The sequence below is a fragment of the Parapedobacter flavus genome, assembly GCF_035818675.1.
In the GTDB taxonomy this organism is placed as follows: Bacteria; Bacteroidota; Bacteroidia; order Sphingobacteriales; family Sphingobacteriaceae; genus Parapedobacter; species Parapedobacter flavus.
This window is the reverse complement of record NZ_JAYKZZ010000016.1, coordinates 1-57,671: the sequence shown is the minus strand read 5'-3', so window position 1 is coordinate 57,671 and position 57,671 is coordinate 1. Positions and strand designations below refer to the sequence as shown.

General features: G+C 49.6%; 50 protein-coding genes and 1 riboswitch (1 of these 51 running past the window's edge). Of the genes, 23 read left to right on the top strand and 27 right to left on the bottom strand.

Features of this window, described 5'->3' with window-relative positions; genetic code table 11:
- Positions 1-1,179 carry the 3' end of a DUF5686 and carboxypeptidase regulatory-like domain-containing protein gene (locus U9S71_RS13545; RefSeq protein ID WP_326328045.1) on the top strand. Its footprint begins 1,287 nt before the window's first position, so 1,179 of the gene's 2,466 nt are visible here — the last part of the coding sequence; its start codon lies off the left edge, out of view; its stop codon occupies positions 1,177-1,179.
- Positions 1,180-1,186: 7 nt separating this feature from the next.
- On the opposite strand, the gene folE is transcribed toward U9S71_RS13545, so the two are convergent.
- Both folE and U9S71_RS13535 read right to left on the bottom strand, forming a co-directional pair.
- Entirely contained in the window at positions 1,187-1,819 is a 633-nt protein-coding gene (gene folE, locus U9S71_RS13540; protein ID WP_326328044.1) for a GTP cyclohydrolase I FolE, read from the bottom strand.
- Between the two features lie 23 nt (positions 1,820-1,842).
- Positions 1,843-2,259 carry a 6-pyruvoyl trahydropterin synthase family protein gene (locus U9S71_RS13535; protein ID WP_326328043.1) on the bottom strand — a complete coding sequence of 139 codons (417 nt, stop codon included), beginning with the start codon at positions 2,257-2,259 and terminating at the stop codon, positions 1,843-1,845.
- Between the two features lie 220 nt (positions 2,260-2,479).
- Between U9S71_RS13535 and truA the strand changes: the two genes are divergently transcribed.
- Both truA and U9S71_RS13525 read left to right on the top strand, forming a co-directional pair.
- The gene (truA, locus tag U9S71_RS13530; RefSeq protein WP_326328042.1) at positions 2,480-3,250 is read left to right on the top strand and encodes a tRNA pseudouridine(38-40) synthase TruA; all 771 of its coding nucleotides are present in this window, start codon (positions 2,480-2,482) and stop codon (positions 3,248-3,250) included.
- A gap of 51 nt (positions 3,251-3,301) precedes the next feature.
- Positions 3,302-5,065 (top strand): ABC transporter ATP-binding protein, encoded by a 1,764-nt coding sequence (locus tag U9S71_RS13525; RefSeq protein WP_326328041.1) that lies wholly within the window; start codon positions 3,302-3,304, stop codon positions 5,063-5,065.
- A gap of 9 nt (positions 5,066-5,074) precedes the next feature.
- Here U9S71_RS13525 and U9S71_RS13520 read toward each other — a convergent pair whose 3' ends face one another.
- From U9S71_RS13520 to U9S71_RS13485, 8 genes are all read right to left on the bottom strand, one after another.
- Positions 5,075-6,664, bottom strand: a complete 1,590-nt coding sequence (locus U9S71_RS13520) for a PepSY-associated TM helix domain-containing protein (RefSeq protein WP_326328040.1) — start codon at positions 6,662-6,664, stop codon at positions 5,075-5,077.
- Positions 6,665-6,673: 9 nt separating this feature from the next.
- Positions 6,674-6,949: a hypothetical protein gene (locus U9S71_RS13515; RefSeq protein ID WP_326328039.1), complete on the bottom strand. Its 276-nt coding sequence runs from the start codon at positions 6,947-6,949 to the stop codon at positions 6,674-6,676.
- A 2-nt stretch (positions 6,950-6,951) separates the two neighbouring features.
- A complete protein-coding gene (locus U9S71_RS13510; protein WP_326328038.1) occupies positions 6,952-7,236 on the bottom strand; it encodes a hypothetical protein in 285 nt (94 codons plus the stop codon).
- Positions 7,237-7,555: 319 nt separating this feature from the next.
- Complete coding sequence (locus U9S71_RS13505; RefSeq protein WP_326328037.1) at positions 7,556-9,667, bottom strand: M3 family metallopeptidase; 2,112 nt, start codon at positions 9,665-9,667, stop codon at positions 7,556-7,558.
- Between the two features lie 66 nt (positions 9,668-9,733).
- Positions 9,734-11,119, bottom strand: coding sequence for a histidine--tRNA ligase (gene hisS, locus U9S71_RS13500; RefSeq protein WP_326328036.1), 1,386 nt, complete (start codon positions 11,117-11,119; stop codon positions 9,734-9,736).
- A 98-nt stretch (positions 11,120-11,217) separates the two neighbouring features.
- On the bottom strand, positions 11,218-11,949 hold the full coding sequence (rnc, locus tag U9S71_RS13495; protein ID WP_326328035.1) for a ribonuclease III: 732 nt from the start codon (positions 11,947-11,949) through the stop codon (positions 11,218-11,220).
- Between the two features lie 62 nt (positions 11,950-12,011).
- Entirely contained in the window at positions 12,012-13,265 is a 1,254-nt protein-coding gene (fabF, locus tag U9S71_RS13490; RefSeq protein ID WP_326328034.1) for a beta-ketoacyl-ACP synthase II, read from the bottom strand.
- A gap of 27 nt (positions 13,266-13,292) precedes the next feature.
- Positions 13,293-13,529 (bottom strand): acyl carrier protein, encoded by a 237-nt coding sequence (locus U9S71_RS13485; protein WP_079717265.1) that lies wholly within the window; start codon positions 13,527-13,529, stop codon positions 13,293-13,295.
- 377 nt (positions 13,530-13,906) lie between these two features.
- Between U9S71_RS13485 and U9S71_RS13480 the strand changes: the two genes are divergently transcribed.
- The 13 genes from U9S71_RS13480 to U9S71_RS13420 all read left to right on the top strand — a co-directional run bounded on the left by U9S71_RS13480 (position 13,907) and on the right by U9S71_RS13420 (position 28,276).
- Positions 13,907-14,329, top strand: a complete 423-nt coding sequence (locus tag U9S71_RS13480; RefSeq protein ID WP_326328033.1) for an IPExxxVDY family protein — start codon at positions 13,907-13,909, stop codon at positions 14,327-14,329.
- A 201-nt stretch (positions 14,330-14,530) separates the two neighbouring features.
- Positions 14,531-15,961: a pyruvate kinase gene (pyk, locus tag U9S71_RS13475; RefSeq protein ID WP_326328032.1), complete on the top strand. Its 1,431-nt coding sequence runs from the start codon at positions 14,531-14,533 to the stop codon at positions 15,959-15,961.
- Positions 15,962-15,964: 3 nt separating this feature from the next.
- Positions 15,965-16,696, top strand: a complete 732-nt coding sequence (locus U9S71_RS13470; protein ID WP_326328031.1) for a TylF/MycF/NovP-related O-methyltransferase — start codon at positions 15,965-15,967, stop codon at positions 16,694-16,696.
- A gap of 63 nt (positions 16,697-16,759) precedes the next feature.
- Entirely contained in the window at positions 16,760-18,580 is a 1,821-nt protein-coding gene (locus tag U9S71_RS13465; protein WP_326328030.1) for an ATP-binding protein, read from the top strand.
- 14 nt (positions 18,581-18,594) lie between these two features.
- A complete protein-coding gene (locus U9S71_RS13460; RefSeq protein ID WP_326328029.1) occupies positions 18,595-19,284 on the top strand; it encodes a response regulator transcription factor in 690 nt (229 codons plus the stop codon).
- 55 nt (positions 19,285-19,339) lie between these two features.
- Positions 19,340-19,454: riboswitch (SAM riboswitch) on the top strand.
- A gap of 109 nt (positions 19,455-19,563) precedes the next feature.
- A complete protein-coding gene (gene metE / locus U9S71_RS13455) occupies positions 19,564-21,885 on the top strand; it encodes a 5-methyltetrahydropteroyltriglutamate--homocysteine S-methyltransferase (protein WP_326328028.1) in 2,322 nt (773 codons plus the stop codon).
- A 188-nt stretch (positions 21,886-22,073) separates the two neighbouring features.
- The gene (gene trmD / locus U9S71_RS13450; protein WP_326328203.1) at positions 22,074-22,751 is read left to right on the top strand and encodes a tRNA (guanosine(37)-N1)-methyltransferase TrmD; all 678 of its coding nucleotides are present in this window, start codon (positions 22,074-22,076) and stop codon (positions 22,749-22,751) included.
- A gap of 239 nt (positions 22,752-22,990) precedes the next feature.
- Complete coding sequence (locus tag U9S71_RS13445) at positions 22,991-24,400, top strand: anthranilate synthase component I family protein (RefSeq protein WP_326328027.1); 1,410 nt, start codon at positions 22,991-22,993, stop codon at positions 24,398-24,400.
- A gap of 11 nt (positions 24,401-24,411) precedes the next feature.
- Positions 24,412-25,017, top strand: coding sequence for an anthranilate synthase component II (locus tag U9S71_RS13440; protein WP_326328026.1), 606 nt, complete (start codon positions 24,412-24,414; stop codon positions 25,015-25,017).
- Positions 25,018-25,052: 35 nt separating this feature from the next.
- A complete protein-coding gene (gene trpC / locus U9S71_RS13435) occupies positions 25,053-25,835 on the top strand; it encodes an indole-3-glycerol phosphate synthase TrpC (protein ID WP_326328025.1) in 783 nt (260 codons plus the stop codon).
- A 152-nt stretch (positions 25,836-25,987) separates the two neighbouring features.
- Positions 25,988-26,329 carry a single-stranded DNA-binding protein gene (locus U9S71_RS13430; protein WP_326328024.1) on the top strand — a complete coding sequence of 114 codons (342 nt, stop codon included), beginning with the start codon at positions 25,988-25,990 and terminating at the stop codon, positions 26,327-26,329.
- A 118-nt stretch (positions 26,330-26,447) separates the two neighbouring features.
- Positions 26,448-27,545 carry a glycine cleavage system aminomethyltransferase GcvT gene (gene gcvT, locus U9S71_RS13425; protein WP_326328023.1) on the top strand — a complete coding sequence of 366 codons (1,098 nt, stop codon included), beginning with the start codon at positions 26,448-26,450 and terminating at the stop codon, positions 27,543-27,545.
- Positions 27,542-28,276 (top strand): 2-phosphosulfolactate phosphatase, encoded by a 735-nt coding sequence (locus U9S71_RS13420; protein ID WP_326328022.1) that lies wholly within the window; start codon positions 27,542-27,544, stop codon positions 28,274-28,276. Before gcvT ends, U9S71_RS13420 begins: the two co-directional genes overlap by 4 nt.
- A gap of 2 nt (positions 28,277-28,278) precedes the next feature.
- On the opposite strand, the gene U9S71_RS13415 is transcribed toward U9S71_RS13420, so the two are convergent.
- Both U9S71_RS13415 and U9S71_RS13410 read right to left on the bottom strand, forming a co-directional pair.
- Positions 28,279-28,479, bottom strand: coding sequence for a DUF6358 family protein (locus tag U9S71_RS13415; RefSeq protein WP_326328021.1), 201 nt, complete (start codon positions 28,477-28,479; stop codon positions 28,279-28,281).
- A 21-nt stretch (positions 28,480-28,500) separates the two neighbouring features.
- On the bottom strand, positions 28,501-28,815 hold the full coding sequence (locus tag U9S71_RS13410) for a rhodanese-like domain-containing protein (RefSeq protein WP_326328020.1): 315 nt from the start codon (positions 28,813-28,815) through the stop codon (positions 28,501-28,503).
- Positions 28,816-28,918: 103 nt separating this feature from the next.
- On the opposite strand from U9S71_RS13410, the gene U9S71_RS13405 reads away from it, so the two are divergent.
- The gene (locus U9S71_RS13405) at positions 28,919-30,226 is read left to right on the top strand and encodes a M20/M25/M40 family metallo-hydrolase (RefSeq protein WP_326328019.1); all 1,308 of its coding nucleotides are present in this window, start codon (positions 28,919-28,921) and stop codon (positions 30,224-30,226) included.
- Positions 30,227-30,353: 127 nt separating this feature from the next.
- Positions 30,354-32,552: a bifunctional alpha,alpha-trehalose-phosphate synthase (UDP-forming)/trehalose-phosphatase gene (locus U9S71_RS13400; protein WP_326328018.1), complete on the top strand. Its 2,199-nt coding sequence runs from the start codon at positions 30,354-30,356 to the stop codon at positions 32,550-32,552.
- Here U9S71_RS13400 and U9S71_RS13395 read toward each other — a convergent pair.
- From U9S71_RS13395 to U9S71_RS13335, 13 genes are all read right to left on the bottom strand, one after another.
- Complete coding sequence (locus U9S71_RS13395) at positions 32,542-34,329, bottom strand: glycoside hydrolase family 15 protein (RefSeq protein WP_326328017.1); 1,788 nt, start codon at positions 34,327-34,329, stop codon at positions 32,542-32,544. The genes U9S71_RS13400 and U9S71_RS13395 overlap by 11 nt on opposite strands.
- A 105-nt stretch (positions 34,330-34,434) precedes the next feature.
- Positions 34,435-34,881: a GNAT family N-acetyltransferase gene (locus U9S71_RS13390; RefSeq protein WP_326328016.1), complete on the bottom strand. Its 447-nt coding sequence runs from the start codon at positions 34,879-34,881 to the stop codon at positions 34,435-34,437.
- Between the two features lie 72 nt (positions 34,882-34,953).
- Entirely contained in the window at positions 34,954-36,138 is a 1,185-nt protein-coding gene (locus U9S71_RS13385) for a M20 metallopeptidase family protein (RefSeq protein WP_326328015.1), read from the bottom strand.
- 13 nt (positions 36,139-36,151) lie between these two features.
- A complete protein-coding gene (locus U9S71_RS13380; RefSeq protein WP_326328014.1) occupies positions 36,152-36,598 on the bottom strand; it encodes an SPOR domain-containing protein in 447 nt (148 codons plus the stop codon).
- 13 nt (positions 36,599-36,611) lie between these two features.
- On the bottom strand, positions 36,612-39,902 hold the full coding sequence (secA, locus tag U9S71_RS13375) for a preprotein translocase subunit SecA (RefSeq protein ID WP_326328013.1): 3,291 nt from the start codon (positions 39,900-39,902) through the stop codon (positions 36,612-36,614).
- A gap of 155 nt (positions 39,903-40,057) precedes the next feature.
- Positions 40,058-40,930 carry a menaquinone biosynthesis family protein gene (locus U9S71_RS13370; protein ID WP_326328012.1) on the bottom strand — a complete coding sequence of 291 codons (873 nt, stop codon included), beginning with the start codon at positions 40,928-40,930 and terminating at the stop codon, positions 40,058-40,060.
- A gap of 254 nt (positions 40,931-41,184) precedes the next feature.
- Positions 41,185-41,961 carry a 5'/3'-nucleotidase SurE gene (gene surE, locus U9S71_RS13365; RefSeq protein ID WP_326328011.1) on the bottom strand — a complete coding sequence of 259 codons (777 nt, stop codon included), beginning with the start codon at positions 41,959-41,961 and terminating at the stop codon, positions 41,185-41,187.
- Between the two features lie 92 nt (positions 41,962-42,053).
- A complete protein-coding gene (locus U9S71_RS13360) occupies positions 42,054-42,239 on the bottom strand; it encodes a CsbD family protein (protein ID WP_326328010.1) in 186 nt (61 codons plus the stop codon).
- Positions 42,240-42,403: 164 nt separating this feature from the next.
- Entirely contained in the window at positions 42,404-43,798 is a 1,395-nt protein-coding gene (locus tag U9S71_RS13355) for an OmpA family protein (protein WP_326328009.1), read from the bottom strand.
- Between the two features lie 433 nt (positions 43,799-44,231).
- Entirely contained in the window at positions 44,232-45,242 is a 1,011-nt protein-coding gene (locus tag U9S71_RS13350) for an inorganic phosphate transporter (RefSeq protein ID WP_326328008.1), read from the bottom strand.
- Positions 45,243-45,248: 6 nt separating this feature from the next.
- Positions 45,249-45,896 carry a DUF47 domain-containing protein gene (locus U9S71_RS13345; protein ID WP_326328007.1) on the bottom strand — a complete coding sequence of 216 codons (648 nt, stop codon included), beginning with the start codon at positions 45,894-45,896 and terminating at the stop codon, positions 45,249-45,251.
- Between the two features lie 91 nt (positions 45,897-45,987).
- Complete coding sequence (locus U9S71_RS13340; RefSeq protein ID WP_326328006.1) at positions 45,988-47,025, bottom strand: sensor histidine kinase; 1,038 nt, start codon at positions 47,023-47,025, stop codon at positions 45,988-45,990.
- 15 nt (positions 47,026-47,040) lie between these two features.
- Positions 47,041-47,700 (bottom strand): phosphatidylserine decarboxylase family protein, encoded by a 660-nt coding sequence (locus U9S71_RS13335; protein WP_326328005.1) that lies wholly within the window; start codon positions 47,698-47,700, stop codon positions 47,041-47,043.
- Between the two features lie 157 nt (positions 47,701-47,857).
- On the opposite strand from U9S71_RS13335, the gene U9S71_RS13330 reads away from it, so the two are divergent.
- From U9S71_RS13330 to U9S71_RS13315, 4 genes are all read left to right on the top strand, one after another.
- Positions 47,858-50,401: a DUF5686 and carboxypeptidase-like regulatory domain-containing protein gene (locus U9S71_RS13330; protein WP_326328004.1), complete on the top strand. Its 2,544-nt coding sequence runs from the start codon at positions 47,858-47,860 to the stop codon at positions 50,399-50,401.
- 2 nt (positions 50,402-50,403) lie between these two features.
- Entirely contained in the window at positions 50,404-51,177 is a 774-nt protein-coding gene (locus tag U9S71_RS13325; protein ID WP_326328003.1) for an enoyl-CoA hydratase/isomerase family protein, read from the top strand.
- On the top strand, positions 51,101-51,700 hold the full coding sequence (locus U9S71_RS13320; protein WP_326328205.1) for a hypothetical protein: 600 nt from the start codon (positions 51,101-51,103) through the stop codon (positions 51,698-51,700). Before U9S71_RS13325 ends, U9S71_RS13320 begins: the two co-directional genes overlap by 77 nt.
- Positions 51,701-51,791: 91 nt before the next feature.
- Entirely contained in the window at positions 51,792-53,258 is a 1,467-nt protein-coding gene (locus U9S71_RS13315; RefSeq protein ID WP_326328002.1) for a glycine--tRNA ligase, read from the top strand.
- A gap of 36 nt (positions 53,259-53,294) precedes the next feature.
- Here the strand turns inward: U9S71_RS13315 and U9S71_RS13310 are convergent, their stop codons facing one another.
- Positions 53,295-55,274, bottom strand: a complete 1,980-nt coding sequence (locus tag U9S71_RS13310) for an alpha-L-fucosidase (RefSeq protein ID WP_326328001.1) — start codon at positions 55,272-55,274, stop codon at positions 53,295-53,297.
- 286 nt (positions 55,275-55,560) lie between these two features.
- On the opposite strand from U9S71_RS13310, the gene cobA reads away from it, so the two are divergent.
- Positions 55,561-56,376, top strand: coding sequence for a uroporphyrinogen-III C-methyltransferase (gene cobA / locus U9S71_RS13305; protein WP_326328000.1), 816 nt, complete (start codon positions 55,561-55,563; stop codon positions 56,374-56,376).
- A gap of 11 nt (positions 56,377-56,387) precedes the next feature.
- On the opposite strand, the gene U9S71_RS13300 is transcribed toward cobA, so the two are convergent.
- Complete coding sequence (locus U9S71_RS13300; RefSeq protein ID WP_326327999.1) at positions 56,388-57,500, bottom strand: formylglycine-generating enzyme family protein; 1,113 nt, start codon at positions 57,498-57,500, stop codon at positions 56,388-56,390.
- Positions 57,501-57,671 lie beyond the last annotated feature (171 nt).

Below are 57,671 nucleotides of genomic sequence, written 5' to 3'. Positions count from 1 at the left end.
CAGCAGCTACTGACCGGATATACCTACCGCAACCGCGCAAACCGGTCCGCTCTCTCGTTCGACGGGCTAGCCACATCGCTGCTCTTCAACAGTGTGGAAGGGCTGGCACTCAATTACGGCATGCGGTATTCTCGACAGGTCGATACGGTGCTGAACCGCAATTTCACGTTATATGGCAACATCCGCTACGGCTTTGCCAACCAACGGCTCAACGGCTATGCGGGCACCTCATTCCCACTGGGCAAAAGTTTCTTCCACTTCTACGGGGGCAGCAACGTACAGGACATGAATAACCGGGGATCGCTGCCCCCGCTCTTCAATACCATCAGCACCACGCTTTTCGGCCGCAATTACCTCAAATTATATGAACGTACATTTGGTAGCGCGGAATGGCGCTATATGCTCCCGGCCAATATCACCGTCACCGCATCCGCCGGATGGGAAAACCGCCTGTGGCTTCCCAATAGTACTGACTACACGTTCTGGGGGTCGAATAAACGGCACCTCACCTCCAATAACCCGTTGATGCCAACAGAAGACGTTCCGCTGTTCCCCGAAAACCAGGCCTTTGAGGTTTCCCTGGGGCTGATTTACGACTTCGGCACCAAATACGAGACCTATCCGCACCGGCGGGTATACCTGCCATCGCCGTGGCCCTCCTTATCCCTATCCTATACAAAGGGGGTGCCGCAGGTGCTGGGAAGCGATGTGGATTATGATTTGTTGATGGCGCGGCTGCATAAAACGGATATCGGGCTGGGCTTGTACGGACGTATGGCATTCGACGTGCGGGCGGGCTCCTTTCTGAATGACAAGTCGATTTACTATGCCGACTACCGGCATTTCAAAGGCACGCGCACGCTCATCAGCGACCAGCAATCGACCACCTTCCTATTGCTGGATTATTACCAGCACAGCACATCGGGAAACTTTGTGGAAGCGCATGGCGAGTACAACCTCTCCACGCTCCTTACGGGCAAGGTACCGCTACTCCGCAAGCTCAAATTAAATGAAATCATCGGCCTCCATTACCTGCATACACCGGGCTTGAAACATTACGGAGAAGTCCATGCCGGACTGGAATGGCAGCGCGTTCGCGTCATCTACGCCCGGTCTTTCGGGAGCCACGTTGGTCCCGGGGGAAAGCAAGCCATCCGGATTGGACTGCGGCTGTTTTAAATTGCCCTTAGCCTAGGGAAGCGGTAATCAGTTGCAAGAACTCCTGCCGGGTACGTTCCTTGGCAAACTCGCCGGTAAATGCAGAGGTGGTCGTTACCGAGTTTTGCTTTTGGATACCGCGCATGCACATGCAGAGGTGCTTGCACTCGATCACAACGGCCACGCCAACCGGGTTTAACGTATCTTGTATGCAATCGCGGATCTCGTTGGTGAGCCGCTCCTGCACCTGTAGGCGGCGGGCATAAATATCGATTACCCGGGGAATCTTGCTCAAGCCCACAATATGGCCATTCGGGATGTAGGCCACGTGTGCTTTGCCGAAGAAAGGCAGCATGTGGTGCTCGCACATCGAATACACCTCGATATCTTTCACCACCACCATCTGACTATACTCTTCCTCAAACATGGCACCTCGCAGCACCGCAGCTGGATCCACGTCATATCCGTGCGTAAGGTACTGCAACGCTTTGGCCACGCGCTCGGGCGTCTTTTGCAACCCTTGGCGTGTAGCATCTTCGCCGAGAAGCGCCAGAATCTCCGTATAATGCGACGCGATGCGGGCCACCTTTTCGGGATTGTAGCGGTCTATCTTTACGTACCCGTCTAATTCTTCTTCACTAAGTGGGAAATCGTTGTCCATAGTCGTCTTATTAACAAATGGCGCTACTCATCGCCAAAATATTCCACGGAATTGTTCTCGGTTTCCACCAGCTTTACCGAATGTAGCATGGCTCCGTTCGCTTCCACATGGGGCTTCAACTGCTTGAAAATCTCAATGGCCAATACTTCGGTAGATGCCATCTTGCCACGCATGAAATCCACATCCAGGTTCACGTTTCGATGATCCAGCTTTTCAATCACATGGATTTCGATAATGTGCTTCAGCTCTTTCAAATCAATTACAAACCCGGTCTGGGGATCCACCTCGCCCTTCACCGTTACGAACAGTTCATAGTTGTGCCCATGCCAGTTCGGGTTAGAACACTTGCCGAATATGGCTTGGTTTTGCTCCAAACTCCACTCTTCGCGGTATAATTTATGCGCCGCGTTAAACCGTTCGCGCCGTGTAAGATATATCATAGCGTGCAAAGATAAGGTAATTTGCTGATTTGCTATTTGCTTTTTTGCTGATTTGCTGATTTGCTGATTTGCTGATTTGCTGTCTGCCGATGTGCTTTTTTGCTAGTCTGCACAGCAAAGCGCAAATGGCAAAGTGCAAATGGCAAAGTGCAAAGTGCAAAGTGCAAATAGCAAACGGCCAAACGCAAAGTGCAAATGACAAAATCCGTACCTTTGCCCCGTGGAAACCTCCCATCAACGATATTTCATCGAGATCGCTTTCGACGGCGGCGCCTACCACGGTTGGCAAATCCAATCGAATGCCATAACGGTACAGGAACTACTGGATAAAGCACTGACCACCCTGCTGCGCCAGCCTATCGCCACCTTAGGGTGCGGACGTACGGATACGGGTGTGCACGCCAAACAGCTGTTTGCCCATTTCGACTGGATGGCCCCGGCATTTCCGTTGGAAGAACGCGAATTCTTACACCGGCTGAATGCGTTGCTGCCGCACGATATCGCCGCCAAACGGCTCATTGCCGTGGCGCCTGAAGCCCATGCACGCTTCGATGCCACCAAGCGATCGTATGAATACCACGCACACCTCCATAAGGACCCTTTTCTGCATGGCCGCTCGTGGTTACTGCGCGATGCGCCCGATGTGTCGTCAATGAATGAAGCTGCTGCACTTCTTTACGGATATGAGGATTTTTCTTGTTTCAGCAAATCTCACACCCAGGTGTTTACCAATAATTGCAACGTAATGCATGCCGAATGGCAATGGGTAGGCGCCGACCGCTTGGTTTTCCATATATCGGCCAACCGCTTTTTGCGTAATATGGTGCGTGCCATTGTTGGTACGCTGATGGAAATCGGCCGCGGGGAACAGGCACCCGAACACATGCATACCGTCATACAAAGCAAAAACCGCGCAGTGGCCGGCTCTTCGGTGCCGGCAAGTGGCTTATACCTCACCGAGGTGGAATATCCCTACGTACGCGCCATTTGACAAATCAATGAACCGAGATATTCCGACAAAGTCGTACTTTTGCAGCTGCCCATGAGCGAACCGAAGGTAACCGGAAAAACATACGATGTACAACTGCTCCGCAGGATGCTGCGCTATGTGCGCCCATACAAAGGAATTTTTGTGGTTTCCGTATTGCTTACCATCCTTATGGCTGGCGTTGCTCCGGCACTACCCATGATCGTAGAGTACACGCTTGATCAGTTTATCCTCCAGAATGATATCGACGGACTCCAGCTGATGCTTTGGCTCATGCTGGGGCTATTGCTGCTGCAAACTATTGTTCGCTACTACCACACGCTGACGACCAACACCTTGGGGCAATCGGTTATCCGCGACCTCCGCATCCATGTATTTAATCACATCACCGGCCTCCGGCTTAAATACTTCGACCGCACGCCTATAGGCAGGCTGATTACCCGTACCATTTCGGACCTTGAAACCATTGCCAATATTTTTTCGCAGGGGCTTATCCAGATCATTGGCGACCTCCTCCAGCTGGTGGTTATCCTGGGCGTGATGTTTTACTCCGACTGGCGCCTTACGCTGATTGTATTGATCCCCATGCCGTTTATGATCGGCGCAACGTATGTTTTCAAAGAAGCGATGAAATCGGCCTTCCAGGATGTGCGTAAATGGGTATCCAACCTCAACACGTTCTTGCAGGAGCACATCTCGGGGATCAGTATCATCCAGTATTTTGCCCGTGAGGAACAGGAAATGCGCAAATTCAAGGCTGCGAACGCGGAGCACCGCAATGCCCACATCCGAGCCAACTGGTATTTCTCCATCTTCTTTCCGGTATTGGAAATCATCATGGCGGTATCCCTGGGCTTGTTGGTGTGGTATGGCTCCAAACAGGTGCTGGCCGACACGCTGTCGCCCGGCGTGATCGTTGCGTTCATCATGTACATCAACATGATTTTCCGCCCCATCCGGGAGCTGGTGGATAAGTTCAATACGCTGCAGATGGGCATGGTGAGTGCCGAACGCATCTTCGCCGTACTCGATACCGACGAGCGGACACCCAACGACGGCGTCCAACAGCCGGAACACGTCCGCGGGGAAATTGTCTTCGACAACGTTTGGTTTGCGTATGATGAGGAGAAATGGGTGCTGAAAGACATCGACTTTAAGGTGAGGCCGGGCGAAACCCTGGCGCTGGTGGGCGCCACGGGTGCTGGTAAATCGTCGACCATCAATATCCTGAGCCGCTTTTATGAGGTCAATAGGGGCTCCATACGGCTGGATGGCGTGGATATTCGCGATTACGAACTCAACTACCTGCGCCGCACCATTGCCACCGTATTGCAGGATGTGTTTTTGTTTTCAGACTCCGTGGCTAGTAACATCAGTCTCAACGACCCCGCCATCAGCCGGCAGCAAATTGTAGATGCCGCCAAGCAGGTGGGTGCCCACGAATTTATCATGCGGTTGCCGGGTGGCTATGATTATAAAGTGCAGGAACGAGGCGCTACCCTTTCGTCGGGCCAGGCCCAATTGATTTCATTCATCCGCGCGTTGGTGCATGACCCAAAAATCCTGGTGCTCGATGAGGCAACCTCATCGGTAGATACGGAGTCGGAAGAGCTGATCCAACAGGCCATCGACAAGTTGATGGCAGGGCGCACCTCCATCGTGATTGCCCACCGCCTCTCCACCATCCAAAAAGCCGACAAGATCATCGTGTTGGATAAAGGCGAGATGAAGGAAATGGGTACGCATCAGGAGCTGCTCCGCATGGATGGTTACTACAAACGACTCTATGACCTGCAGTTCCATTCTGCTGGAATATAGCCCACCCCGCTACGTACTACGGGGTGCTGCCAATGGCTTAATTTTAAAGAAAGCGATGCCCCCAACCACAGCTAGGCATAGCCAGAGCACATCGACCAACAGGATGTCCGACTCCCCTTGCCGATAGGTAACCCACAACCAATTGCCGGAATAGATGCCATTTGCCACCGGCACCAACAAGCTCAGTATGCTGCCGAGCAGCAGTGTTTCCTTGTTGGTTTGCCGGAGGTTGCGCCGGACAATGTAAAAGACGGCTAACGCCAGCCAGCTCCAAAAATAGATGCGGTAAATGAAATCCATGCCCCCGGTGCCATTTATCTTCACCATAATAAATGAAAATGCGGTAACCGGAAACAACGTTAGGCAGGCGGCGACAAATACATTGGCCGCCCAGAAGTTGAACACCCGCTTGTGTTTGGGTACATTTTTCTTGTCGCGCGCTACCAACCAGATGAGGATGCCGGTAATGATGACCACACACCCAAGTAGACCCAGCAAGAAGTAAACCACTTTCAACGGGTAGCCGCCATAGTCGCCGAAATGAAGCCGGTAGACCAGACTTTTCACCTTATCGAGGTAGGTGGCCCCGTGCTCGGCCGACTTATGCTGGATGACTTCACCGTCTGATACACGGTAGCAAATAACCCCCTGCCCCGCAAAATGCCAGTTGGTGGCTGGTTCACCCGTCATCATGATGTGCATGCTCTCGTCGCCATAGTTATTGATGGAAATACTGGTGATGAAAGTATGCGGCCACAGCTCACGTGTTCGCTGCACGAATTGGTCGATATCGGGCTTCGATTCCAGCGGCTGCGACAGAAATTCGTTTTGGGGGGTGAGGTAGTACGGAAGCTGTAGGTCGCGGTATACCGCCGTTTCGTCGCCCTCATACAGGGCTTTGCTGAACGGAACCACCAACACCGAACTAATGATAAGCATCACCCCGGTTACGGCAAACATGAACTGGTAAGGGAACCCGATGACCCCCAATGCGGTATGGGCATCCGTCCAGATGGTTTTCCATTTTGACCAGGGCCGGAAGGTGAAAAAGTTGGAAACTATTTTATCCCAATGGAGCAGCAAACCGGTAATGAGCGCAAATAGGAACAGGAAGGAAGCCAAACCGGCCACCACATAACCAAAAGGATAGCCGAACCGGATGGGTATCTTGTTTAACTGGGCAAGAAAATGGAGCCGGTATAAGAACTCTCCCAAATCATAAGAAGAGGCGTACGTTCCCGTTTCCTTTTTGTGGAAATTATAGTTGAAAAAACTCCGTTCGACAGCCTTATCGTTGTTAACGGTATCTTTAGAGGGTTGCAAACCCACATAAGCGCGAAAACTGTTGGCTTGCATGGTGAACGATAGGTCGCGCCCACGGAGATTATATACTCCATCCAGTGAGTCCAACAACGGATTGAAAGCCACAGTACTGCCGTAAGGCTTGTGTTTGCCGGAGGCGTCATTTTGCCAAGCGGCAATTTCGTCTTTAAAGAATGCAAACGACCCGGCAAAGAACATGACGTAAAGAATGGCTGCGATAAATATGCCGCTGATGGTATGGGTGTGGAAGTAAACGTTATATCGTCTGAGGTTCATGGGGCGGTATCAACTAAAAAAAGGTATACAAAAAACCATGGTCAGCACGGCATAAATGAGCCAGATCTTCCAGACATTGTCTACAAGAAACGCGAGAAGCAGCAGCACCGCCCATAGCATGATGCAACTGAAGTAGGCGGTTATCAATACATCGCCCGGATTGAGGAAGCGACCCAACATCAGGTGAAATGAAACCGCAACGGCATAACCACCGAAGAAGCCGGCCGTAATTCTCAATAGCCGTACGATCGGCGACTTGGTGAGGTATTTCTTGTTGGCGGGCATGGTTATGAGCGGATGAGGAATTCCAATAATAAGCTAACCGCGGCTAGCACCATGAGCTGCCGGCCGCGCATGAATCCGAAAGGAGCCAGCAGCACCACGAGGCTGCCCGTACACATGGCGTAGGCCAGCACGGCAAACGACCCCGCTCCCCAGCCCATGGTAAAGACCAGTAGCATCCAACCGACGAGAAATGCCAGTACGGCCCCCCACTTGGATATCACCGTCTTCGGTTTTCGATAGCATAGGTGAAAACCCACGAGGAAAAGAAAGGCAGTCAGCGTATACATTACTCCATCGTCAATTTACTGATGGAAGATACGTTCGCACCGACGGGTTGCACCGCTTGTTGTTGTGCAGACGTTGTAAAAAAACGCATACAAAGCCCGGCAATGATTAAAAATAGCGTATTTTGCACTACTTTTTAAATTATCACGATTTATGAAGTAAACCCCAATCGGGGCGGTCGCACAGGTTCCAGCTGTGCGGCCTTTTTTATTTTAACCGCGACAAATGTATAAAATTATTTGTACTGAGTCTAAATAATAGACAATAAAAAAAGACCGCCCGAAACCAGGCAGTCTTTTTCTTAATATAGTTAACTGATTATTAATCCAGTCCGCGTTTTTTCATTAAATACACCGGATCGGGATCGGCACCCCGGAACTTCCGGTAAAGCTCGGCGGGCTTTTCCGTTCCTCCTTTTTCGAGGATGTTCTGGCGGAACGCATCAGCGGTAGCCTTGTCATATAGGCTCGTCTCTTTAAATGCTGCGAACGCGTCGGCATCCAGCACCTCGGCCCAGATATAGCTGTAATAACCTGCGGAATAGCCGCTAGAGAAGATGTGGTTGAAATAGGTGCTGCGGTGACGCGGAATGATCTCATCGATCAATCCGGCCTTCTCCATCGATGTTTTTTCAAATTCTTCGGCACTTACCGTAATGGGACTGGTGATGGTATGGTAGTCGAAGTCGAGGATGGCTGAAGCCAAATACTCCACCGTAGCAAACCCTTGGCCAAACGTGCCCGCACTTTCAAGCTTGGCAATAAGTGCATCGGGGATCGGTTCGCCGGTTTGGTGATGCTTGGCATATTCTTTCAGTACGGCTGGGTCTTCGGCCCAGTTTTCCATCACCTGCGAGGGCAGCTCCACGAAGTCGCGCGATACGGATGTGCCCGACAGGCTACGGTATGTGACGTCCGACAGCAGGCCATGCAGTGCGTGGCCGAACTCGTGGAACAACGTGTTGGCTTCATCAAAGGTAAGCAGCGCCGGCTGGTCGCCCACCGGTGCGGTGAAGTTACATACGTTCACAATAACCGGCGCTATACGTTCACCATTTTCCGTATACTGGCGACGGAATGAACTCATCCACGCGCCGGGCCGCTTCGACTCGCGGGGGAAATAATCGACGTAGAAAATCCCTACCTGCGTGCCGTCTGCCTCCGACACCTCATAGACCTCCACCTCAGGGTGGTAAATGGGCATGTCTTCCAGCCGCGTGAACCGAAGTCCATACAGCTTATTGGCCACGTCAAAAGCGCCTTGCCGAACACTGGCTAGGCTGAAATACGGTTGCAGTTCCGCCTCGCTCAGTGAAAAGCGTTGTTGTCGGATTTTTTCGGAATAATAACGCCAGTCGTAAGGCGCTGCTAGAAAGTCTTGTCCAGCTGCTTCTATTTCCTTCTGGATATCGTAGGCTTCGGTCTTTGCTTTGGCAATAGCCGGTTCCCATAGGTTTTCCAGCAGTTTTCTTACATTGGCAGGGTTCTCGGCCATGGCTTCTTCCAACACATAATGGGCGTGAGTAGGGTAGCCCAATAGGTTAGCCTTTTTGAGGCGAAGGTTGGCTATTTCCACCAAGATGTCACCGTTATCGTTATCGTTGCCATTCGCGCCGCGGTTTTTATAGGCTTCCCAAATCTGTTGGCGCAGTTCGCGGTTATCGGCATATTGGAGGAACGGCATCACACTGGAGTTTGACAGCGTGAATACCCACTTCCCTTCATATCCTTTAGCATCGGCGGTGGCAGCTGCGGCAGCTTTCAGGCCCTCCGAAAGACCGGCAAGCAACTCTTCGTTATCGACCACCAATTCAAACGCGTTGGTCTCTGCCAACACATTCTGGCCAAACTGAGTGGTTAATTCGGCGAGTTGCGTGTTGATTTTACGCAATTCCGCTTTGGCTGTATCGTCCAAGTTGGCACCGTTGCGTACGAAGTTTTTGTAACTCCGTTCGAGCAACATCTGCTGCTCGCCATCCAGGCCGAGGCCGTCGCGTTGGTCCCACACGGCTTTGACGCGGCCGAATAGCCGTTCGTTCAGCGAGATGTTATCGCGGTGGGCCGACAACTTGGGGGCCAGCTCGGTATCCAGCGCTTTCAGGGTATCGTTGGTGGTGGATGAGCTCAGGTTGGAAAATACGTAAGAAACGCGCCCGAGCAGTTTGCCGGAATGCTCAAGGGCCAAAATGGTGTTTTCAAACGTTGGTGCTTCGGTGATGCCGGCGATGGAATCAACTTCGGCGCGGTGTTGGCGCAAGGCTTCTTCGTATGCTGGTTTGAAATGTTCGCTCTTAATTTTATCGAACGGCGGCACGCCATTCGGAGTATCATAAACCTGCAAGAACGGATTGTCCGTAGCTTGCTTGGTGTCATCACATGACACCATGAACGCAGTGGAAATCATCAATAGGGGTAAAATTCGCTTATTATTCATGTCGATGCATATGGATTAGTGCAGCCGCCAAAGATAGGCATTAGTTTGCTTACAAGCCAACGCAGGCTAAGGGACCAGTCGCGCAAGCAGGTCGGCCTCGGTCAGTTTCCACTGTTCGCCCGAGACCATATCCTTCAACGTAAACCGTTCCGTAGCAATCTCCTCCTCGCCGACAAGGACCACGTAAGGAATTTTCTTGTGGTCGGCGTAGGTCAGTTGCTTTTTCAATTTGGCAGCGGTGGGGTAAAGTTCGGAAGCAACGCCCGCGGCACGTAATTTCTGAAGCAACGGCAGCGCATATAGCTCAGCGAGCTTGTCGAAATTGCTGATCAGTACGTGTGTAGACAGCACAGCTGACTCGGAGAAAAGCCCCAATTCTTCCAACACATCGTATATCCGGTCGGCCCCGAAAGAGACGCCAACGCCGGTAATGCCCTTCAGTCCGAACATACCGGTAAGGTCGTCATACCGGCCACCCCCACCGATGCTGCCCATGGTTACCTCATTGGTTTTCACTTCGAAGATACAACCCGTGTAATAGTTAAGTCCCCGTGCAAGTGTAATATCCAATTCCACGAACCGGTTAAGTAGGGCGGTATCGCCCGAAAGTTTCTCGACATAGCCCAGAACAATCTCAAGCTCATCGATGCCGGCCAGTCCGGTAGCGGAGGCCTGCAACACGACTTTAAGTTGCTCGACCTTTTCGGCGTTGGTGCCCTCCAGCTGGATGATGGGCTGCAATCTTTCCACATCTTCGGTGTCGAAGCCACGGGCCAGCAGCTCATTGTTCACGCCATCCAAGCCTATTTTATCCAACTTGTCGATGGCTACGGTCATGTCAACGATCAATTCAGGCTTTCCCAGTATCTCTGCGATACCGGCCAGCAGTTTGCGGTTGTTGAGCTTTATGGAGAAATCGCGCAGGCCGAGTTTGGTCAATGCTTCGTGGTAGATGAGCACGAACTCTGCTTCATTGAGCAAGCTATCGGACCCCACCACATCTACGTCACACTGGTAGAATTCGCGATACCGGCCGCGCTGCGGCCGATCGGCACGCCACACCGGCTGTATCTGGAACCGCTTGAACGGCAAAGTCAGCTCGTGCTGGTGCATCACCACATAGCGAGCGAAAGGAACGGTGAGGTCATACCGCAGTGCACGCTCCGTGATATGCGGAATCAGCGGGGTGGAGGCACGCGCTTCCAGCAGATCCGCCGGCGCCTTGGCGAGGTAGTCGCCCGAATTGAGTATCTTGAAAATTAATTTATCCCCTTCATCACCATATTTCCCGGTGAGCGTTTGAAGGTTCTCGAAGGAGGGCGTCTGAATCTCCCGATAACCATATTTGATGAACACCGACTTAACCGTATTAAAAATATGGTTCCGTTTTTCCATTTCCGCGGGCGAAAAATCACGCGTGCCCTTGGCTAACGAAGGTTTGATTACTGCCATGCGGCAAACTTAGATATATTTGCCTGTATAGGCAAGGCAAATGTATCGATCTCTCCGCTACGAAGAGAGGCAAGATGCGATAGCGGAAACGTAAGGATTTAAAGCACATTCAGTGCTTCACATGCTTTTTCAGCCGCGATTTTCTCGGCGCTTTTTTTGTTATAGTCGCGGCCTGTGCCATAGACCTCGCCGTTGACCACAGCATCGATCGTGAAAATTTTCACACTGTCGCCGGCAGCGTTCTCAGCCTGGACAAAACTAATTTCCTTGCCCGCCTGTTGGCACCATTCAATGAGTCGGCTTTTGAAATTAGTTTCCGTTTCCTCCAGCAACTGGATATCCACGTGAGGTTTGATAATACGGTTAATCAGAAAGTTTTTCACAAACGTATATCCCTTATCCAGATAAATAGCTCCAACCAGTGCTTCAAAGGCATCGCCCAATAGCGACCCCTGCTTATTGGGATAATGGATCATGCGGGCATCGTATTGGATGAGTTCGCTAAGGCCCAGCTTCTTCGACAGTTGGTTGAGGTGCGCACGGCTCACAATTTTGGAGCGCATTTCGGTAAGGAAGCCCTCGCCTTTGTACGGATATTTCTTGAAAAGCAATTCGGCGACCACAGACCCCAACACGGCATCGCCCAAAAATTCCAGCCGCTCATTACTGTTCTTAGTGCCGTCTTTGATGGGTACCGCTACAGACTTGTGCCGAAAAGCCAGTTGGTAAAGATGCAGGTTGCCCGGAACAAAACCGAGCATGTTCTTCAACGCCCGCACATAGCGGCGATTGGGTGAAAAATGCAGTTTGTAAATCTTCGAAACAGGCATCAAATTACTAACTGAATAAACACGCGAGAAGGGGATTCCCCTTTGCGCGAAATGCCTTAAAATTACCCTTCGTATTTCTTGAAAACGACCGTGGCGTTATGACCACCAAAACCAAAGGTGTTGCTCATAGCCGCATTTACTGTTCGCTTTTGCGCGTTATTGAATGTGAAGTTTAATTTCGGGTCAAGATTCGGGTCGTCTGTAAAATGATTGATCGTGGGTGGTACGATGTCGTTTTTGACGGCGAGAATAGAAGCGATAGACTCCACAGCACCTGCCGCACCCAAGAGGTGGCCCGTCATGGATTTGGTCGAGCTGATATTCAGCCCATACGCATGTTGACCGAACAGTTCAAGGATAGCCATGATTTCGCTGGGGTCTCCTACCGGAGTAGATGTACCGTGCACGTTGATGTAGTCGATGGCATCTTTGGTCAGCCTAGCATCTGTGAGCGCATTGCCCATGGCTAGCCGCGCACCGAGCCCTTCGGGGTGCGAAGCCGTGATGTGGTAAGCATCGGCACTCATCCCAGCCCCCACGAGCTCGGCGTAAATCTTCGCTCCCCGAGCTTGGGCATGTTCCAAGCTTTCCAATACAATAGCTGCACCGCCTTCACCGGCCACGAAGCCGTCCCGGTCTTTATCAAATGGCCGAGACGCTGTTTTCGGATCGTCGTTGCGGGTGGATAACGCGTGCATGGCATTAAAGCCACCGATACCCGCTTCATTGATGATGGCTTCCGAACCGCCGCTGACGATGATATCAGCATATCCGGTACGGATGTAATTCAGCGAATCGATCAATGCGTGCGTGGATGAAGCACATGCCGATACGGTTGAAAAGTTAGGCCCCCGTAGTCCGTGGCGCATGGAGATATGGCCCGGTGCAATGTCCAAAATCATCTTCGGAATGAAGAACGGGTTGAAACGGGGTGTTCCATCACCGGCAGAAAAACTGGTTACTTCATCCAGAAAGGTCTTCAGGCCACCGATACCGGAGCCCCAAATCACGCCAATACGATTGGTATCTAGTTTATCGAACGCAAGCGATGCATCGGCAATCGCTTCGTCCGTAACAGCCAATGCGTAATGTACAAATGGATCTACTTTTCGGGCTTCCTTGCGCTCCATGAAATCTTCGGCGTTGAACCCTTTCACCTCACAAGCAAAACGCGTCTTGAATTTCGACGCGTCAAACTTGGTGATTGGAGCAGCGCCGCTTACTCCTTTGATCAGGCTGTCCCAAAATTCGGGGACAGTATTCCCAATCGGAGTAAGCGCACCTAACCCTGTTACTACTACTCTTTTAAGCTCCATTTATAACGATTGGCCTAATGAATTTAGCTAGTTAACGTTTTTTTCTAAATAAGCGATTGCTTGTCCTACCGTGCTGATGGTTTCAGCTTGGTCATCGGGGATTGCAACGTTGAACTCCTTCTCGAATTCCATGATCAACTCCACGGTGTCGAGTGAGTCGGCGCCCAAATCGTTGGTGAATGAAGCTTCTGGGGTCACTTCGTTTTCGTCTACACCTAGCTTTTCAACGATGATTGCTTTAACTCTTGATGCGATATCAGACATGATTCTATAGTTTAATTGTTTAATAAATCTGTGCAAAGAAAAATAAATTTCGGCAAATAGTAAAACATATTTGATTTTTGGAGCATTATTCAGGTTTTTGCCGCAAACTGAATTAGCGTTTTTATATCAGCGATTTAGCGTAAATCTTAGATAGCCTGTTTAACCTCGGCTAATTACCCTTCAATTGTTATACGTTTCCTTTCTTACCTTACTATGGTTAATATGCGGTCAGTCGTTTTTGTTTTCCAAACTTTTTTGCTGCATTATTTTCTTATTGGTAGCAAAGAACCGAGCTCGCGAGCTCACAAAGTAAACCGATCAATTTGCATGGATACAAGCAAATTTATCTAAGTTTGCGCTGAATATAGAAAAATACTTTGAATAAAGTCACATTAAAATACGAATTGGACCTCGATTTTGTACTGATTGCCATTACATCTTCGCTGAGGGACTATCGTTTATGTTATTTTATCAATAAAGTTACGGGGCTGAAACTGTGCAAGATAGATGATTATGAGATTGGTATCCCGCCGCATTTGGAGTTGACTTCGTTTAGCCGATACGCCGATGTGGATGAAGCCAGCGAAACCGAATACTACCTGTTGGCGAACAGGGGACTGGACGGCGGGGTGTTAGTGCCAGAAATGCGCTATTCCGATTATTTCCTGCTGATCAGAAACTTCATCGACGAGGAGGACCTCACCGAACTCCTAGACCATATCGTAGCGATAGCCGATGTGGTTGCTGCGAGTGAAATCTCACCAGAAAAATTGAAATCCAAAGAAAATCTGATATTTTAGTGCCATATTTACGTATAAAAAATGGTCTGTTCGCGGCAGCGCTCAGACTGATAAATTCTTTTAGCGCATATAAAAGAATTTATCTAAGTTTGCCAAAGTATATCAAAGTGTATCAATCACACCATAGATTAGGAAACGAACAAATCGAAGCGGTTGCCCCCGCAGGGCACACCTATAAAGACACATTAACAACAGTAATAAATGGAAAAGGTTCAAAAGCGAACTAAAATCGTGGCCACATTGGGGCCAGCGTCAGCAAAGAAAGAAATATTAACCAGCCTCATAGCCAAGGGGGTGGATGTATGTCGGCTCAATTTTTCGCACGGAAGCCAGGAAGATCATTTGGCAGTAATCAACACGATCCGCGAAATCAACAGCGAGTACAACATGAACATCGGCATTTTAGCGGATCTCCAAGGCCCTAAAATTCGGATCGGTAAGATGAAAGAAGGTGGCGCGGTACTCTTAAACGGTGCCCAGGTTGAAATCACCACCCACGAGCTCGTGGGTGATGAAAGCCGGATTTACATCACCTACCTCGAATTTCCCAAAGATGTCAATGAGAATGAAATCATTTTGCTCGACGACGGCAAAATCCAACTGCGTGTATTGCGTAGCAACCTCAAAGACACCGTGTGGTGCGAGGTGGTGCACGGCGGGGTACTTACCTCGCGCAAAGGAGTAAACCTGCCAAATACCAAAGTATCCATACCCAGCCTTACCGAAGAAGATCTCAATAATCTCCATTTCGTGCTGCAATACGACGTGGAGTGGATCGGGATGTCGTTCGTGCGCAATGCGGAAGATATCGTGCGGCTAAAGGAGGTTATCAGCGAAGCAGGAAAGTCCTCGCGCGTGATTGCCAAAATAGAAAAACCCGAAGCGATTGACAATATTGACGCCATCATCGAAGTGACCGACGGCATCATGGTAGCTCGGGGCGACCTGGGCGTGGAAGTGCCTATGGAAGACGTTCCGGTACTACAGAAAATGATTGTCAAAAAATGCCGTAATGCCTCCAAGCCCGTTATCATCGCTACCCAGATGCTGGAAAGCATGATTACCACACCGCGCCCCACACGAGCCGAGGTAAACGATGTGGCCAACTCTGTGCTAGACGGTGCCGACGCCGTGATGCTGAGCGGCGAAACGTCTGTCGGTGAGTTCCCCGAAATCGTCATCGAGACCATGAGCAAAATCATTGTGCATGTGGAGCGGACATCGTACCCGTACTACAGCTCAAAGGATACCCCACACGACGACGAGTCGGTCGTCCCTGACGCCATCTGCGGATCGTCTGTATACCTGGCCGAAAAAACCAATGCATCCGCCATTGTAGCCATGACATATTCGGGCTATACCGCTTTTGAAATATCGAGCTATCGCCCCAACGCAGACATCTATATTTTTACCGGTAACCGCACGCTACTAAACACGCTGACACTGCTCTGGGGGGTAAAAACATTTTATTACGATAAGTTTGAAAGCACCGACGGCAGCATCCATGACGTGAACACGCTGCTGAAATCCAAAAAGTTGGTGCAACCGGGGCAGATCGTTATCAATACCGCATCTACCCCGCTGCACAAAAAAGGAAAAACGAATACGATCAAGGTAACCGAAATGGAATAACGAATGGGTATCCATGAGGTAACCGACCGAATAACCACTAAGACCCTCGCTTGGTGGTATCGCCTTACAAACAGCGATAAAGCCGCTGTCTTACAAGTCAAGGCGGAGCAGTTGACTTACCTTACCGCCCGCGACCTACTCAACCTCTACGAGGTAGCCAACGAGGTGGAGGAAGCGCAAGTGCCGGGCCTGTTTATCGAGGCGGGTTGCGCCCTCGGCGGATCTGCTATTGCCTTGGGCAAAGCAAAGAAAACCGAGCGTGAGTTCCGGTTATACGATGCCTTCGGCATGATCCCGCCCCCTTCGGACAAGGACGATGTGGATGTGCATGCCCGGTATGAGGAAATCAAAAGCGGCAAATCAAAGGGAATCGGGGGCGATACGTACTACGGGTACACGGAAAACCTGCAGGACGTGGTGGCCGGCAACTTGGCGAAACATGGGCTGCCACGCCAAGAAAACAACATCCGGCTGATTAAGGGGTATTTTGAAGACACGCTCTACATTACCGAGCCGGTAGCATTGGCGCACATCGATTGCGATTGGTATGCTTCGGTGATGAGCTGCCTACTTCAGATAGAACCCCACCTTTCGCCCGGCGGGAAACTCCTATTCGACGACTATTACGATTGGTCCGGCTGCCGCAATGCGGTGGATGAATATTTCAACGATAAAACAGGGTATACCTTTAATCGGGTGGGCCGGAAGCTCCATGTTACGAAAACGGTACGTTAAGGCCTGTGTTAAAATTTGTTAAAAGCTACCATTTACCTTACAGCTTGTGTATTTTTGTAAGGAATGAGGCACAAAAAGAGTATTGGATTGATCATCGGCCTGATGACCGTGGCCCTATTGGGCGTGGTGGCCATGCAGTATTTTTTCATCCGCCAGTCCTATGTGCTCAAAGCCCAGCTTTTCGATGAGTCCGTTAAAGCTGCCCTCAATGCGGTGGCCGCCAAAGCGGAGAAACGGGAAGTGATGCAACTTGCGGCTGCGCAACGCGAGAACAAGGAAAGGGCCGAACGTGAGCAACGAAAGCTTGAGGAACAGCTGCGGCTGAAAACGGAAATCGAGCAGCTTCGGGAAAAGCAGGCGAAATTGCGCTTAGCTTTCTTGCAACAAGAGGAGAAGTTAAATCAGCAATTCCCCATCGTTATTCCGATTGAAAACAATGATTTTTATGAAACGTATATCAATAACCCAAGGCATCAAGGACTGGTCTCGGTTAGCTATCAATCAAACATCGTAATAGACAACGGGTTCCAGCGGAACGACAACTCCATCGGGCTTTCCGCCATCCGGGAGGTTCCGACGATTAAGGCGAAAGACGACAGTGTGCGCTATTTCATCCCCATGGGGCCCGATGCATTCAACACCACACGGTTGAAATACGCCATAAAAGCATTCCCCCCCCGGCAGGACCTCAAGATGAACCGCGAAATCGCCCGCAAGGAACAGGAGCTCCAGCTGTTGCAAGCCAACACATTGATGGATACCATTGCTATTATAAGCGGGAAAAACCCCTTGATGGTACAAGGGTTTGAGGCCGAAATGGAATTATACAAGCGCCCCCTCAGTGAACGTGTCAACGTGGGCTACATCCGGTCGGAACTCAAAAAAGAATTGGAGGTGAGGGATATCAAGTCGCCGTTCGACTTGATGATCAAAGATAGGAACACCACGCTTTACGCGTCGTTTGCTAATCTATCGGAGGCAGACGAACCCGATCCACAGAGCTTATACACCACAGAACTCTTCCGGGCAGACAATCACAATTCATCAGGCCGCCTCGCCGTGTATTTCCCGAACAAAGACAACCTCTTGATGGGAAACATGACGGTGATGTTGTTCTCATCGGTTACCTTATTGCTCGTGTTGATTGGTTCCTTTACCTACACAATCTTTACCATGCTCCGCCAGAAAAAAATATCGGAGATGAAGACGGATTTCATCAACAACATGACCCATGAGTTTAAAACGCCTGTAGCCACCATCATGATTGCCAGCGAATCACTCAAGGACGCCGAAATAGCGGCCGACCAGCAGCGTGCCTCTCGCCTGGCCAATATCATTTATGATGAAAATGTGCGTTTGGGTAATCACATTGAGCGGGTACTTAATATTGCCCGCCTTGAGAAAGACAACTTGAAGCTGGAACATCACCCGGTAGATGTAAATGACCTGGCCCAGGCTGTTGTGGACAGCATGGAGCTGCAATTGCTAAAGCACGAAGCCAACGTAAACATGCACCTCGATGCGACCGACGCCGTCGTATCGGGTGATGAACTGCACTTATCCAACGTGTTGTTCAATCTGTTGGACAATGCCATAAAATACAGTAATGAAAACCCGGATATCACCATCAAGACGAAAAATAGCGATAAACAAGTACACGTTACGGTAGCCGATAAAGGCATCGGCATGAGCCGCGACCAACTGTCGAAGATTTTTGACCAATTCTACCGCATCCCAACAGGAAACCGCCACGACGTGAAAGGCTTCGGCCTTGGGCTTAGCTATGTAAACGACATCGTGAAGCGCCTGGATGGGAAAATACATGTACGCAGCGAAAAAGATAAAGGCACCACATTTGAAATTACCTTACCGCTCGAACGATAGGGAGACCAACCATTATGCAAAAGATTCTACTCGCAGAAGACGATCCAAACCTGGGCGATATCTTGAAAGATTACCTGGAGCTGAAAGGTAAATTCGAGGTGACACTCAGCAAGGATGGTGACGAAGCACTACAGCAGTTCAACAAAGAAACGTTCGACCTCTGCATACTCGACGTGATGATGCCACGCAAGGATGGCTTCACGCTAGGCAAAGAAATCCGGAAAACGAACGCAGACATACCCATCATCTTCGCCACAGCCAAGGGGATGATGGAAGACAAAACCGAAGCCTTCGAGCTGGGTGGCGACGACTACATCACCAAACCGTTCCGTGTGGAGGAACTCCTGCTGCGCATCCATGCGCTGCTTAAACGCGCATCGCGCGAAAAACAAGAGGAAGCATACGCCGATCAATTCGACATCGGAAAATACCATTTCGACTATGTGTCGCAACAAATCAGCTACGGTGGGCAACAGCAAAAACTATCAACCAAGGAAGCCGAATTGCTACGTCTGCTGTGCATCAAGAAAAACGACGTATTGACACGCGAAGAAGCCCTGCTGAAAATCTGGCATGACGACAATTACTTCAACGGCCGCAGCATGGACGTATTCTTAAGTAAATTGCGCAAATATCTGCGCGACGACCCCAGCGTCGAAATCGTCAACGTTCATGGCAAGGGATATAAACTCCTAGTAAGTTAGTAGGCCATCCGCAAAAATATTTGCGGTTTACAGATTTTATCCCGACCTTAGCGGCCGCTTATGGAGAAAGGCAGAGGGAATGGACCCTGTGAAGCCTTAGCAACCTGTCCGCAGACAAGGTGCTAAATTCTACGCTCCTCCGCTAATAGCGGGGTAGGGAAAAATAAGCAGACACAACTGACCCTTGTGCCGTCTCCCCAAAGCATCCAGAAAAAGACTTCTTATTTCCGTGGTGGAAGGATGTCTCTGTGTTGTACATTCATTTAGTTATACAATATCATGTTAAAAACCAACAATTTGGGTTACCCGCGTATCGGTGCCCTTCGGGAGCTGAAAAAGGCCAACGAAGCCTACTGGGCAAAAAAGATCAACCAGCAGGAATTATTAGAGGCCGCGCGTACCATTCGCGAAGGGAATTGGAAAACCCAACGGGAGGCTGGCATTGCCCTCATCCCTTCTAACGATTTTTCGTTTTATGACCAGGTACTCGACCTTACACTCACCGTAGGGGCTATCCCCGCCCGTTACGAGGGCTTCACGGTCGAAGGGGCCTCTTCTTATAACCTCGATTTATATTTTGCCATGGCACGCGGTTTCCAGCAAGACGAGCTCGACGTAACCGCTATGGAAATGACTAAATGGTTCGATACCAACTACCACTATATTGTACCTGAGTTCGTGAAGGACCAGCAGTTCCGCCTCACTTCCGAGAAGGTGGTAAATGAATTTAACGAAGCTAAGCAATTGGGTATCACCACCAAGCCGGTGCTACTGGGGCCGATCACCTATCTATTGTTGGGTAAAGAGAAAGAGGCCGGCTTCGACCGGATCGATCTTATCGACCGCCTGCTGCCCGTTTACGAAGAAATTTTAGGTAAACTCGCTGCTGCCGGCGCCGAGTGGGTGCAGTTTGACGAGCCTTTCCTCGCATTGGATATCGACGAGAAGGCCCGCGCGCTTTACCAAACCGTATATAGCCGCCTCGCTGCCGCTGCCAAAGGCACCAAATTCGTAGTGGCTACGTACTTCGAGTCGCTGCGCGAGAATGCAGCCACCGCGCTGAATCTGCCTGTACAGGCCTTGCACATTGATCTCGTACGCGGCGAAAACCAGCTCGATGAGCTGCTTGGCAATGTACCTGCCGGCCTTACGCTGTCATTGGGCGTAGTGGATGGCCGCAACATCTGGAAAAACGATTACGAAGCATCGCTTGCCAAAATTAAACAGGCCGTAGATGCCCTTGGCGCCGATCGCGTATGGGTGGCCCCTTCAAGCTCCTTGTTGCATGTGCCGTTCGACCTCGATCTGGAAACCAACGAGCAGTCGCTTCCTGCAGAAGTTAAAAACTGGCTTGCTTTTGCTAAGCAAAAACTTACGGAAGTAACCGACCTGGCCACGCTAGCCACTGGCGATGCTAACAGCGCAGTAACAGCCCGCTTTGAGGCCAACCAGGCTGCGCAACAGAGCCGCCGTACTTCTTCACTCATCCACCGCGGCGAAGTGAAGACCCGCGTAAAAAACATTACGGACGACGATGCCAAGCGGACCAGCGCCTTCGCCGACCGCAAAGCCAAGCAACAGGCGAAGTTTAACCTGCCCGCCTTTGCTACGACTACCATCGGCTCGTTCCCACAAACCCGAGACGTGCGTAAATGGCGTGCCGACCTCAAAAAAGGGGCAATCAGCCAGGCGGAATACGACAAGCTCATCGCCGAGGAAACCGAGCGGACCATCCGCCTGCAAGAAGATCTGGATATCGACGTGCTGGTACACGGCGAGTTTGAGCGTAATGACATGGTAGAGTACTTCGGCGAGCAGTTGTCAGGCTATGCTTTCACCAAAAACGGTTGGGTACAGTCATACGGCTCACGCTGCGTGAAGCCTCCTGTTATCTACGGCGACGTTTCGCGCCCCAACGACATGACCGTTTACTGGTCGGCCTATGCACAAACCCTCACCAACCGCCCCGTAAAAGGGATGCTTACCGGTCCGGTAACCATTTTGCAGTGGTCGTTTGTGCGCAATGACCAACCACGGTCTGAAACCACCTACCAAATCGCATTGGGTATTTTGGATGAGGTGCAGGCTTTGGAGAAAGCAGGCATCAAAATTATCCAAATTGACGAACCGGCTATCCGCGAAGGCCTGCCCCTGCGCAAGGCCGACCACAAGGCGTACCTCGATTGGGCAGTGCGTGCTTTCCGTGTATCATCGTCAAACGTCGAAGACGATACGCAGATACACACCCACATGTGCTACTCGGAGTTTAACGACATCATCGAGCATATTGCAGCCATGGATGCCGACGTGATTACCATTGAGACATCGCGTTCACAGATGGAACTGTTGGATGCCTTTGCCGATTTCAACTACCCGAACGACATTGGTCCCGGTGTTTACGACATCCATTCACCACGCGTACCGAGCAAGGAAGAGATGGTCAAATTGCTGGAGAAGGCAAAAGCGGTAATCCCGGCGGCGCAGCTGTGGGTTAACCCCGACTGCGGCCTGAAAACCCGTGCTTGGCCCGAAACGAAAGCCGCGCTGGAATCGATGGTCGAAGCTGCGAAGACGCTCCGCGGCGTGGCGGCAACGGTGTAGCCACACCATCACTTTATTTCAAGCCCCGTTGCCGATAGGTAGCGGGGTTTTTTAATGCTTGCTGTGAAGCTTGCCACACCATTTTGTAGGTATTAATGGGTATACGAGATAAATGCGGCATGTCGCAAGTTAAGGAAATTCGCGTAATCTTGCCGTTCCAGTTACCGGCAAAACCCTATCTTTGCCCCATGCACTTTGATATCATTACCGTACTGCCAGACCTGCTGGAAAGCCCTTTCGCGCACTCTATCCTGCAACGCGCCCAGAAAAAAGGGCTTTGCGAAATCGCCGTGCACAGCCTACGCGACTATGCCGACAACAAGCACCGGAGTGTAGATGACTACCCTTATGGTGGCGGCAGCGGTATGGTGATGCAGGTGGAACCGTTTGCAAAATGCATCGAAAAGTTGCAGGCCGAGCGCCCGTACGACGAGGTGATCTTCATGACACCAGACGGCGAAACCCTCAACCAATCGATTGCCAACAACCTCTCCACGAAGGGTAACCTCATCATCCTTTGTGGCCATTATAAAGGCATCGACCAGCGTATCCGCGATATTTTCGTAACGCGTGAGCTCTCCATCGGCGACTACGTGCTTTCGGGTGGGGAGTTGCCCGCCGCCGTGCTCGTGGATGCCGTGGCGCGACTGCTGCCCGGAGTGCTATCGGACGAAACTTCGGCACTCTCCGACTCCTTTCAGGGCGGGCTGCTGGATGCGCCGATCTATACCCGACCGGCCGACTGGCGCGGGCATAAAGTGCCCGATATACTGCTCAGCGGCAATGAGGCGGCGATAAACGAATGGCGCGATGAGCAGGCATTGGCCCGCACCGAGGCCCGGCGACCAGACTTATTGGACGACTAAGCAACCTGCAAAAGCGAATAGCGGCAAAATAAAATTTGTTTCATTAAAATTTTTTATATTTTTGCTCCGTATGATTATGAATACGTTTCACATCGAATTATGGTGGTGGCACGGCGCAAATAACGTCGGGTCAGAAGGAACAGTAATATATTCCTAATCAGCCAAGGCTTTAGAATATTCGGCCCGACGTTTTGAAGAATCCGTCGGGTTTTTTTGTGTGATTAAGTTAATGAATGAATATGGCATACCGATTTAAAACGGCTTACGAACAGTTACTTGCCGATACGACTACGCCGGTGAGTACGTACTTGCGGCTTCGCGACGTGTTTCCAAACAGCCTGCTGCTGGAAAGCTCTGATTACCACAGTCGTGAAAACAACATGAGCTACATCTGCTGCCAGCCCATCGCAGGCATTCGGCTGGATGGCGAAACGCTAGAAATCCAGTATCCTGGGCTTCCCGCAACACGGAAACAGGCAACAGAAATCAACCTCCGTGAAGAGGTATCGACTTTTAGAGGTGCGTTTGCCGACAATGGTGGAAATGAATTCAACTTCATTTCCAATGGTCTTTTCGGCTTCTTCACATTTGATACGGTAACCCATTTCGAAGATATCCGGTTGGAAACACCGTCGGACCCCCAGCGCGATATACCTTTTATGCAATACCATATCTATCGCTTTGTCATCGCAATAGATCATTTCCGCAACCAGCTTTTTATTTTCGAACATCAGCTGGAAGATGATGAAAGCCCATCAGGCCTTGAAAAGATTCAGAACCTGATCCAAAACAAAAACTTCCCGGAATATAATTTCTCGCTCAATGGTGACGAAGCATCGAACATGGGCGATGCGGATTTCAAAACCTTGGTGGAAAAGATGAAGACCCATATTTTCCGCGGCGATGTTTTCCAGATCGTACCATCGCGCGGGTTCTCCCGCCCGTTTTTGGGCGATGAATTCAACGTATACCGCACACTGCGCTCCATCAATCCGTCGCCGTACCTGTTTTATTTCGATTACGGCGACTTTAAGCTTTTCGGCTCGTCGCCCGAGGCACAGCTGACCATCCGCAACCGCGAAGCGACCATTTACCCGATAGCAGGCACCTTCAAGCGAAGCGGAAACCAAGAGCAAGATGAAAAAATAGCGGAAGCATTAAAAGAAGACCCGAAAGAAAGTGCAGAACACGTAATGCTCGTAGATTTAGCGCGCAACGACCTTAGCCGGCATTGTGAAAACGTACACGTAAAAACCTACAAAGAAGCGCAATATTACTCCCACATCATCCACCTGGTATCGAAAGTTTGCGGTGCGCTACGCGAAGGGGTGAATTCGTTTGATGTGGTGGGCGATACCTTTCCGGCAGGTACGCTCAGTGGTGCGCCCAAGCATATGGCCATGCAACTCATCGATCGGTATGAAAACCAGCAGCGGAGCTTCTATAGCGGAGCCATCGGTTACATGGGGTTCAATGATGATTTCAACCACGCCATCATGATCCGCTCGTTCCTCAGCCGGAACAATACCTTGCATTACCAGGCGGGGGCTGGCATTGTGGCCGATTCAGACCCCGAAAAAGAACTTCAGGAAGTAAACAACAAAATTGCCGCATTGCGCAAAGCAATGGAATTGGCACAGGATATTTGATAGTTAAAAAAATGGACAGCGCTCAAAAGCAATCACCGCGGATACTGGTGATCGACAATTATGATTCATTCACGTTCAATCTAGTACACCTGCTGCACGAGTGTGGGCACGACGCCACTGTATGGCGCAACGACAAATTTGCCTTGGAAGACGTGGATGGATTCGACAAAATCCTGCTGTCGCCGGGCCCCGGTATACCCACGGAGGCCGGCCTGCTCTTGGATGTCATCCGCCGATACGGCGCAACGAAAAGCATCCTCGGCATCTGCCTAGGGCAACAGGCCATAGCAGAGGTGTATGGAGGTACCCTCTACAACCTAAGCAAACCCGTGCACGGCACGGCCACCCCCCTCCTTATCACGATGGACGACGAACCGATATTTACAGACTTACCACAGTCTTTTCTCGTAGGCCGGTACCACTCGTGGGCCGTTGCACACGAAGGATTTCCTGATGTGCTGCGCATCACCGCCGAAGATGAACAAGGCGTGATCATGGCGCTAGCACATAAAACACTCGACGTCAAAGGGCTGCAGTTTCACCCCGAATCGGTGCTTACGCAACATGGCAAAGCGATGATTGCGAACTGGTTGGCTCCCATCACGGAATATGCGTAACCGATTGTCGGCCACTCATCACAAAACACTGAAGAATGACCATTTTAGATAAAATAATCGCCAAGAAAACGGTTGAGGTAGAACAAGCAAAAGCCGCTGTTCCCTTTACCGAATTGGAGCAAAAGCCGCTCTTTACACGTTCGTGCCTCTCGCTACGCAACGCCGTACATGATCCGACGAAGAATGGCATCATTGCCGAGTATAAGCGGGCATCCCCCTCAAAAGGAGTAATAAATGACCAGGCACCGGTCGCTACCGTGGTAGGCGGCTACCAGGATGCAGGTGTGTCTGCCGTATCCGTATTAACAGACCATCCCTTTTTTAAAGGTAGCCTCGATGACCTGATTGTTGCCCGTACCACATTAACGATACCCTTGCTCCGTAAGGAGTTTATCATAGACGAGTACCAAGTTGTGGAAGCCAAGGCCCATGGTGCGGATATCATCCTGCTGATTGCGGCTGTATTGGATACCGGGCGAATCAAAGCCCTATCGGAAGCTGCAAAATCCATGGGGCTGAACGTGCTGCTGGAGGTGCACAACCGCGGGGAATTGGAGCGTAGCATGATGGATAGCGTAGATGCCATCGGTGTAAATAACCGTAACCTGAACGACTTCTCGGTGTCAATCGACCATTCGTTGGAATTGGTGGATTTAATCCCCGAAAGGTTCATCAAGATTTCTGAAAGTGGAATCAGTAACCCAGACACCATCCGCCAGCTGCGCAGTGTCGGATTTGAAGGCTTTCTCATCGGCGAGAACTTCATGAGGACCGCCGATCCTATAGAAGCTGTTAAAAAGTTCACTGAAAAAATCTAAACCCGCTCTACAGCCGATTATAAACGGATATATTCGGATATATCCGTTTATCATACGGCTATTCCTCTCCGAAGCCCCACCTTTGTTTTGTCGATGGCTCAGTAATGCCGTCGGTCGTTAATCGATTGTTTCACTAATTAATTTAAAGCATCATGGCTTCATTAAAAAACAGCGTTAGGCTCACCGGGTTTTTAGGCAAAAACCCCGAAATGAAAACACTCAACGATAACACGAGTCTCGCCCGGGTATCGTTAGCCACTAACGAAAGGTACCGCAACGAGCAAGGCGAATGGGCGACCAACACGCAATGGCATCACCTTGTATTCTGGGGGCGTCAAGCAACGTTTGCCGAAAAAGCATTGACCAAGGGGTCAGAAATTGCTGTTGAAGGCAAGTTGGTAAACCGGCAGTATGTCGATAATAATGGCGTAACCCGCTATGCTACCGAAGTAAACGTAAAAGAGGTGTTGCAGCTCAACCGCAAACCGGAGTAACATCCTTTGTATGGGGTACGCAAAACTGGCTTTGCGTACCCTTTCGTGTACTTTGTCGTGAAATTGACTTTTACACGCTTTTTTCCTTAGCTTTGCGGCAAAAGTTAATGCTGGTTCTATGGCAAATAACACCGCTCTTACTGATGTACATATCGCCTTGGGTGCTAAAATGGTTCCCTTCGCAGGCTTTAATATGCCGGTCCAATATTCCGGCATCAATGATGAGCACGAAACGGTCCGCAAGAGCGTCGGAGTATTCGACGTGAGTCACATGGGCGAATTTATCCTGAAGGGGGAGGGTGCGCTCGACCTTATCCAGAAAATCAGCGCTAACGATGCTTCCAAATTAAAGGATGGAAAGGTTCAATACGCTTATATGCCCAACGAAACGGGTGGGGTGGTCGACGACTTCTTGATTTACCGGATCGATGAAAAAACCTATTTCCTGGTTGTTAATGCTTCAAACATCCAAAAGGACTGGGATTGGATTGCTAAATACAATACCGGCGGTGTCACGATGAAAGACATTTCTGACGAGACCTCCCTGTTTGCCGTACAGGGTCCCAAATCAGCAGATGTGCTGGACAACCTCACCAACATGGACCTAGCAACCATGAGCTATTATACCTTTGCCAAAGGCACTTTCGCGGGAGTCGACAACGTACTCGTATCTGCCACCGGCTATACAGGAGCTGGCGGGTTTGAGGTTTACGTGGCCAACAAAGATGCAAAAAAGGTTTGGGACGCCATCTTTGAAGCAGGCGCACCATATGGTATCAAGCCCATCGGCTTAGGAGCGCGCGATACCCTACGGCTGGAAATGGGTTTCTGTCTCTATGGCAACGACATCGACGATAACACATCGCCATTGGAGGCAGGGCTGGGATGGGTAACCAAGTTTACGAAAGACTTCGTCAATGCCGATGGCTTAAAAAAACAGAAGGAAGCTGGGTTGAAAAACAAGCTTGTGGGCTTTGAGATGATTGATCGTGGGATACCTCGGCAGGGATACGACATCGTGGACGGAAACGGCGGCATTATCGGCCGCGTCACCTCGGGGACGCAGTCGCCAACATTAAAGAAGTCCATCGGATTAGGCTATGTGACGGTAGACTATGCCAAAGAAGGAACTGAACTATACATTGCCATACGCAACAACGCGGTGAAAGCGGTAGTGGTAAAACCCCCATTTGTAAAGAGTAACGACAACGGATGACTTTAAAAAGTGTGAACGTATGCCTAAGCCCCGCATTATTGCCGTTTTGTGAACTGAATAACACAACAGCCGTAGTAATCGATATCTTCAGGGCCTCGTCTTCCATGTGTTACGGGCTAGCTAGTGGCGCACGTGCCATCATCCCCGTTGCCGAAATAGATGAATGCTTAGCCTATAAAGAAAAAGGGTACCTGCTGGCAGCCGAGCGCGATGGTGCGGTAGTAGAGGGATTTGATTTCGGCAACTCGCCGTTTTCGTATACGCCGGAAAAAGTAGTGGGAAAAACTGTGGTATTGACCACCACGAACGGAACCAGGGCCATCCAACAGTGCAAAAAGGCAAAAACGGTAGTGATGGGGTCTTTCCTGAATATCAGTGCACTTACCCGGTGGCTGAAAAACCAGGAGGGCCACGTGTTATTGGTCTGTTCGGGTTGGAAAAACCACATGTGCTTGGAAGATACCGTCTTTGCTGGGGCCGTGGTCAATCGGCTTGCAACAGATGGGATAACATTGGATGATGCCGCCTATGCTGCACAAAGCCTTTACCTCAGCGCTCTGCCCGACCTTGCTGCGTTCCTTGCAAAAGCATCACACAGCAAGCGCATGAAACACCTACATATTGAACAAGATATTGCCTTTTGTCTGCAAGAAGACATGGTAACGGCCATACCCGTGATGAAAAATGGCGAGCTGGTGTGTTTACCCGAGCATTTGCCGGTAGCCCAATAGCGTTATTTATCCTTGGTAAAATGCTTAATCTGCTTTAGCAGGCGGTATTTCAAATATACTAGTATCAGGAAAATCGCTATGGTGATGGCTAATATCGGGTACTTCGAACCATTATCATCACTGTTATAGGCTGCGATTGCTGCTAGTGCCATCAGAATCAGCGCGATACTAAGCAAAACGTTATAAAGAAAATATTTCTTCATGGCAGGCAACGATCCTAACAATCAATACACATCCATATCCGGGTCGAACGCATCACGCCATGCCAATATTCCACCCTCCAGATTGTAAAGGTTGTCAAACCCCTCTCGCTCAAGCAGCATGATGGCTTGTGCGCTCCGCTTGCCGCTACGGCAGTGGATGATCACTGGCTTCTCGCGCGATACTTTGTCTTTTTCAAGGACCACTTCGGCCAACGGGATGTGCTCGCCGTTGATGTGGGATGTATCGTATTCGAATTCCTCCCGTACATCAATCAACTGAAAATCTTCATTCTTATCAATTTTCGACTTGAGTTCTTCAACCGTGATTTCTTTCATTATCTTATTCGTTTTGTACCCAAAGATAGCGCTTATCCATCAAATAGAAGCAGGAAAGTACGGAAAATTGTCTAAATTTGACTGTCTATAAAACAACTAAACAATGGTTAGACGGTTAGGCTTGGGTTTACTGGTGCTTTGTTTACTGGCGGGATGCGCCGGCCGCCGGCCATTACAGCGGGTGGTTGATACCAATGAGGTAAAAAGGATATTGCATACGCTTGCGGCAGACGATATGCAGGGGAGGGCAGCATTTACACCCGGCGCGGAACGGGCCGCCGATTTTATCGCCGCAGAGTTTACCAAAATCGGGCTGCAGCCCTTTACCGACGAGCCAAACTTCAGGCAGACATTCGAGGTTGTCAAAATTCACCCGACTACATGGACGGTGACTTTTGATGGGGTGGAGGTACCCGAGGACCGGATCATCGTATCAAGCAATAGGCCTGGGGTGAACTGGAACACCGATCCCAATGTTTCCCTGATCAGCATACAGGCGGGCGATGATTTCGCGCAACGCTTTAGGGAGGCCGCCACCGGTGAAAAAGATGCCATCGTGGTTATCGACACCAGCTTTGCCAACCTCTTTAACCGATACCGGGGCTTCTTGATGCGCGAACGCGTCACTCAGGAGCACAGCACGTCGCCCACGCCTTCCGTGGTGTACGTGTTGGCCAATAATCTCCCCATATCCTTCCGCGTGGCCTTCACTAATACCATCGAAAAGCAACCTTTGTTTAACGTGATCGGTATGCTACCGGGTACGTCCTTGCCGCACGAATACGTCATTTTCTCGGCGCATTACGACCATATCGGCATTCTTGATCCCGTAAACCAGGATTCGATTGCCAACGGGGCCGATGACGATGCTTCCGGTGTATCGGCTGTCATCAGCTTAGCCCATTACTATAAAAAGCGAAACGATAATGCGCGCACCCTGCTGTTCGTCACTTTCACAGCCGAGGAGATAGGGCTCGTCGGGTCGAAGTATTTCTCATCGCAGATCAGCCCCGAGGAAGTGGTGGCCATGATCAACATCGAGATGATCGGGAAAGACGCCCGATTCGGCCCTAACTCGCTGTATGTAACTGGCTATGACCAATCCAATTTGGCGGAGATTATGCAGCAGAATGTGGGGAAAACGGACTTTACTTTCCACCCCGACCCATACCCCACCCAAAACCTATTCTATCGGAGCGATAACGCTTCGCTAGCCGCCATGGGCGTGCCTGCCCATACGTTTGCTACCGTGCAGATAGACCAAGACCGCTATTATCATACGGTGGACGATGAGGTAGAGACCTTAGCTATCGAAAACATCGTATCGTCCATCCAAGCAATCGCCATAGGGCTAACGTCTATCATTGCCGGTGACGATACGCCTACGCGTATTCCGAAACTGGCGCAGTAAGTACCAAACTTTTGGTGGTTAATTTCGTTATCACTATATTGGTGAGCGGTTAAACCAAGCTAACGTGCTCGCTCTTGCTGTGCCTCCCCTTAACAAGGCCCGGACGAGCATACAAAGATCAAATACTGTGAGTAAAACCATTATTGTATCCAATCGGCTGCCCATAAAAATTACGGAAGATGGCAATGGCTATGCCCTGCACCCCAGTGAAGGAGGGTTGGCAACGGGCTTGGCTTCTATCCATGCGCTCGGTGAAAATACATGGGTGGGCTGGCCGGGCATCATACTCGAAGACGCCAAACAAAAGGCCTATTTTACAAAAGTACTGAAAGAAAAACGGTTAGCGCCCATCTTCTTAGACGACGACGAGATACGGGGCTTCTACGAAGGGTTTTCCAACGAAGTACTTTGGCCAATTTTCCACTACATGCCTAATTACGCCATCTACGAGCTGGAGAATTGGGAGACTTACGTGCGGGTGAATGAAAAATTCCGCGACCTTGTTCTAGAGGTAGCCGAGCCAAACGACACCATTTGGGTCCACGATTACCAGCTGTTGTTGCTGCCGGGCTTACTCCGAAGCGCGCTGCCAGATGCTTCCATCGGCTTTTTCCAACATATCCCATTCCCCTCACAAGAACTTTTCCGTCTCATCCCCTGGCGACGCGAACTGCTGGAAGGGATGTTAGGGGCAGACTTACTCGGTTTCCATACGTTTGATGATGTACGGCACTTTATCAGTTCAGCAACCCGGCTGGTCGGCACCAACAATAACTCCAACAAACTGGAGGAAGACGGACGTACCATCGTTGTGGAATCTTTCCCAATGGGTATCGACAGCAATCGGTTTTCCACACTGTCATCAGACAGCAAGGTGTTGAAGCGCGTTGCCGAACTGAAGTCGAATTTCAAAAACCAGAAAATCATCCTGTCTATCGACCGTCTGGATTACAGCAAAGGGATCTTGCAGCGGTTGGAAGCTTTTGACTTGTTCCTAGCGGAAAACCCCGACTTCCACAAGCAAGTGACGTTATATATGGTGGTCGTACCATCGCGAGACACCGTGCCCCAATACCGCGAACTCAAAGATCAAATAGACCGCTTAGTGGGTAATATCAATGCAGAATACGGTGTATATGACTGGTATCCGGTAGCTTATTTCTATCACGGCTATCCCGCAGAGGAAATAGCGGCACTATATAATGTGGCCGACGTCTGTTTAGTAACCCCCATGCGCGATGGGATGAACTTGGTAAGTAAAGAGTATGTTGCCAGCCGACATGACCATACCGGCGTACTTATTCTCAGTGAAATGGCCGGAGCTGCCAATGAGCTGATTGATGCACTGATTGTAAATCCAAATAATGTAAACGATATCCGCGACGCATTGCTGACGGCATTGCGCATGCCAGCTACTGAGGTAACCAAACGCATGAATGCCATGCGCCAAATCGTATTCAAATTTACCGTACAACATTGGGCAACTTTATTTATGAGTAGACTAGAAGAGATAAAGAAAGTACAATCGAACACGCGGGCCCGGTTGGTCGGCCCCGTCATTGAAGATCAAATCATTTCTGGCTATAGCGCGGCTGCCAGCAGGCTGTTATTGCTCGACTATGACGGCACTCTGGTGGGCTTCCAAGATGATATCGATAAAGCCTCGCCCGATGACGAGCTTTATCGGTTACTTGATATACTGGAGGCCGACATCAACAACCACTTGGTGATCATTAGCGGCCGAAAGCACAGTACACTGGAACAATGGTTCCAAAACAAACCCTATAGTCTCATTGCCGAGCACGGCGTTTGGACGAAAGAGCCGCATGCGGAATGGCACTTAAAAAGCGGCTTATCCAATACGTGGAAGGAAGAAGTCGGCGCCTTTATGGAATCATATGCGGACCGAACGCCGGGGGCGTTCGTAGAAGAGAAGAGCTTCTCCCTCGCATGGCACTACCGCAAGGTACAACGCGATTTAGGTGCCCTGCGCGCCCAAGAGCTAATTGAGGGCCTGCGCGATTATTCAGCGTCATACGGACTGCAATTGCTCGATGGCGATAAAGTGGTGGAGATACGGAGCGCCGAGGTGAATAAAGGGCGGGCAACACTGGACATCCTCCACGAAAATAGGTATGATTTCATCCTTTCCATCGGTGATGATCGCACGGACGAAGACACGTTCCACGCGTTACCCCGGGAGGCCTTCACCATCAAAGTAGGCACCGAAGTATCGGCCGCGAGGTTTTACCTGAAACACCGGCGGGAGGTGCGAATGCTGCTTCAGAAGCTGGCTGATATAGCTCCACCGACCACTAACCCATGAAAATCGGCTGATCCAATTTCATCGAAATGCGGTACGCCGCGTTCATAAGTCCTACATGGCTATACGCTTGGGGGAAATTGCCCCATTGGCTCCCGTCAGACTCATCTACATCTTCGCTGAATAACATCAGGTGGTTGGCATAGGTAAGCAGCTTTTCGAACGTTGCAATCGCCTCATCTACCCGACCCACGCAGGCCAGCGCCTCCACATGCCAAAACGCACAGATGAGAAATGTCGACTTAGGCTTACCGAAATCGTCCGAATGCAGGTAACGATAAAAAAGTCCCTCAGGGGTTTTTAGCTCGCTTTCGAGTGCCGAGAGGTGGTTGCGCGCCCGCTCGGATGCAGGGTCGAGGTAATGCATCATAATCAGCTGCAACGTGCTGGCATCAAGGTGCGGACTACCCATCGCGTTGGTATATACCTGTCGTTTGGCGTCATAGCACGATTCGATATAATGTGCTGCGCGCTTCATCAACGCATCGGCGCGACCGATCAATTGTTGGTCGCCGATGACCGTCCCGATTTTCCGCGCCGCCGAGCTCCCCGCCCATTGGAAAAGATTGGTGTAACAATGATGATTGGCAAAATTGCGAAACTCCCAGATACCGGCATCCTTTTCATCGATGGTTTTCTCGATCTTTTGCAGGATATAATCAACCCAGCGCCCCGCATCAGAGCGCTCTTTGAAAACGAAACGGTAGTCTGTATACAATGGCAACAAGGCAATCATTGCCTGCCCATATACATCGTTCTGGATATGTTCATAGGCTTGGTTACCAATCCGCACGGGTTTGTTGCCTTGGTACCCTTCCAATCCGTCCAGTATCCGCTCTGTCAGCTCAGACTGCCCATTTATTCCGTAAAGCGGTTGGAGCCTACCCGTATCCGCATGGGTAATATTAGTGATGTAATTTGCGTAAAGCTCCATCTCCTCGAACTGGCCGATGTGGTTTAACGCTGTGATGACGTAATAGCTGTCGCGCAGCCAACAGAAGCGATAGTCCCAATTGCGGCCGCTGCCCGGATATTCGGGCAAACCTGTGGTACCTGCCGCAATAATGGCACCCGTATCTTCGTATTGGTGAATTTTTAGTGTGAGGGCAGACCGGATCACCGCTTCTTGATAAAAAGCGGAAATGGTGGCATGTTTGATCCATGTGCGCCAATAATTCGTGGTTTCTCGAAGGAAATGTTCGACCGTGTGCTCCAGTGGTGCTTCGAGTGGTTGGCCATAGGTAAGAGCGAGGTACTTGGTTCCGCCCAATACAAAGCTTTCTTCTCCGAAAAAATGGCTTACGGGGACATTAGTGGTTAGCCGCATCTGCTCGATACCGTTATTGAAGTCGACGTGGTTACTACCCCTGAATTTGTTGAACGTCTGTGCGCCGTATGCACTCACCGGCTCGCAGACAATACGTACCCGCGGACGCCCAGCTAACGGTTCGATTTTTCTAACCAGCATGAGTGGCTTGAAATAACGCTCATATTGCCTGAAACGCGGAGCGAAATCGGTGATCCGGTAGGTGCCTTCCGCAGTCGTTATTTCCGTACGGAGCACATTGGTATTCTCGATATAATACTGTTTGCTCGTGAATTCACCCACAGGCTTTATGGAAAATTGGCCACCCTTGTTGGAATCCAACAACCCCCCGAAGACAAACGAACGGTCGAAAGAAGGCCAACATAACCAAGAAATGTTACTGTCTTTCTGAACGTGCGCTAAGTAACTGCAGTTTCCAATAACTCCACTATGATATACATGTCTATTTCCCATACGTGACGATTATTCGCATTTCAAAAAAGGAAATACGAGTTCGATGTGTCTCAAATTTAAGAAAACACAACGCAATAACGAGAAAACTTGGAACATTGTTTACCGCTAGTCCATTAATTTCTTCTGCATCACGTAATCGTTCAACATATAACCATGGTAAGGGATGTCTACCGTCTCGACCGTCACAAAACCTTGGCGACCGTAAAACGTTACCGCGGGATTATTCCGGTTCACATTTAACTCCAGATACGAGTAACCGGCGGCCAGTGCGGTTTGGGCAACATGGTTAATCAGAAGTTTCCCTGTACCCTGCCCTTGTTCAGATTGGCTTACATACAACTTTTCGATCCGCATAACCTTTGGATTACCGAGTTTGGGCTGAAAGCCAATGAACCCAACGGCAATATCATTCCGTACAGCTAGCGAGAAACGCTGCCCCGTTTCGAGCTGCTTCCACAGTGCCTGCGTGGAATAAATCAATTTGAGCATGAGACCGATCTGATCATGATCGATATAGTTCCGATAGGTTGGCCACCAGATGTCATGTGCCAACTGACGTATTATTTGAAAATCCGCTTCCGTTGCCGCGCGTAATGTCACATTATTCAGGGCCATGCAAGAAGGTTACGAACTGCCCAGTCGGCAAAGCGTAATGTACGCCATTAAGCCTGTGCTCAGCGCGAGTGCACTTTCGTCGATATCGAATGTCGGTGTATGTACAGCCGACGTGATACCTCTAGCCTCATTACCGGTGCCTAGCCGGTAGAAGCAGGCGTCAGCTACCTGAGAATAATAGGCGAAGTCTTCCGCAGCGAGCCAGAGATCGAGGTCGACCACATTTTCCTTACCCAGGAAATCCTCCGCGTATCCGCGAATTTCTGCAGTTAGTTTTTCTTCGTTAACCAAGAACGGATAGCCACTGCGCACTTCAAAATCACAAGACCCGCCCATACTTTCGGCAATACCCGTAGCCATTTTCACCATCCGTGCATGTGCTTCCTTCCGCCATTGCTCATCAAATGTACGGAATGTGCCCTCGAGGTATACCGTATCGGGGATTACATTGGTGGCACCATTGGCAATCACTTTGCCAAAAGACAGCACACTGGGCAATTTAGGGTCGGCAACACGGCTGACAATCTGTTGTAAAGCGGTGATAATATGTGCCGTGATGACTACCGGATCAATGTTCTGCTGAGGCTGGGCGCCATGCCCCCCTTTGCCTTTCACCGTTACATATAACTCGTCGGTGGAGGCCATGTATTTTCCAGGTCGAAAGCCTACTTTTCCCGCGGGGATCAGCGGCATTACATGCTGTCCGATGACCGCTTGCGGCACCGGATTTTGCAGTGCTCCGGCTTTAATCATGAGACTGGCCCCTCCCGGCAACCGCTCCTCGCCAGGTTGGAATATCAGTTTTACCGTCCCTCCGAAATCCGCTTTCAACGACTGAAGGATATGCGCAGTACCTAGCAGCGAGGCCGTATGTACGTCATGTCCACAGGCGTGCATCACACCACTATTTTGCGATCCATATTCGCGCCCGGCTACTTCGGTAATGGGTAGCGCATCCATGTCAGCGCGCAATGCCACCACCTTATCGGAAGATTGCTCACCATGGATGAGTGCTACCAACCCGGTATCGGCCATGGGTATATAGGAGATTCCGAGCTGATCCAACTGCGATTTTACAAACGCCGACGTTTCGTATTCTTGGAAAGAAAGCTCGGGGTTCCGGTGCAGGTGCCGGCGCCACCCCACAGCCTTTTCATGGATCTGGGCGGCTAAGGAATGGATTTTATCTTTCATCGCTGACCTTTCGCTATTGGTATACGTAAATTTCTTCGGTAAATACGAACACGTTGTTGAATTGCTTCCGAAGGCCCTGCATAAGATCTTGCGCTTCGCTTCTACTTCTGAAGTCACCTACCTTTACGCGGTAGTTGGGCTCCTCGTAACTCAAGTAGGTGTCGATGCCTTTGTACAGTTGTTTAAAACGAGCCTGCTCGGCATACGCTTCCGAGCGGTTCGATCCAGAATAAATCTGGACACGAAACCCCGTAGCCGTGGTACGAGTGGCTGTTTCCTTATCGACAGGCGGTCTGGTAGGAGAGGTCGCCGTTATATTGGTACCCTTCCGGCTCCGTTGCATCAAGCTGATCAACGGGTCGGCTACGACTTCCACTTTGCCCCGCTGCTGGGCGAAGCTGTCCATGCAGGAAAAACCAAGGAATAGGATAGTAAGTATAACGAAACCTCTTTTTTCCATAACCTTTACTGTATTATGCGCCGTGGCAGTTTTTATATTTTTTGCCACTGCCACAGGGGCAGGGGTCGTTCCGCCCTACTTTCTGTTCATTGCGAACGGGTTGGGTACGTTGCACCTCTCGGGTATCTTCCACCGGGGCACCGCCGCCGGCGCCCACAAGCTCGGGCTTAGATGTCTTCACCCGCGCCTCTTGCCGAGGTGCCGGCCTAGCCTCACGCACGTCCTGGGGCTGCTGTTGGGGAATTTCCCCTTTGAACAGAAAGCCAACAACATCTTTGTTCATTTCGATTAGCATATCGCGAAACAAGTTGAAGGCCTCCATTTTATAGATAATGATGGGGTCTTTTTGCTCGTACACCGCATTCTGGACAGATTGTTTCAACTCGTCCATATCCCGTAAGTGTTCTTTCCAAGCCTCATCGATTAATGCGAGGACTACGCCTTTTTCGAACGACTTGAACACTTCTTTGCCGCCCGATTCGACTGCCTTTTTCAGGTTGGTTGCCACTTGGATACCGCGAAGGCCATCGGAGAATGGAACCACGATGTTCTCAATTTGCTCGCCCCGCGTGGCAAACACGTCGGTCAGCACCGGTAGCGTTTGTTTCGCTATTTTTTCGGATTTCTCCCTATAATAGCCAATAACCTGCTCAAAAAGCTTTTCCGTAAGTGACACGATGCTGCTATCTGCAAATTCAGCCGCATCGATTCCAGGATCCAACGAGAAAATGCGGATTACCTCCAGTTGGAAGTCATCGTACGTTCCCGCCTCCTTGCTTGTTGTCACGGTGTCTTCCACCACATCGAAGATCGTGTTGTTCAGGTCTACATCCAGACGCTCGCCGAACAACGCATTTTTACGCTTGGCGTAGATAACACTCCGTTGGGAGTTCATCACATCATCATACTCGAGGAGACGCTTGCGTATACCGAAGTTGTTTTCTTCTACTTTCTTCTGCGCACGCTCTATGGATTTGGTAAGCATGCTATGTTGCATGACCTCGCCATCCTCTACACCCATCTTTACCATGATGTTGGAAATCCGTTCAGAGGCAAATAGCCGCATCAGCGGATCTTCAAGCGACACGAAGAACTGTGATGACCCGGGGTCACCCTGGCGGCCGGCACGGCCACGTAGCTGGCGGTCCACACGCCGAGACTCATGCCGCTCGGTACCGATGATGGCCAAACCACCGGCGTCCTTTACACCAAGGCCCAGCTTGATATCTGTACCACGGCCGGCCATATTGGTAGCAATCGTTACCATCCCCGGCTGGCCCGCTTCTGCAACGATATCGGCTTCACGTTGGTGCAGCTTGGCGTTCAACACGTTGTGTTTTACGCCACGCAACTTAAGCATCCGGCCGAGCAATTCGGAGATTTCCACCGAAGTGGTGCCTACCAACACGGGCCGTCCTTGTTGCGTTAGTTGGTGGATTTCTTCAGCCACCGCGTTGTATTTCTCGCGGGCGGTCCGATAAATCAAATCATGCCTGTCATCACGCTGGATATCGACATTGGTCGGTATTTCGACCACGTCTAACTTATAGATCTGCCAAAGCTCACCCGCCTCCGTAACAGCGGTACCGGTCATACCGGCGAGTTTGTGGTACATACGAAAATAGTTCTGCAAGGTAACCGTGGCATACGTCTGCGTCGCATCTTCGACTTTTACGTTTTCCTTGGCCTCAATGGCTTGGTGCAGTCCGTCTGAATAACGGCGACCATCCATAATCCGACCGGTTTGCTCGTCGACAATCTTCACCTTACCCTCGTCGATGATGTATTCATCGTCGCGCTCAAACAACGTGTAGGCCTTGAGAAGCTGATTGACCGAGTGGATACGTTCTGATTTGATGGCGAAGTCGCGCATCAATTCTTCTTTTTTAGACAGCTTCTCCTCGGGGCTGAGGTCCGATTTCTCAATCTCAGCAACATCGCTGCCTACATCGGGCATGATGAAGAAACCGGGGTCTTCGCCGGATGCGGTTATGAGTTCGATTCCCTTCTCGGTAAGCTCTACCTGATTGTTTTTTTCATCGATGACGAAATAAAGCTCGGCATCGGCCTTGGGCATGTTCTTGCTCTGCTCTTGCAGGTAATAGTTCTCCGTTTTCTGAAGCACCTGCCGATTATTGCCATCACTCAAGAACTTAATCAATGCCTTATTCTTCGGCAACCCGCGATGGGCCCGAAACAGAGCGAGGCCGCCGCTTTCGGCATCCGTGTCGCCCGAGGCAATGGCTTTCTTTGCCTCATTCAGCACACCGTGGATAAATGCTTTCTGGGTATTGACCAGCCGCTCAATACGCGGCTTAAGCTCATAAAACTCATGCTGGTCGCCCCGCGGTATCGGGCCGGAGATAATCAATGGTGTACGTGCATCGTCAATCAGCACCGAATCCACCTCATCGACCATGGCAAAATGCAATTTGCGTTGTACCAGTGCTTCGGGCGACTGCGCCATGTTATCACGCAGATAATCGAAACCGAATTCGTTATTTGTACCGAAAACGATATCTGCCAAGTATGCGTTGCGCCTCGCCGGCGAGTTAGGTTGGTGTTTATCGATACAATCCACACGCAAGCCGTGGAACTCAAATAACGGACCATTCCATTCGGCATCACGCCGTGCGAGATAATCGTTCACCGTTACGATGTGGACGCCTTGCCCAGATAGCGCGTTCAGATAGGCTGGCAAGGTGCCTACCAATGTTTTACCCTCACCAGTGGCCATCTCGGCTATCTTGCCCTCATGAAGGACGATACCACCGATCAACTGGACATCATAATGAACCATATTCCAGGTTACTTCCGTTCCCGCAGCTACCCATGTATTTTGCCATACGGCTTTGTCGCCTTCAATTTTGATGTGCGTTTTTGAGGCCGCAAGCTCCCGGTCGAAATCAGATGCGGTAACGGTTATTTCTGTGTTTTCAGTAAAGCGCCGTGCGGTTTCCTTAACGACGGCAAATGCCTCCGGAAGCAGTTGCATCAACACTTCTTCCAGCTGCCGGTCGCGATCCTTACCCAACTTGTCTACTTTGTCGTAGATAGCCGTTTTTTCCGTCATCTCGGTACCCTCTTGGTCGGCCTCAAGTTTCAGTGCGGCAATCTCCTTATCGGTATCGGCGAGAAAATCAGCGATACGCTGCTTAAAAACGGCTGTCTTTGCCCGCAATTCATCGTTGGTAAGGGGCGCCAGCTTTGGATATTCTTCCTTAATTTTTGCCACCAATGGCTGAATATGCTTGATATCCCGGTCTGACTTACTGCCGAATATTTTACTTAAGAATGTTAACATTTGTTATCGTTTATTACCTGACACACCTCATCGTCAATAATGGCACCAAAAACCATTTTCGGCCAATATGACATACTGGACAAAGTTAATCATTAGATTTTAGATTGTAGATGTTAGATTGTAGATAGTGACCCGGTTAAATCATGGGCTGAATGTTAGCCCGTAGGCTCTAAGAATAGTTCTTGTGTAGTCCGGGGCACCAGCTGCAACGCCCAAGCTTGGTTGAAAAGCGTTTGTATAGCCGCCCGGCCTGTATCACCAAGTGTGACCGAAAAGGGGTTGACATACAACTCGATATGCTTATACATGACCTCCTCGCTCATTTCTTGCGCGTGAAAACGGATAAAGTCGATGCCGGACTGTGGATTGGCCAACGCGAACTCGACGCTTTTGCGTATGACTCGGTTTATTTTGCGCTTTATATCGTCGGTGAGCCTACGACTCGCTACAATGCCGCCCAATGGAATGGGGGAGCCAGTGGTCCTTTCCCAGTAATCACCAAGATCCATAACCTTATGTAGCCCCTTATGCTGATAGGTGAAGCGATTCTCGTGTATGATGAGACCTAGGTCGATATTGCCGTCAACCAACGCATGTTCAATAGCGGAAAACACCATTTCTCGCTTATGGACTAACCCCGGGAATGCCAGGCCCAATAAAAAGTTGGCCGTTGTATACTTTCCCGGAATACCCACCGTTAATCGCTCGGTATGCGCTCGCACACCATCACCGGTTGCCAACAGTTGCTCCGCAAGGACTTGGTCTTTAGTAATCAGCAGCGGCCCGACACCGAACCCCAGCGCACTGCCTGCATCGAGCAAAACATAGTTCTCGACGGCATATGCGTAAGCGTGGTAGCTCAGCTTGGTGATGTCCAACTCGGCATTGAATGCCTTTTGATTCAACGTTTCTACATCCTCGTAGTATACCTCGAAACTCAGTCCCTCGGTATCAATCTTGTGATGGATGAGCGCGTCGAAAATAAACGTATCATTGGGACAGGGGGAAAACCCGAGCGAGAGTCTCATGCTAACGACAATTTCTCAATAAAAATTAAAAGAAGCAGGGCTACAAACGTAATCAACAGCACACCGCGAGCGCTTCGATCCAGCGCCCACCTGTAAAAAACCCGGAGGAGCAATAGGTTAATAGCTGCAGCGATAACATACAGACTCAACGGATTCATAGTTACGCCTAGCGGAGAAAATTCCTTAAGCAGCCAAGCTAATGCCGGTGCAGGCACGCCTAAAAGGCAACCTAAAAAAAACGAATTCCGTTGCATTTAATTACCGTCAAAATTCCACGAATTGAGCTCGGGTATCGCATGGTGGGCAGTCATGTCAAATTGAACGGGCACAATGGAAGCGTACCCATTCTGAAGAGCCCACACATCGGTATCCTCTCCGCGATCACGCAGCTGGAAGACACCCGTAAGCCAATAATAGCTGCGATTACTCGGATCTGTTCTTTCATCAAACTCTTCTGCCCATTTCGCGTCTGCTTGCCGACATATTTTAACTCCCTTTATCTTATCACCCTTCGGAAAGTTTACGTTAAGCAGTGTGCCTTTGGGCAGCCCGTTGGCGAGGACCTGCTTGGTAATACTTTGGATATAGGGCCGACAATTAGAAAAGTCGGCGTCAATCTCCAAATCGTCATAAGAAAATCCGATGGATGGGATATCCTCGATGGCCCCTTCTACGGCGGCTGACATCGTGCCCGAATATAATACATTGATCGAATTATTAAGACCATGATTGATCCCGGAGACACAGACGTCGGGCTTTCTCCCCTTGAAGACTTTGTTTACTGCAAGTTTAACGCAGTCAACAGGAGTCCCAGAGCATTTATACATTTCAACTTCGGGATAAATATAGATACGGTCGATACGCAAGGGGTTACCGATCGTTATCGCGTGTCCGGTTCCGGACTGTGGCCCTTCTGGTGCCACCACCGTAACATCACCTATTTCCTGCATTTCTTCAATCAATACCTTGATACCCGGGGCGGTGACGCCGTCATCGTTAACCACGAGGATAGAGGGCTTTCTTTTTACCATTGGGCTAAGTTAAAAAGAAAAAGCGTTACCGATGTTACCAGTAACGCTTTCGCTTAATTTTACATTAAACTAAAATGCCCACACATGCAAGGTTACAACTTATTTAACCAATCGACCACCTCATCGCGAGCTTTGCCCGTCTTCTTCTGGATACGGCCGATCAGCTCATCTTCCTTTCCCTCTTCGTATAACAAATCATCATCTGTCAAGTCCGCGTACTGTTGTTTGGCCTTCCCTTTCAGCTCGTTCCAATTCCCTTTTAATCTTAAATTACTCATCGTTCTATGTTCTAATTTATTCAACTAACATATAAACACCTATACGACGGATAAGTTTGCCTAGGTACAAGAAATAATCCACCCCTTATAAAAGGGATCATAAAAAAACGGCCAACCCTTATGAGGTTGGCCGTTTTTTTATCAGCAATTCTAATTGATTTTGCTTAGTTCTTGATTTCAACACGACGGTTAAGTACGCGGCCTTCTTCAGTAGCGTTTGAAGCTGCAGGAGCAGCTTCTCCGAACGCCTGAACGTTGATTTTGGCAGCGTCAACGCCAGAGTTAACCAAGTATTGTTTAACCGAGTTAGCACGGTCTTTTGACAACGTCATGTTGTAAGCTTCAGTACCTTCGGCAGAAGCATGACCGTCTAATGTAACGGTTGCACCGCTTTCGCGCAATTCAGATGACAAACGGTCGAGAGTTGAGTACGACTCAGTTTTCAATACCGAACTGTCGAACTCAAACTGAATGTTTGAATAGGTACCAGTAGTGGCAGTAGCTTCAGGCTCTGGGAACTTAATCGGGCAACCAGCACCATCAACCTGAGTACCAGCAGGAGTACCTGGGCATTTGTCAAAACGATCAGAAACACCATCACCGTCTTCGTCATTGTTCAACTCATCAACAATGCCTTCCAATGTAGATACGCGTTGTTTCAATGCTTCAAGCTCGTTGCGCAATGAAGGGTCTTTCAACTCATCATACAAGGTAGACACAGGGTTATGCCAAGTCAAATCCGGTTTCGAAGAAGAACCCAAAGAGAATTCTAAACCTGCGTAAGTGTAAGAGAATTTGTCATTAGCTGCACGGTTCTCAACCGGGCCGAACAATGACTTGTCATCAACAAAGTTCATGGTATAACCCAAGTTCAACGCTACACGGTCTGACAGCTTGAATTTAACGCCTACGCCTACAGGGATGTAGGTTTCACGTTTGAAATCACGGTCATGGGCACCGGTACGCTCCCCAGGGAATTCTTCGCCCCAAGCGCCCGTATTATCCCAAGCACCAGAAGAACCATCGGCATCCGTATAACCTACCGGATTGAAGGCGATTAGGCCGTAACCTACACTTGCATAGAAGTTAACAACGTTCTCACGACGCAAGAAGTCGATGGTAGCCAATTGGAATACACCATTTAAGCTAGCAGCATATTGCACAGAGGTCTCGGCCGACTGGAACGGACCAGCTCCTGAGGTTCCGTTTGCTGCAGCGAACGAATACGTATTGCCCACACCGTTGTTGTTGTAAGTAAAAATCCTACCGCGGTTGGCAGCTGCTTCTAAACCAAACCAGCTCGACAATTGCTTACGTACAGTGATACCGTAGTATTCGCGCAGCTTGTACTCTCCGAAACCTACTTTTTGGTTAAACGCATTCGATCCGCCGATGATTACAGATGGTGTAGTAAAACCACCGTTTACACCGATAGACCATGTTCTGTATTGGGATCTTCCTCCAAATACAGTCGGCTCTTGTGCCTGCACTGTATCGGTGAGCCCGAAGGCTGCTACAAGCGAGCAAGCAACTGCCGTTTTGATTGTAGAATAATTCATACTCTTGTTTTTTTTAAGGTTAAAAATTTTTAATTGTCTAATTTCTCGCAAAAATAACCAATAGTTTGATTCCCGCAATATTTGCAAATACTATTCCAGTTTTTTATCTTTTTATGATTTTCTAAAAAAAAACGCAGAAACACACCTTCTCCTTTAGATTAAATCAAATACGCCCCTTTGATACACAGACGTTTACAACAAACGTCGCGTGTTGATTAAACTTCAACACGTAGCAGACGTGTTATGCTTCCCGCCGTACTCACCTCAAAATAGCATGACCTCTTCTTCCACGATACCAAACCTCGAATGTCTATTTTTTTAGTCAGTCTAGCAAATGTGCTGTAAATCTACAGATTAATTGCTTCCGTTCCTAAATTTTTATGATTTTATCTTTCGGTGCAGTCCATCACAGCGGGCATACTATCCCCCGCGGTCAAAAAAGGTAATGGATAACGGTATAAGTAATACCGGCCAATATCGCCGAAACAGGAATAGTGAGTACCCACGCCCAAAGTAGGCTGATTGTAACTCCCCACCGCACAGCAGACACACGTTTAACCACGCCGACCCCGATAATTGACCCTGTAATCGTATGGGTTGTAGACACCGGAATGCCGAAATGTTCCGTTATACCCAATGTAATCGCTCCCGCAGTTTCTGCCCCCACACCTTCCAACGCGTTCACTTTCGTAATTTTGGTCCCCATCGTCTTTACGATTTTCCACCCGCCGCTCATCGTCCCTAACGCAATCGCAGAATAACACGTCAATGGAATCCATTCGGGCATACTATCCCCCGACTGCAAATACCCACCCGCTACCATAGCGACGAAGATAATGCCCATCACTTTCTGTGCATCGTTCCCCCCATGCGCAAAGCTCAACGCGGCCGATGATACCAGCTGTAGTTTCCGAAACCACCACTCCGCGACTGACGGCTTGGCTCGCTTGGATATATTTATGATAATCAGTGTAATGATGACGGCGATAATCATTCCTACCGCGGGCGCCAGCACGATAAACGAAATGATTTTCAATGTCGCATTCAAGTTAATCGCTCCGATAACATTGTCGCCCAAAATAAAAGCATGTGTCATACCGGCACCAGCAAATCCACCTATCAGCGTGTGCGAGGAGCTGGAAGGCACACCATAATACCACGTAAACAGGTTCCAACCAATTGCCGCTACCAGCCCTGCCAGAATCACGTCTAATGTGATGTACTCCTCCAGCACTGTCTTCGCTATGGTGTTGGCCACTTTGTGATCGGTGAAATAAAAATACGCAGCAAAATTGAACATCGCAGCCCAAAGTACTGCTTGAAAAGGAGACAGCACCTTCGTCGATACGATGGTGGCGATAGAATTAGCCGCATCGTGAAAGCCATTGATATAATCAAATGCAATAGCAAGGACGACAACAACAATCAATAATGTGCTGATCATATGAACTTAGGCGTTTTTCACTAAAATACTTTCCAACACATTGGCTACGTCTTCACATTTATCGGTAGCGGTTTCCATAGCAGATAGTACCTCTTTATACTTAATTAGTACAATGGCGTCTTTCTCAAACTCGAAAAGTTCACCCACCGCCTTATCAAATATATAATCGGCTTTATTCTCAATGCTGTTGATCCGCACACAGGAATCTGTGATATTCCGGATATTTTTTAGGTTGCGTAATTCGTGAACGGCTTTGGCCACATCTTCGGTAGCCTCTAAAATCAAATCGGCCATTTCGATAATGGGCTCTGTAATCTGCTCCACTTTGTATAAGTCGATGCGGTTGGACGCATCGTGTATAAAATCGGCGACATCATCTAGGGAGCTGGTCAACGTATGGATGTCTTCGCGGTCAAATGGTGTAATGAAGTTTTTCCCGAGCTCCAAATGTATCTGATGCGAAATATCGTCCCCGCGATGTTCGAGGTCTTCGATTTTTCGGCATAGTTCCTTCCGTTTATCGGGATCTGCTAGGTTAACCAGTTCCTTTAGTAGCTTAGCCATATCAATGAGGTTGCTACTTGCCTGTTCAAACAATGGAAAAAACTTTTTGTCTTTAGGAACGAAATATTGAAATATGCTATTGAGCGACATAGGGGATTTTATTTATGCAAAAATATGACGCCAATGTTAACTTAATGTTAATTAACAACTCTTTTTCATATTAATTGCCGGCAAGAAGAACTTACAACGATGGTTTCACCTTCTCCAAGGTAAAAGCAAATGTCGTTCCGACGCCCTCCGTACTGCGCACATTGACCGTTTGTTGGTGTGCTTCGATGATGTGTTTTACGATAGATAGTCCCAAACCTGAACCGCCTATCCTCCGCGACCGGCTCTTGTCCGTCCGATAAAATCGCTCGAAAATCCGTGGAAGATTTTTCTCCTCAATCCCAATACCATCGTCTGTTACTTCCACAAGTACTGTTTCAAATAGTTCATAGACCCTTATGTCGGTCTGCCCCCCCCGCTTACCGTACTTAATGGAATTGCTGACGAGGTTCACAAATACTTGACGTAGCTTCTCCCGGTCTGCCCTTACCAAGGTAGGGGATTGGTATTTTTCTTTAAAAACTAGCCCGATCTCGTAGTATGAGGCTTTATCCTCCATCGATTCAAGCACTTCGCTGATCAACGTGATAAGGTCGAATTTTTGGTAATTGATTGGAACCTGTCCACTTTCCAATTTCGATATTTCATCCAGGTCTTTTATTAAAAACGATAGCCGATCCAGGTTCGAAGATGCTTTCCTCAAAAACTGCGTCGCCATCTCGACGTCTTCCTGCATCATGCCGTCCTGCAACGCATCGACATAACCTTGAAGGGCAAACAAAGGTGTTTTAAACTCATGCGCTACATTGGAAAGAAATTCCCGCCGAAACCGCTCCTGCTCCTTCAACCGATCTATTTCCTTCTTCTTCTCCTTCGCCCAATCCCGCACCTGCTGCTCAACATCATTGATTGGGTCGTCGCTCATTTTTTCGCCCAACGCGTCTTTAAGATCTTTTCCCAGTTTAAGGTTGTGGATGAGCTTATAGATGAGCTTTATCTTGCCGTAAATATAACGTTGGAATAAATAATAGAATGTTAAGAAGCTGATGGCGAATGAGATGATGAAGGTAACGAGGAAATGCTGCCAACTGTGTTGAAAATAGAAATTCACGCAGGCCATAGACAGCCCAACGGCACAGGCATTGATAAAAACAAGCAGGATAAACCTCATGACATTAGCAAACCACTAGTCGAAGCGACCGAGGACGGTCAGCCCCCCCGAAACCCTATCCCCGATGTTAACATTCACTTTTGTCCCTAAAGGAAGAAAAACGTCTACACGCGAACCGAACTTGATAAAGCCGAACTCTTCCCCCTGGGTTACTGCTGAGCCCTCTTGCACATACCAAACGATGCGGCGTGCCATAGCTCCGGCTATTTGTCGGAATAGTACTTCTTTGCCCCCGGCGGTTTGCACCGCGATGCTGGTCCGTTCGTTAAGGGTAGACGATTTGGGATGCCAAGCCACCAGGTATTTTCCTGAATGATAGCGGAAGAAACTAACTTTTCCGCTTACCGGATTGCGGTTGATGTGTACGTTCACCGGCGACATAAAAATAGACACCTGTATCCGCTTATCGTGGAAGTACTCCGTTTCTTCGGTTTCTTCAATCACCACCACTTTCCCGTCGGCAGGGCAGAGGATATTCTTTTCATCCGTAATCACGCGCCTGCGCGGATTTCGGAAAAATTGTAAAACAGTGACAAACAACAGGAACGAAACAAGATAGGTCGCCCACACGATAAACGCATTATCCGACACAAAATAATGCACCAAGGCGTTGGCAACTAAAATCACCAATACAACAATAGCAATGCTAGTATATCCTTCTTTATGGATGGTCATTTATAGAAATTAATGGACAAACTTAGATAAATTTCTTCTATATACCATAGATACCGGACTGCCAATTGGGTCTTTTTATCTCGAGTTCTTAAACTTCCCAACAAATTGTATCTTGTGAACGTTTATACTCGTTGGGTATGAAAGAGAATGGGCTGCTATGAGAATACGATTCACCGCTTTAAAAGGAACGCTGCTGATGATGGGCGTGGTTGCCTTTTCATCGCTTTCAGCACAGCAGACCATTCGCGGTAGGGTGACCGATGCAACCACGCATGAAGGCATCCCCGGTGCGACCGTCGTGCTGCTGTACACAGAGCGAGGTACGTCTACCGATAGCTCGGGAAATTACGCCATAACGCCGATAGGGCCCGCCACAGCGGTTCAGTTTACCGCATTGGGTTATAAAACGGTTACCAAAAAGCTGGAGCCCGATCCCCTACAGATTATTGATGTAAGCTTGGAAGAAGATTTCACGGCGCTTGACGAAGTCGTTGTCAGCGGGAAAGGGAGATACCGCAACCGTAATAACCCGGCTGTGGAGCTTGTTCGCAAAGTCATTGAGTATAAAAACGTGAACCGGTTGACGCGTTTTGACCATGTTTCCTTCAATGCATATGAAAAAATCATGATGGCGGTAAGTAATGTGCCTAAGTTTGTCGCCAATAATGTACTGACCAAGGGCTATCGCTTTGTGTTTGAAAATGTAGACACAACCTTGGTCCCCGGTCGAGCGCTTCTGCCAATTTACTTAGAAGAAAGCCTTTCAAAACAATACCATCGGCTGTATCCCGGGGCCACCAAAACGGTCATCACCGCAAACAAAAAGACCGAACTGGATGCCCGGTACGTCAACAACGAAAATATCCAGACCTATTTCAATTTTATCTACACCGATGTGGATATTTATGAAAACAACGTGTTGATTCTAAACAAGCCTTTTCTAAGTCCAATTGCTGACGCCGCACCGTTATTCTACAAGTTTTTTATTACGGATACTATCGCTACAGCCGAAGGCAAATTTGTTGAATTAACGTTCGTACCCAGGAACAAAACCGACCGGCTTTTCTCGGGCAGGCTACAGGTTACGTTAGATGGAAATTACGGCATACGCCGTGCCGACATCCGGGTAGACCGGCAGGCAAACCTCAACTGGGTGAACGACTTTTCACTTTCGCTCCGCTTTCATCGCCACGAAAACGGCACATACCTTCCGGCTTATTCCGAAATGAAAATCAACTTCGGACTGCAAGGGAGTGACGGGGGGGCATTCGGTCAACGAACATTGGTGTATTCCGGATACGATACGGAAACGATGATCCCTCCAAACACATTTAATGGCCAACAAACAACGGAGGCTCCCGGCGCTGACGCTCGATCTGCACCATTCTGGGATAGCAAACGACCGCTAGCGTTGACACCCGTTGAGGCAAAGACATATGCTAACCTGGATAGCCTGCAAAACAATCGTTCGTTCAAGCGGACATTGAAGCTGGGGTATTTGCTTGCGCAAAGCTATCTAAACGCGGGCCCGGTCGAATTCGGCCCCATAGAACACACCTATAGTTTCAACGAGCTTGAAGGAAGCCGTATCCGGATTGGCGGACGAACCACCCGCGGGCTATCCGAAAAGTTGTATGCGGAGACCTATACCGCTTATGGAACCACAGATAATCAATTGAAATTCTATGGTAGCGTGGCTCACACACTCAATCGGCGACGCCTTGGCGAATATCCTGCACATTATATGCAGCTCACCTACCAACACGATGCGCGTGAGCCTGGGCAACTACTGGGATTCCGGAATGGTGACAGCTTTGTCCGCTCATTCCGCAGCGGCAAACAGGACAAATGGAGCTATTTTGACGTATGGAAACTTGGTCACGTTGTTGAATTTGGGCACCATTTTATGCTGCAAACCTCTTTCACCTCTCAGCGGGAGAACCCCGCCGCTAACCTTAACTTCATAACAGCAGCAAACAACCCCGATACAATACGCACACTGCGGACATCGGAGCTGGGGATCGACCTTCGATGGGCCCCCCACGAAGCATTTTTCCAACGTAATTTGGAGCGGACGCCGATTACCAATGAGTTTCCGATAATTAACTTGCGCTACAACATGGGCCTGAAGGGACTTTTTGGGGGCGAATATAGCTATCATGCCCTACGACTTGGCGTATCCAAACGTATATTCCTTTCCCAATTGGGCCTAGCCGATGCAAACTTGACCGCCGGCTACGTGTTTGGCACCGTGCCTTTTCCACTACTCGATATTCCCTATGCCAGTAGAAGCTATGCGCTGACGCAAGACGCTTATGCGCTAATGAACGACCTGGAGTTCGTGAGCGATCAATATCTCAAGCTGCACGTGGAATACCGGCCACACGGGTTTATCTTGAATAAGATCCCCCTATTGAAAAGACTGAAAATACGCGAGGTGGCCAGCTTCAAATTGCTCTATGGCGGTGTGCGGCCGGAGAACCGACCCGAGAATAACCCGGCGGTCTTTTTGTTCCCCACAGATGGAGACGGTAACCGAACGACGTTTGCCCTAAGCCGAACGCCGTATATGGAGGGCGCTGTGGGGGTGGAGAATATTTTGAACGTGCTGCGTATCGAATATGTACGGCGATTGTCATACCTCAACCACCCCGATATAAACAAAGGAGGGTTTCGTTTTAGTGTTAAAGTAGACTTCTAATCATGATTTATCAAAACTTACACATTGAAGACATAGGGCATATCCGGCGGATCACCATTGCCCGGGAGGCAAAATTAAATGCATTGAATAAAGCCACATTGTCGGAGCTACATAGTGCTATTACCGAAGCATTGTCTTCAGATACGGTAAGGGGCGTAGTACTAACCGGTGCCGGAGAAAAGGCGTTCGTGGCAGGAGCAGACATCTCCGAATTTGCTTCCTTCAACGTAGACGAAGGACGGGAGCTGGCACGTGTGGGTCAAATCACTGTATTTGATGTAATACACCACGCCACTAAACCAATCGTCGCCGCAATTAATGGGTTTGCCCTTGGAGGCGGGCTGGAACTTGCCTTGGCCTGCCACATCCGGGTTGCAGCCAGTCATGCGAAGATTGGTCTGCCAGAGGTTTCGCTAGGACTTATACCGGGGTACGGCGGCACACAGCGCTTAGCGCAGCTGGCCGGACGTGGCCGGGCGTTCGAAATGATCCTAACCGGTGATACAATCACTGCCACCGAAGCCCATGAATACGGTATCATAAATCACATCACTGAACCTACGGAGCTGCTCGCTAAAGCAGAGCATATCCTCCACCGTATATTATCGCGGTCACCAAGTGCCGTCGCCGCCGCTATATACGCCATCAACGCGGGCTTTGCAGGCTGGCGCACGGGTTTCGAAACCGAGATCGAACAGTTTGGCAAATGTTTCGATACGCCCGATTTTAAAGAGGGGGTTTCCGCTTTTCTGGAAAAGCGGAAACCAAATTTCTGATGGTAAGCACACCGCCGAAAATACCTTAAAAACAGGGATTTCCATTTCAACGCTGTCACCATATATCTTTGTGGCAGAAATGATGCTTATGAAGACTCTTATACCCAACGGCCCGCCCGTTTCACGCCGCATTCTTCCGGTGTTACTTTTACCGTTGTGTGCACTGTTCAGTTCGTGCTTTCAACTGATCAAGGAAATGACAGTAAATTCAGATGGTTCGGGTACCTTCGCCCTCACAGCAAATCTAAGCCAAAGTCGCAGTAAACTTGCCTCCGTGATGCTACTGGATAGTATAAATGGACATAAGGTGCCTTCAAAACCCGACGTTCGAAAAGAAATATCGCTTGACCGCTACATCGCATTCCACAAGCTTTTTGGCTCCATGGGCGACTTCTATTTCAAGTCAAATGGTGTTAAGGGCAACCGCATATCGGGTGAGTTCGTCGCCCAAACACCAGCAGGCTTCGATAATTCTTTACAATACTTGTTTAGCCTGGTTGATTACGCCACTGAGCAGCGCTAGCCGCACGTGTTAACAACGACAAGTAAGGGCCTCCGTTTGGAGGCCTTTGTTGTTTGCATATCAGGGGCTTTTTATCTATGTTTGCCGTCTTATGAGCAAACAGACGGATGACTTCTTCAAGCAAGTAGTTTCACATGCCAAAGAATACGGATTCGTATTCCCTTCGAGCGAGATATACGACGGCCTTAGCGCTGTTTATGATTATGGCCAATTAGGAGCCGAACTGAAAAACAACCTGAAGCAATACTGGTGGAAAGCCATGGTGCAGCTCCATGAGAATATCGTGGGCATCGATTCGGCTATCTTCATGCATCCCACCACGTGGAACGCGTCCGGGCACGTGGATGGGTTCAATGACCCCATGATCGACAACAAGGATTCGAAGAAACGTTACCGTGCCGACCAGCTCATCGAAGATAAAATTACCCGCTACGAGACTGACGGGAAAACAGCGAAGGCCCAGCAATTGCAAGCCGACCTTGATGCCGCACTTAATGATGACGACCTGCCCCGCCTGAAAGCCATCATCGAGGAACACAACATCGTCTGCCCCATATCCGGCACCAAGAACTGGACCGACGTACGGCAGTTTAACCTCATGTTTTCCACGCAGATGGGCGCATCGGCAGAGGGTGCGGAAACCGTTTACTTGAGACCGGAGACCGCCCAAGGGATTTTCGTTAACTTTCTGAATGTACAGAAGAGCGGGCGGATGAAGGTTCCCTTTGGTATCGCCCAAATCGGCAAAGCGTTCCGCAACGAAGTCATTGCCCGCCAGTTTATCATGCGCATGCGCGAGTTCGAACAAATGGAGCTGCAGTTTTTTGTACGGCCTGGCACCGAAATCGAATGGTACAACAAATGGAAGGAAACACGGTTGAAATGGCACCTTGCTATCGGGGGCAACCAATCCAAATACCGCTACCACGACCACGTGAAGCTGGCACACTATGCCAATGCGGCGGTAGATATCGAATATGAGTTTCCGTTCGGATTCAAAGAGGTGGAAGGTATCCACTCCCGTACGGATTTTGACCTGACCCAACACCAGAAGTTTTCAGGTAAGAAGCTGCAATATTTCGACCCTGAAGTCAATCAAAACTACGTTCCTTACGTGGTGGAAACCTCTATTGGGCTCGATCGCCTTTTTCTCACCGTGCTATGTAACTCTTTTGAGGAAGAAGACCTGAGTACTGAAGAGAAGAAAGACTCAAGGTCCGTACTCCGTTTCCACCCCACACTTGCGCCCATCAAAGCGGCCATCCTACCACTCACCAAAAAGGACGGATTGCCCGATAAAGCGCGGGAAATATTAAATCGACTGAAAATCGATTTCAATGTCAGGTATGACGAAAAAGACGCCATCGGCAAACGCTACCGCAGGCAAGATGCCATCGGTACACCTTTTTGTATCACCGTAGATTATCAATCGCTGGAAGACGATACCGTTACACTGCGGCACCGCGACAGCATGGAACAAGAGCGGGTGCCCGCAGCAGAGCTGGAAAGGATCATCGGTGATCTCGTAGGTTGGAAAAATTTACTTACGGCGCTATAGGCCAATAATAGGCGCTGCTTTTACAAGTTGCTTTTTTCAAAGGTCGCGATCTGCGCGTCCATTATATATATTGAACTCCGCAATGGACACCCGTGATCGATAGTGCTCCGCGCTTGCAATCGCATCGACGGTAAACCGGAAATAGCGAGCTTCCACCTTGTTGTCGAATGCCACATATTGCTCGATGGGGTTGGCCACAATGTTGGCGAACTCTCCAGCCGCTGTGGTATCCCATGTAATTCCGTCACGGCTGGTAGCCAGCTTATACCGACTCACAAGTCCTGCGGTTTCACCGTCTTGTCTGGGGAGGTAGCCGAAGCCGGAAAGGGTATGGATATGCCCCATGTCCACTACGAGCTGTTGAGGTAGGTCTGTTTCCGCCGTCAACCAAAAGGTTTCTTTCTTGCCATCGACAGCCAATGCCGGGTCTCCACCTTTGAAATCATTATCGATCATTTGCCAATTCGCGCGGTCGACACCAACTCGCACGGTCTCGCTTAATGAATAACTCGTTTGGGCCACTCTGAACAGACCAAAATCGCTCAACGCCACCGCGACCGGTGCAAATAAGCGCAAACGCAGGCGTTGGGCGATTATTGGCTCTTCCAGGGGAATAATCCGGCTAGCCCCGATGCTGGTCGCACGGGCGAGCGGTGTCCATCCCGTATCATTCCAAACATCCACCCATACGCTATCCAGCCGTTGGCCCAGTTTAATGTTTTCGCGCAGACGAATCAGGTCGAAAGTCTTCGTGCTTCCCAGGTCTATTATCAATTCGGGTGACGTCATATCGTCATCGCTTGCCCAATAACTGTAGCGGTCATCATCAAGCAGGTTGTCCGGCCCGAAGTGGCCGGTATCACCCTCGCGCACATTCGATGCCTCAAATTGAGCCCCGGCAGCCAGATTCGTCGCAAATGTTTCCGTTAATTTTATGCCGAAGCCCTCCAGTGCTGCCACATCAGCAGGGTGGAGCAGGCCGTCGGTGTTCGGTGCAAGCCCTAAATTCAGGGCTGCCCCACGCCCCACACTTTTAAGGTACAGGTCGAAAAGCTGATCGGGCGATTTCACCTGATTGTCCTGTTCGGGGTGGTAGAACCAGCCGGGTCGAAGCGGAACGTCGCATTCCGCAGGAATCCAAAATTTCCCGTCGCGCTTACCAGTACCTAAAAAGCGGTCATCTATATGCCCCGGGGCGGCCTTTCCACCGTCTGGACCGATGGGAGTAAATGTAGCCCACGAAGTCTCGGGCGCAATGCCTTTTTCGTTACCCACCCACCGGGTGTCCGGACCGATATCACTGAAAATCACAGCGGTGGGCTGCATCTCACGTGTTATTGGCCACGTCTTCTCTTGCCATTCGTAATAACTGGAGCGGTCGATTTTCCGCATTTCATTAGCGCCACCATAATACCCGTCACCGCCGTTGGCGCCATCGTGCCAGCTCGTAAAAAGCTCGCCATAGCCGCTGTACAACTCACGTAACTGCTCGCGATAAGCATCGGCATATTTTTCATTGCCATACTCCGGATCGTGACGGTCCCATGCTGATACATATATACCAAATTGCATCCCCTGTTTACGCACAGCCTCCATAAATTCCTTCACCATGTCGCCACTGCCGTTACGCCACGGGCTGTGCGTGATGTTATAATCAGTGGTTTTGGTGGGCCAAAGGCAAAACCCATCGTGGTGCTTGGCTACCGATATCAGCCCCTTGAACCCTGCCGATTTTGCTGCAGCAGCAATTTGGTTGGCATCGAAGTGTTGCGGATTGAACAAGCTGGCCGGCGCATCACCAAAACCCCATTCCTTATTCTGAAAAGTGGTAGGGGTGAAATGGATTAGACCATACAGCTCCATTTCATGCCAATTCAGCTGTGCCGCCGTTGGTATTGGCCCATAAGGAGCCGGCTCGTTTTTTTGTTGGCCATCGGATGAATCGCAAGCGCCAAAAGCGATGAGCGCCGCAAGCGAAATCAGATTGATACATTTATTACCGTTGATGCCTATCATAATGAAACGGGTTTATCGAAACGTAAAGATAGCAGTTTGACCAATAGAACGGCCCGATTGCAAGAATAATTGAGTCTTTAGGTAATACATTGCATAACGCTCCAGTGAATACATCATAAAATATTTTCGGTAACTCGGCATAGACGAGAGCGGGAAAGAGATATTAGTATGCTGTAAAACAATATATTATCTTTACCTATGCGTGTTTTTCAATTATAACTATAAAATAGGTAGACATTGTGTATATTTGCAGCGCATTGAGTTAAGTACACCAGCTATCGAAGATATGGTACAAGCATCTTTTTTAAAGAAACAACAGGTAGATCCGCGGATTACATTGGTAGGTGCCGGGCCGGGGGACCCCGACCTAATCAGTTTGAAAGGGGTTAAAGCCTTAAAAACCGCAAACGTTATCCTTTACGATGCGTTGGTAGATGAGCAACTGTTGGCCTATGCGCCTTCGGAAGCCATTAAAGTATATGTAGGAAATCCATCCGGCGACGAAAACTTCTCTCAGGATGTTGTCAACCAGCTGATGGTTGATTACGCATTGAATTTCGGTCATGTCGTGCGACTGAAGGGGGGCGACCTATTTGTTTTTGGCCGCGGACATGAAGAGCTGGATTATGCGGCCTCGTATAGTATCGAAGCCTCGGTTGTCCCTGGGATTTCAAGCGCCATTTCAGTACCCGGCCTCCAAGGCATTCCAGTAACCCATAGAGGCGTGAGCAATAGCCTTTGGATTCTCGCCGGATCAGACGACGAGGGAAACCTCTCGGAAGAGTTAAAGGACGCGGCTCAAAGTCGTGCAACAGTGGTGGTGTTACTGGGCTTCAACAAGCTTCCGGAAATTGTCGCCCTTTATCAGGCTGCCGGAAAGGGACGCTTGCCCGTCGCTGCCATTCAAAACGGTTCGATGGCGAATGAAAAAGTGGCCATTGGCATCGTCAATACCATCGTGGAGGTGACCGAAGAAAAGCAACTCGATAATATGGGGCCGGTGCTGTTGGTGTTCGGGTCGGCAGTCGAACTGAATCGGCAATTCCAGCCCATCAGCCGATTCTTCCAGCTAACAGCATGCAGTGAGCACATTGGTGAATAATAGACGGTAAGCTATTTTTTCGGAGCTGATTGGTCACTTACGCAGCGGAAACCGAGGTTGTTGCTCCCGCTACTGATTTCTCCTTTTCCTCGGCTGCCCGCAATATAGCGCTCACAATACTGTTCATTGCAAAGGAATGATCCCCCACGTTGTACACGTTTTACGGTTCCAGGCTCCAGGGGATCGTAGCTATCCGTAGGTCCTTTCGGGTTCGCTGCGGGACTATTCGCATAGTAGTCTGGACGATAATAATCCGAGCACCATTCCCATACGTTCCCATCCATATCGTACAACCCCCAAGCATTGGCCTGATACGATTTGACAGGTGCAACACCTTTGAAACCATCCTCGCCATAATCCTCTGCTGGAAAACTACCCTGATATACATTGGCTATCCAATGGCCTTTGGGTTTTAGGTCGTTACCCCAATAATACTTACTGTTGGTATGTCCTCCACGGGCAGCATACTCCCATTCTGCCTCCGTAGGAAGCCGCTTCCCCGCCCATTTGGCAAAAGCAGCAGCATCAGCATAAGCAATATGCACTACCGGCTCATTTTCGCGGCCCTGAAGATCGCTTCCCGGGCCCTCGGGTTGCCTCCAGCTGGCACCCGCCACGTAACGCCACCATTGGAGATGATTATTGAGATCCACCGCTTGGCTTGGTGGCGTAAACACCGCCGAGCCAGGCTGCAAGGCATCCAGTGGCACATTCGGAAAATCTTTCGGGTCTAGCGGTCGTTCTGCAATGGTTTGGTAACCTGTTGCTGCTACAAACCGTGCAAATTGAGCATTGGTTACTTCGTGCTCGTCCATCCAAAAACCGTCCACCGTCACTTCGTGTATAGGGTTTGCGTCGGCAAACTCCGCTGTTCCCATCAGGAATGTTCCCGCTTTAATGTAAACCATGGTAGCGTCATCGGCACCCAGAAAGGTATGTTCTTTCTCAGATTCAGCAATTGCAGCAGCACGCGAAGGGATTCCGTGCGAAACGCATGTAACCGTACTATCCACAACGGCGACACCCGTTGCCTGACGTTCTTCACGCGGATGGTTACATGCAATCATCAGCGCAATGACGGAGCCTGCTAAAGCGACATTTATAAATTGATATTTCAACACCATGGGATCCTAGATTTTCCACCACTAAATCAAACCTTACAATAAAACGTTAAAGATATAATTTTGGCTAGAAATATGGAAAGTATTGGATAACAAAAAAGCCCCATCGTTTTCACGTTGGGGCTTTCAGTAGGTTTTGGCGCCGACCTACTCTCACGCCTTTTACGGCAATAC

Bases quoted from the DNA above. Each gene is read 5' to 3' on its own strand.
- U9S71_RS13430 (WP_326328024.1), top strand. From the start codon at position 25,988: ATGGCTTCATTAAAAAACAGCGTTAGGCTCACCGGGTTTTTAGGCAAA.
- U9S71_RS13395 (WP_326328017.1), bottom strand. From the start codon at position 34,329: ATGGGAAATAGACATGTATATCATAGTGGAGTTATTGGAAACTGCAGT.
- U9S71_RS13445 (WP_326328027.1), top strand. From the start codon at position 22,991: ATGGCATACCGATTTAAAACGGCTTACGAACAGTTACTTGCCGATACG.
- U9S71_RS13335 (WP_326328005.1), bottom strand. From the start codon at position 47,700: ATGACCATCCATAAAGAAGGATATACTAGCATTGCTATTGTTGTATTG.
- U9S71_RS13470 (WP_326328031.1), top strand. From the start codon at position 15,965: ATGGGTATCCATGAGGTAACCGACCGAATAACCACTAAGACCCTCGCT.
- U9S71_RS13380 (WP_326328014.1), bottom strand. From the start codon at position 36,598: ATGGAAAAAAGAGGTTTCGTTATACTTACTATCCTATTCCTTGGTTTT.
- U9S71_RS13350 (WP_326328008.1), bottom strand. From the start codon at position 45,242: ATGATCAGCACATTATTGATTGTTGTTGTCGTCCTTGCTATTGCATTT.
- U9S71_RS13355 (WP_326328009.1), bottom strand. From the start codon at position 43,798: ATGAATTATTCTACAATCAAAACGGCAGTTGCTTGCTCGCTTGTAGCA.
- U9S71_RS13315 (WP_326328002.1), top strand. From the start codon at position 51,792: ATGAGCAAACAGACGGATGACTTCTTCAAGCAAGTAGTTTCACATGCC.
- pyk (WP_326328032.1), top strand. From the start codon at position 14,531: ATGGAAAAGGTTCAAAAGCGAACTAAAATCGTGGCCACATTGGGGCCA.
- U9S71_RS13440 (WP_326328026.1), top strand. From the start codon at position 24,412: ATGGACAGCGCTCAAAAGCAATCACCGCGGATACTGGTGATCGACAAT.
- U9S71_RS13520 (WP_326328040.1), bottom strand. From the start codon at position 6,664: ATGAACCTCAGACGATATAACGTTTACTTCCACACCCATACCATCAGC.
- U9S71_RS13465 (WP_326328030.1), top strand. From the start codon at position 16,760: ATGAGGCACAAAAAGAGTATTGGATTGATCATCGGCCTGATGACCGTG.
- U9S71_RS13515 (WP_326328039.1), bottom strand. From the start codon at position 6,949: ATGCCCGCCAACAAGAAATACCTCACCAAGTCGCCGATCGTACGGCTA.
- U9S71_RS13460 (WP_326328029.1), top strand. From the start codon at position 18,595: ATGCAAAAGATTCTACTCGCAGAAGACGATCCAAACCTGGGCGATATC.
- U9S71_RS13525 (WP_326328041.1), top strand. From the start codon at position 3,302: ATGAGCGAACCGAAGGTAACCGGAAAAACATACGATGTACAACTGCTC.
- U9S71_RS13510 (WP_326328038.1), bottom strand. From the start codon at position 7,236: ATGTATACGCTGACTGCCTTTCTTTTCCTCGTGGGTTTTCACCTATGC.
- U9S71_RS13505 (WP_326328037.1), bottom strand. From the start codon at position 9,667: ATGAATAATAAGCGAATTTTACCCCTATTGATGATTTCCACTGCGTTC.
- gcvT (WP_326328023.1), top strand. From the start codon at position 26,448: ATGGCAAATAACACCGCTCTTACTGATGTACATATCGCCTTGGGTGCT.
- U9S71_RS13410 (WP_326328020.1), bottom strand. From the start codon at position 28,815: ATGAAAGAAATCACGGTTGAAGAACTCAAGTCGAAAATTGATAAGAAT.
- U9S71_RS13300 (WP_326327999.1), bottom strand. From the start codon at position 57,500: ATGGTGTTGAAATATCAATTTATAAATGTCGCTTTAGCAGGCTCCGTC.
- U9S71_RS13415 (WP_326328021.1), bottom strand. From the start codon at position 28,479: ATGAAGAAATATTTTCTTTATAACGTTTTGCTTAGTATCGCGCTGATT.
- U9S71_RS13405 (WP_326328019.1), top strand. From the start codon at position 28,919: ATGGTTAGACGGTTAGGCTTGGGTTTACTGGTGCTTTGTTTACTGGCG.
- U9S71_RS13385 (WP_326328015.1), bottom strand. From the start codon at position 36,138: ATGAAAGATAAAATCCATTCCTTAGCCGCCCAGATCCATGAAAAGGCT.
- secA (WP_326328013.1), bottom strand. From the start codon at position 39,902: ATGTTAACATTCTTAAGTAAAATATTCGGCAGTAAGTCAGACCGGGAT.
- fabF (WP_326328034.1), bottom strand. From the start codon at position 13,265: ATGGAGCTTAAAAGAGTAGTAGTAACAGGGTTAGGTGCGCTTACTCCG.
- trpC (WP_326328025.1), top strand. From the start codon at position 25,053: ATGACCATTTTAGATAAAATAATCGCCAAGAAAACGGTTGAGGTAGAA.
- U9S71_RS13360 (WP_326328010.1), bottom strand. From the start codon at position 42,239: ATGAGTAATTTAAGATTAAAAGGGAATTGGAACGAGCTGAAAGGGAAG.
- U9S71_RS13485 (WP_079717265.1), bottom strand. From the start codon at position 13,529: ATGTCTGATATCGCATCAAGAGTTAAAGCAATCATCGTTGAAAAGCTA.
- surE (WP_326328011.1), bottom strand. From the start codon at position 41,961: ATGGTAAAAAGAAAGCCCTCTATCCTCGTGGTTAACGATGACGGCGTC.
- trmD (WP_326328203.1), top strand. From the start codon at position 22,074: ATGCACTTTGATATCATTACCGTACTGCCAGACCTGCTGGAAAGCCCT.
- U9S71_RS13340 (WP_326328006.1), bottom strand. From the start codon at position 47,025: ATGAGGTTTATCCTGCTTGTTTTTATCAATGCCTGTGCCGTTGGGCTG.
- metE (WP_326328028.1), top strand. From the start codon at position 19,564: ATGTTAAAAACCAACAATTTGGGTTACCCGCGTATCGGTGCCCTTCGG.
- U9S71_RS13345 (WP_326328007.1), bottom strand. From the start codon at position 45,896: ATGTCGCTCAATAGCATATTTCAATATTTCGTTCCTAAAGACAAAAAG.
- U9S71_RS13420 (WP_326328022.1), top strand. From the start codon at position 27,542: ATGACTTTAAAAAGTGTGAACGTATGCCTAAGCCCCGCATTATTGCCG.
- U9S71_RS13325 (WP_326328003.1), top strand. From the start codon at position 50,404: ATGATTTATCAAAACTTACACATTGAAGACATAGGGCATATCCGGCGG.
- U9S71_RS13370 (WP_326328012.1), bottom strand. From the start codon at position 40,930: ATGAGACTCTCGCTCGGGTTTTCCCCCTGTCCCAATGATACGTTTATT.
- U9S71_RS13535 (WP_326328043.1), bottom strand. From the start codon at position 2,259: ATGATATATCTTACACGGCGCGAACGGTTTAACGCGGCGCATAAATTA.
- cobA (WP_326328000.1), top strand. From the start codon at position 55,561: ATGGTACAAGCATCTTTTTTAAAGAAACAACAGGTAGATCCGCGGATT.
- U9S71_RS13330 (WP_326328004.1), top strand. From the start codon at position 47,858: ATGAGAATACGATTCACCGCTTTAAAAGGAACGCTGCTGATGATGGGC.
- U9S71_RS13310 (WP_326328001.1), bottom strand. From the start codon at position 55,274: ATGATAGGCATCAACGGTAATAAATGTATCAATCTGATTTCGCTTGCG.
- rnc (WP_326328035.1), bottom strand. From the start codon at position 11,949: ATGCCTGTTTCGAAGATTTACAAACTGCATTTTTCACCCAATCGCCGC.
- folE (WP_326328044.1), bottom strand. From the start codon at position 1,819: ATGGACAACGATTTCCCACTTAGTGAAGAAGAATTAGACGGGTACGTA.
- hisS (WP_326328036.1), bottom strand. From the start codon at position 11,119: ATGGCAGTAATCAAACCTTCGTTAGCCAAGGGCACGCGTGATTTTTCG.